General features: G+C 48.8%; 40 protein-coding genes, 12 tRNA genes, 6 rRNA genes, 1 other RNA gene and 1 other annotated feature (2 of these 60 cut by a window edge). Of the genes, 38 read left to right on the plus strand and 21 right to left on the minus strand.

The window, feature by feature from the left end; translation table 11 throughout:
* From ESP131_RS02105 to ESP131_RS02150, 10 genes are all read right to left on the minus strand, one after another.
* A protein-coding gene (locus ESP131_RS02105) for an adenylosuccinate synthase (RefSeq protein WP_029343020.1) crosses the window boundary here: on the minus strand, nt 1-30 show its start. It extends 1263 nt beyond the left edge of the window; the window shows 30 of its 1293 coding nt (coding positions 1-30); its start codon is at nt 28-30; its stop codon lies off the left edge, out of view.
* A gap of 211 nt (nt 31-241) precedes the next feature.
* The gene (gene dnaB / locus ESP131_RS02110; protein WP_023469846.1) at nt 242-1594 is read right to left on the minus strand and encodes a replicative DNA helicase; all 1353 of its coding nucleotides are present in this window, start codon (nt 1592-1594) and stop codon (nt 242-244) included.
* A gap of 19 nt (nt 1595-1613) precedes the next feature.
* Nucleotides 1614-2057 carry a 50S ribosomal protein L9 gene (gene rplI, locus ESP131_RS02115; protein ID WP_023469847.1) on the minus strand — a complete coding sequence of 148 codons (444 nt, stop codon included), beginning with the start codon at nt 2055-2057 and terminating at the stop codon, nt 1614-1616.
* Nucleotides 2054-4039: a DHH family phosphoesterase gene (locus ESP131_RS02120; RefSeq protein ID WP_029343021.1), complete on the minus strand. Its 1986-nt coding sequence runs from the start codon at nt 4037-4039 to the stop codon at nt 2054-2056. Before ESP131_RS02120 ends, rplI begins: the two co-directional genes overlap by 4 nt.
* A gap of 134 nt (nt 4040-4173) precedes the next feature.
* On the minus strand, nt 4174-4404 hold the full coding sequence (gene rpsR / locus ESP131_RS02125; protein WP_023469849.1) for a 30S ribosomal protein S18: 231 nt from the start codon (nt 4402-4404) through the stop codon (nt 4174-4176).
* A 43-nt stretch (nt 4405-4447) separates the two neighbouring features.
* Nucleotides 4448-4966 (minus strand): single-stranded DNA-binding protein, encoded by a 519-nt coding sequence (ssb, locus tag ESP131_RS02130; RefSeq protein WP_023469850.1) that lies wholly within the window; start codon nt 4964-4966, stop codon nt 4448-4450.
* Nucleotides 4967-4989: 23 nt separating this feature from the next.
* On the minus strand, nt 4990-5277 hold the full coding sequence (rpsF, locus tag ESP131_RS02135; protein WP_023469851.1) for a 30S ribosomal protein S6: 288 nt from the start codon (nt 5275-5277) through the stop codon (nt 4990-4992).
* A gap of 120 nt (nt 5278-5397) precedes the next feature.
* The gene (gene ychF, locus ESP131_RS02140; RefSeq protein ID WP_029343022.1) at nt 5398-6498 is read right to left on the minus strand and encodes a redox-regulated ATPase YchF; all 1101 of its coding nucleotides are present in this window, start codon (nt 6496-6498) and stop codon (nt 5398-5400) included.
* Nucleotides 6499-6726: 228 nt separating this feature from the next.
* On the minus strand, nt 6727-6915 hold the full coding sequence (locus ESP131_RS02145) for a DUF951 domain-containing protein (protein ID WP_023469853.1): 189 nt from the start codon (nt 6913-6915) through the stop codon (nt 6727-6729).
* Complete coding sequence (locus ESP131_RS02150) at nt 6887-7816, minus strand: mechanosensitive ion channel family protein (RefSeq protein ID WP_023469854.1); 930 nt, start codon at nt 7814-7816, stop codon at nt 6887-6889. The genes ESP131_RS02145 and ESP131_RS02150 overlap by 29 nt, the downstream gene beginning before the upstream one ends.
* Nucleotides 7817-7999: 183 nt before the next feature.
* Between ESP131_RS02150 and yyaC the strand changes: the two genes are divergently transcribed.
* Nucleotides 8000-8617 (plus strand): spore protease YyaC, encoded by a 618-nt coding sequence (yyaC, locus tag ESP131_RS02155; RefSeq protein WP_034786343.1) that lies wholly within the window; start codon nt 8000-8002, stop codon nt 8615-8617.
* A 36-nt stretch (nt 8618-8653) separates the two neighbouring features.
* Here yyaC and ESP131_RS02160 read toward each other — a convergent pair whose 3' ends face one another.
* The 8 genes from ESP131_RS02160 to rpmH form a co-directional block, all read right to left on the minus strand.
* Nucleotides 8654-9418, minus strand: coding sequence for a ParB/RepB/Spo0J family partition protein (locus ESP131_RS02160; protein ID WP_029343024.1), 765 nt, complete (start codon nt 9416-9418; stop codon nt 8654-8656).
* 38 nt (nt 9419-9456) lie between these two features.
* Nucleotides 9457-10299 carry a nucleoid occlusion protein gene (gene noc / locus ESP131_RS02165; RefSeq protein ID WP_069940127.1) on the minus strand — a complete coding sequence of 281 codons (843 nt, stop codon included), beginning with the start codon at nt 10297-10299 and terminating at the stop codon, nt 9457-9459.
* Nucleotides 10300-10347: 48 nt separating this feature from the next.
* Nucleotides 10348-11064 carry a 16S rRNA (guanine(527)-N(7))-methyltransferase RsmG gene (rsmG, locus tag ESP131_RS02170; RefSeq protein ID WP_069940128.1) on the minus strand — a complete coding sequence of 239 codons (717 nt, stop codon included), beginning with the start codon at nt 11062-11064 and terminating at the stop codon, nt 10348-10350.
* Between the two features lie 5 nt (nt 11065-11069).
* The gene (mnmG, locus tag ESP131_RS02175) at nt 11070-12959 is read right to left on the minus strand and encodes a tRNA uridine-5-carboxymethylaminomethyl(34) synthesis enzyme MnmG (RefSeq protein ID WP_069940129.1); all 1890 of its coding nucleotides are present in this window, start codon (nt 12957-12959) and stop codon (nt 11070-11072) included.
* 43 nt (nt 12960-13002) lie between these two features.
* On the minus strand, nt 13003-14385 hold the full coding sequence (mnmE, locus tag ESP131_RS02180; RefSeq protein ID WP_069940130.1) for a tRNA uridine-5-carboxymethylaminomethyl(34) synthesis GTPase MnmE: 1383 nt from the start codon (nt 14383-14385) through the stop codon (nt 13003-13005).
* Nucleotides 14386-14532: 147 nt separating this feature from the next.
* Nucleotides 14533-15387 carry a membrane protein insertase YidC gene (gene yidC, locus ESP131_RS02185; RefSeq protein ID WP_023469861.1) on the minus strand — a complete coding sequence of 285 codons (855 nt, stop codon included), beginning with the start codon at nt 15385-15387 and terminating at the stop codon, nt 14533-14535.
* 104 nt (nt 15388-15491) lie between these two features.
* The gene (gene rnpA / locus ESP131_RS02190; protein WP_023469862.1) at nt 15492-15842 is read right to left on the minus strand and encodes a ribonuclease P protein component; all 351 of its coding nucleotides are present in this window, start codon (nt 15840-15842) and stop codon (nt 15492-15494) included.
* 166 nt (nt 15843-16008) lie between these two features.
* Nucleotides 16009-16143: a 50S ribosomal protein L34 gene (rpmH, locus tag ESP131_RS02195; RefSeq protein WP_012371910.1), complete on the minus strand. Its 135-nt coding sequence runs from the start codon at nt 16141-16143 to the stop codon at nt 16009-16011.
* A gap of 737 nt (nt 16144-16880) precedes the next feature.
* Between rpmH and dnaA the strand changes: the two genes are divergently transcribed.
* From dnaA to guaB, 11 genes are all read left to right on the plus strand, one after another.
* A complete protein-coding gene (dnaA, locus tag ESP131_RS02200) occupies nt 16881-18272 on the plus strand; it encodes a chromosomal replication initiator protein DnaA (RefSeq protein ID WP_023469863.1) in 1392 nt (463 codons plus the stop codon).
* 191 nt (nt 18273-18463) lie between these two features.
* Entirely contained in the window at nt 18464-19597 is a 1134-nt protein-coding gene (gene dnaN / locus ESP131_RS02205) for a DNA polymerase III subunit beta (RefSeq protein ID WP_023469864.1), read from the plus strand.
* Nucleotides 19598-19759: 162 nt separating this feature from the next.
* Nucleotides 19760-19981, plus strand: a complete 222-nt coding sequence (gene yaaA / locus ESP131_RS02210; protein ID WP_023469865.1) for a S4 domain-containing protein YaaA — start codon at nt 19760-19762, stop codon at nt 19979-19981.
* Between the two features lies 1 nt (nt 19982).
* On the plus strand, nt 19983-21137 hold the full coding sequence (gene recF, locus ESP131_RS02215) for a DNA replication/repair protein RecF (protein WP_023469866.1): 1155 nt from the start codon (nt 19983-19985) through the stop codon (nt 21135-21137).
* A 10-nt stretch (nt 21138-21147) separates the two neighbouring features.
* Nucleotides 21148-23061 carry a DNA topoisomerase (ATP-hydrolyzing) subunit B gene (gene gyrB, locus ESP131_RS02220; protein WP_200864062.1) on the plus strand — a complete coding sequence of 638 codons (1914 nt, stop codon included), beginning with the start codon at nt 21148-21150 and terminating at the stop codon, nt 23059-23061.
* A 27-nt stretch (nt 23062-23088) separates the two neighbouring features.
* Nucleotides 23089-25701, plus strand: coding sequence for a DNA gyrase subunit A (gene gyrA / locus ESP131_RS02225; RefSeq protein WP_029343028.1), 2613 nt, complete (start codon nt 23089-23091; stop codon nt 25699-25701).
* Nucleotides 25702-25789: 88 nt separating this feature from the next.
* A complete protein-coding gene (locus tag ESP131_RS02230) occupies nt 25790-26833 on the plus strand; it encodes an HD-GYP domain-containing protein (RefSeq protein ID WP_069940131.1) in 1044 nt (347 codons plus the stop codon).
* 347 nt (nt 26834-27180) lie between these two features.
* Nucleotides 27181-28742 (plus strand): 16S ribosomal RNA (locus tag ESP131_RS02235).
* Between the two features lie 165 nt (nt 28743-28907).
* A 23S ribosomal RNA gene (locus ESP131_RS02240) occupies nt 28908-31821 on the plus strand.
* Nucleotides 31822-31867: 46 nt separating this feature from the next.
* Nucleotides 31868-31983 (plus strand): 5S ribosomal RNA (rrf, locus tag ESP131_RS02245).
* Together the 16S, 23S and 5S rRNA genes form the textbook arrangement of a ribosomal RNA operon.
* Before the next feature lie 151 nt (nt 31984-32134).
* The gene (gene guaB, locus ESP131_RS02250; protein WP_029343029.1) at nt 32135-33601 is read left to right on the plus strand and encodes an IMP dehydrogenase; all 1467 of its coding nucleotides are present in this window, start codon (nt 32135-32137) and stop codon (nt 33599-33601) included.
* 43 nt (nt 33602-33644) lie between these two features.
* Here guaB and pdxR read toward each other — a convergent pair whose 3' ends face one another.
* Nucleotides 33645-35048, minus strand: coding sequence for a MocR-like pyridoxine biosynthesis transcription factor PdxR (gene pdxR / locus ESP131_RS02255; protein WP_069940132.1), 1404 nt, complete (start codon nt 35046-35048; stop codon nt 33645-33647).
* A 116-nt stretch (nt 35049-35164) separates the two neighbouring features.
* Here pdxR and pdxS point away from each other — a divergent pair, with 116 nt between their 5' ends.
* From pdxS to ESP131_RS02295, 8 genes are all read left to right on the plus strand, one after another.
* A complete protein-coding gene (gene pdxS / locus ESP131_RS02260; protein WP_023469872.1) occupies nt 35165-36052 on the plus strand; it encodes a pyridoxal 5'-phosphate synthase lyase subunit PdxS in 888 nt (295 codons plus the stop codon).
* Entirely contained in the window at nt 36046-36624 is a 579-nt protein-coding gene (gene pdxT / locus ESP131_RS02265) for a pyridoxal 5'-phosphate synthase glutaminase subunit PdxT (protein ID WP_047390803.1), read from the plus strand. The genes pdxS and pdxT overlap by 7 nt, the downstream gene beginning before the upstream one ends.
* Before the next feature lie 91 nt (nt 36625-36715).
* Entirely contained in the window at nt 36716-37951 is a 1236-nt protein-coding gene (locus ESP131_RS02270; RefSeq protein WP_047390798.1) for a D-alanyl-D-alanine carboxypeptidase family protein, read from the plus strand.
* Between the two features lie 12 nt (nt 37952-37963).
* Nucleotides 37964-38171 (plus strand) — a binding site (T-box leader).
* Between the two features lie 61 nt (nt 38172-38232).
* The gene (gene serS / locus ESP131_RS02275) at nt 38233-39510 is read left to right on the plus strand and encodes a serine--tRNA ligase (protein ID WP_069940133.1); all 1278 of its coding nucleotides are present in this window, start codon (nt 38233-38235) and stop codon (nt 39508-39510) included.
* 137 nt (nt 39511-39647) lie between these two features.
* A tRNA-Ser gene (locus tag ESP131_RS02280) sits at nt 39648-39738 on the plus strand.
* Nucleotides 39739-39777: 39 nt separating this feature from the next.
* Nucleotides 39778-39868 (plus strand) — tRNA-Ser (locus tag ESP131_RS02285).
* A gap of 35 nt (nt 39869-39903) precedes the next feature.
* A tRNA-Ser gene (locus ESP131_RS02290) sits at nt 39904-39993 on the plus strand.
* Nucleotides 39994-40095: 102 nt separating this feature from the next.
* Nucleotides 40096-40560, plus strand: a complete 465-nt coding sequence (locus ESP131_RS02295; RefSeq protein WP_069940134.1) for a DinB family protein — start codon at nt 40096-40098, stop codon at nt 40558-40560.
* Nucleotides 40561-40634: 74 nt separating this feature from the next.
* Here the strand turns inward: ESP131_RS02295 and ESP131_RS02300 are convergent, their stop codons facing one another.
* The gene (locus ESP131_RS02300; protein WP_029343036.1) at nt 40635-41312 is read right to left on the minus strand and encodes a deoxynucleoside kinase; all 678 of its coding nucleotides are present in this window, start codon (nt 41310-41312) and stop codon (nt 40635-40637) included.
* Nucleotides 41309-41938: a deoxynucleoside kinase gene (locus tag ESP131_RS02305; RefSeq protein ID WP_050679045.1), complete on the minus strand. Its 630-nt coding sequence runs from the start codon at nt 41936-41938 to the stop codon at nt 41309-41311. The genes ESP131_RS02300 and ESP131_RS02305 overlap by 4 nt, the downstream gene beginning before the upstream one ends.
* Nucleotides 41939-42046: 108 nt before the next feature.
* Between ESP131_RS02305 and tadA the strand changes: the two genes are divergently transcribed.
* From tadA to ESP131_RS02395, 18 genes are all read left to right on the plus strand, one after another.
* Entirely contained in the window at nt 42047-42553 is a 507-nt protein-coding gene (tadA, locus tag ESP131_RS02310) for a tRNA adenosine(34) deaminase TadA (protein WP_029343038.1), read from the plus strand.
* 48 nt (nt 42554-42601) lie between these two features.
* An RNA gene (ffs, locus tag ESP131_RS02315) (signal recognition particle sRNA large type) lies at nt 42602-42868 on the plus strand.
* Between the two features lie 95 nt (nt 42869-42963).
* Nucleotides 42964-44649 (plus strand): DNA polymerase III subunit gamma/tau, encoded by a 1686-nt coding sequence (gene dnaX / locus ESP131_RS02320; RefSeq protein WP_069940135.1) that lies wholly within the window; start codon nt 42964-42966, stop codon nt 44647-44649.
* A gap of 18 nt (nt 44650-44667) precedes the next feature.
* The gene (locus tag ESP131_RS02325; RefSeq protein ID WP_029343040.1) at nt 44668-44988 is read left to right on the plus strand and encodes a YbaB/EbfC family nucleoid-associated protein; all 321 of its coding nucleotides are present in this window, start codon (nt 44668-44670) and stop codon (nt 44986-44988) included.
* Nucleotides 44989-45006: 18 nt separating this feature from the next.
* Nucleotides 45007-45606 (plus strand): recombination mediator RecR, encoded by a 600-nt coding sequence (recR, locus tag ESP131_RS02330; protein WP_023469882.1) that lies wholly within the window; start codon nt 45007-45009, stop codon nt 45604-45606.
* Nucleotides 45603-45821: a YaaL family protein gene (locus ESP131_RS02335; RefSeq protein WP_023469883.1), complete on the plus strand. Its 219-nt coding sequence runs from the start codon at nt 45603-45605 to the stop codon at nt 45819-45821. Before recR ends, ESP131_RS02335 begins: the two co-directional genes overlap by 4 nt.
* Nucleotides 45822-46154: 333 nt before the next feature.
* Nucleotides 46155-47716 (plus strand): 16S ribosomal RNA (locus tag ESP131_RS02340).
* Between the two features lie 165 nt (nt 47717-47881).
* Nucleotides 47882-50795, plus strand: a 23S ribosomal RNA gene (locus tag ESP131_RS02345).
* 46 nt (nt 50796-50841) lie between these two features.
* A 5S ribosomal RNA gene (gene rrf / locus ESP131_RS02350) occupies nt 50842-50957 on the plus strand.
* 80 nt (nt 50958-51037) lie between these two features.
* Nucleotides 51038-51113, plus strand: a tRNA-Asp gene (locus ESP131_RS02355).
* Between the two features lie 10 nt (nt 51114-51123).
* Nucleotides 51124-51199, plus strand: a tRNA-Phe gene (locus ESP131_RS02360).
* 8 nt (nt 51200-51207) lie between these two features.
* A tRNA-Thr gene (locus tag ESP131_RS02365) sits at nt 51208-51283 on the plus strand.
* An 11-nt stretch (nt 51284-51294) separates the two neighbouring features.
* Nucleotides 51295-51370, plus strand: a tRNA-His gene (locus ESP131_RS02370).
* A gap of 23 nt (nt 51371-51393) precedes the next feature.
* Nucleotides 51394-51469 (plus strand) — tRNA-Lys (locus ESP131_RS02375).
* A gap of 7 nt (nt 51470-51476) precedes the next feature.
* Nucleotides 51477-51560: transfer RNA gene (locus ESP131_RS02380), tRNA-Leu, on the plus strand.
* Between the two features lie 7 nt (nt 51561-51567).
* Nucleotides 51568-51642, plus strand: a tRNA-Gly gene (locus tag ESP131_RS02385).
* A gap of 21 nt (nt 51643-51663) precedes the next feature.
* Nucleotides 51664-51750 (plus strand) — tRNA-Leu (locus ESP131_RS02390).
* 6 nt (nt 51751-51756) lie between these two features.
* A tRNA-Arg gene (locus ESP131_RS02395) sits at nt 51757-51814 on the plus strand (it continues 16 nt past the right edge of the window).

Consider the following 51814-nt stretch of genomic DNA (forward strand, 5'->3'; position numbering starts at 1 on the left):
CTGTGTTCCGACTACTACTACTGATGACATCTTATCATCCACCTCCACGTACGATTCAAAACCACGACTAAGTGTAACGCGATAAAAAACAGAAGTCAACCAAATACCGAACAATTAATTGTTACAATTCTCTTTCGTTCGTTTAATTATCGTTTTTGGTGAATAAACTGAGAATCTTTAGGTGAAAATAAAAAAAGCTACGTTTTGTCTCCGATTAATCGAAGACAAAACGTAGCTTAGATTAAGCTGGTGGCGCGTACGAGTTGCTTGGCTCGAGATCCACGAACTTGTTGAATTCTTTCCGGAAGGCAAGTTTGACGGTACCGGTTGGACCATTCCGCTGTTTCGCGATAATGATCTCAATCGTATTCGCATCTTCCGTTTCTTTGTTGTAATAATCGTCACGATACAAGAAGGCGACGATATCGGCATCTTGCTCGATCGCTCCCGATTCTCGGATATCCGACATCATCGGTCGCTTATCTTGACGACTCTCAACACCACGAGAGAGCTGAGATAAGGCGATGACCGGGACTTCGAGTTCCCGCGCGAGCGATTTCAAGGAACGGGAAATTTCCGAAACCTCTTGTTGGCGGTTGTCGCTGGAGCGACCATTCCCTTGAATCAGCTGCAAGTAATCGATCATGATCATTCCAAGACCATGCTCCTGCTTCAAACGACGGCACTTTGCCCGGATGTCGTTGACCCGAATACCCGGTGTATCGTCGATGTAGATACCGGCTTGAGACAGATTACTCATTGCAAGTGATAACTTGCCCCAGTCCTCTTCCTCGAGTTGACCGGTCCGCAGACGCTGCGCATCGACGTTTCCTTCGGCACAGAGCATCCGCATGACAAGCTGTTCGGCACCCATCTCAAGACTAAAGATGGCGACGTTCTCGTCAGCACGTGTCGCGACGTTTTGCGAGATGTTCAAGGCAAACGCCGTCTTCCCGACCGATGGACGTGCTGCAACGATGATTAAATCGTTGCGCTGGAACCCAGCCGTCATCTTATCGAGATCCTGGAAACCCGTCGGAATCCCCGTCGTCTCACCGCTTTGCTTATGCAATTTATCAATCGTTGCATAGGCACTCGTCAAAACGTCCGAAATCGGAATGAAGCTCGCGCTTCCTTTTCCTTGCGATACTTCGAGAATCTTCCGTTCTGCTTCATTCAGCAGGACATCGACTTCATTTTGCCGTTCATATCCGTCAGTGACGATTTCGCCTGCTGTCCGAATGAGACGCCGAAGCGTCGACTTCTGGTCAACGACGTTGACGTAATAATTGATATTTGCTGCAGTTGGTACACCTTCAGCTAGTTCCGCTAGATACGGTAGACCACCGATCTCATCTAAGATCCCAAGCGTGCTGAGCTCGGCTGTCACCGTGACGAGGTCGATCGCTTCGCCTCGGTCGGACAACACGAGCATCGCTTCAAAGATCCGTTGGTGAGAGGCACGGTAAAAGTCCTGCGGTAACAAACGTTCCGATGCACTGATCAAACGATCCGCATCAATCATGATCGCCCCTAGGACGGCTTGTTCTGCCTCGATACTTTGGGGAGGCATATTTTGCATGACTTCACTCATCACCGGTCCCCTTTTCTACTCACGCCTCTTTGACCTGAACGTTCAGCGTCGCTGTCACTTCGTTGTGTAACTTCAATGGAACTTTCGTAAAGCCGAGTGCCTTGATTGGGTGCTCGAGCTCGATTTTGCGTTTATCGATCTTGTAACCCATGCTCTTGAGTGCTTCCGCGATCTGTTTGCTTGTGACCGAACCGAAGACACGACCGCCTTCACCAGCTTTTGTCGAGACGACGATCGTCTCTTTTTCGATTTTCTCTTTTAATGCTTGCGCATCAAGCAAGTTCTGTTTTGCTTCTTCTGCCGCTTTACGTTCGTGTGCTTCATGTTGCTTCAAGTTTCCAGTTGTCGCAGGGCGCGCCAACTTTTTCTTGAAGAGTACGTTATTTGCATAAGCATCTGCCACGTCTTTGACGTCTCCTGCTTTACCTTGTCCTTTTACATCCTGTAAGAAAATAACCTTCATTCTGATTCCTCTCCTTTTGTCTCATCTTCTAGATATCGATCGATCGCTTTGCGCAATGCATCGGCAACCGTGATGACCGATTCTGACATCTGCGTCGCCGCATTCGTCAAGTGACCACCGCCACCGAGCGTCTCCATGATCAACTGGACGTTGACCTCTCCGAGCGAACGGGCGCTGATCGCCGTCCGTCCATCTTGCAGTTCCGCGATGACGAAGGCGGCACGGATGCCTTGAAGCGACAACAATTGATCGGCCGCTTGTGCAATCAAGACTTGATCGTGAATGACACCAGGTTCCGCTGTCGCAATCGCCATCCCTTTCGTATAGACCTCGGACCGCTCGAGGATATGTGACTGCTCAACGTACGTTTCAAGATCCTGACTGAGGAACTCTTGCACGAGCACCGTGTCAGCTCCTTGTGAACGTAAGTAAGATGCAGCATCGAACGTCCGCGAGCCGGTCCGAAGGGCAAATCCTTTCGTATCGACAATGATTCCGGCGAGTAACGCCGTCGCTTCAAGCATCGATAGCTTCTGATTCGTCGGCTGGTACTCGATCAGCTCAGTCACGAGTTCTGATGTCGAAGAAGCATACGGCTCGAGATAAACGAGAACCGCATCTTCGATGAAATCCTCACCGCGCCGGTGATGATCGATGACGACCATATGCTCGAATCGATCGAGTAACGTCGGTACGACGACAAGTGACGGCTTATGTGTATCGACGACGACGAGTAACGTCTGATCGTCAATTAATTGATCCGCTTGAAACGCATTGACGAACCGGGTCTCGAGTTGTGGTACTTCAGCGATTTCGTCCATCATCCGGCGAATCCCACGACCGATTTCTTCTGGTGGTAAGACGATATGCGCTTCCTTATCGTTCATTTCCGCAAGCTTCAAAATGCCGATTGCTGATCCGAGTGCATCCATATCCGGGTTCTTATGACCCATGATTAGGACACGACTTGATTCCTGCATCAAGTCACGAAGCGAGTTGGCAATGACCCGTGCCCGGACGCGCGTCCGTTTTTCCGTCGGATTCGTCTTTCCGCCATAAAAGCGGACTTTTCCGTCGCGTTTGATGACGACTTGGTCGCCTCCCCGTCCTAGTGCGAGATCGAGACTCGACTGAGCCATCTGACCAAGCGAAGGAATCGGATCACTGCCGCAACCAATTCCGATTGATAACGTCAACTGGACGCCTCGTTGACTCGTCTCTTCGCGCACGATATCAAGAATCGTGAACTTCGATCGTTCAAGAATCCGTAGATTCTCTTCTGTCGTGACGATGAAGTACCGATCGGACGCCGTCCGTTTGATATACGTTCCGTGTTCAGCTGCCCAGTGATTCAATAGTTGAGTAACCCGACTGTTCAGCTCACTACGTAACTGATCTTCGATACCTTGTGTCATCTCATCGTAGTTATCGAGATAAATGACACCGATGACCGTCTGATTGTCGACGAGTTGCTGTTCGACTTGCGCTTCTTCCGTCATATCGAACAGATAAAACGTCCGGTTCTCATGATTTGAAAAGACGCGATACACGGCATCACCGATTTCAAGCGTCGCTTGGTCCTCGTTCGTCGCGACCATCTCGATGAATAAAGGATCGAGCTCATTGAGCGTCTGTCCCATCGCTACATCATCAAAGATGTCCCGCATCGGATCATTGAACCAGGTGACGAGGGTTTCCTCATCGTATAGTAAGATCCCGATTGGCATGTTCGTCAACGCGTCTTGCCCCGTTTCTTCGACTTGCATCGAAATCCCGGCGACATACGTCTCCCACGCCCTGCGTGCACGACGTTCTTCGTATAGATGCAATCCGAAGAGGAGGGCAGTCACGACGGCTCCGATAGCGGAGATGATCGGTTCACGTACAGCGACGACGAGAAGCAGACCGACGATTAATAGATACGGAATGAAGCGAACGATGCGTCGTTCTCGTTCCGGTGATACTTGTTGACCTGACTCCATCGTGTCCTCCTTATATGCTCTGTTGGGTTCATTTAAATTTTTAGTAACTTGTTTATTATAACCGAAAAGCAGGAGGGGATGAAAGGGAAGCGAAAAAAAGCACCATCCTCACGCATGAGGATGGTGCTACGAAATCAGTCAGCCACGTATGGGATTAAAGCCATTTGACGTGCGCGTTTGATTGCGATTGTAAGTGGACGTTGGTATTTCGCTGAAGTACCAGTCACACGACGTGGAAGAATCTTACCGCGTTCCGAAATGAAACGTTTGAGAAGTTCTACGTCTTTATAATCGATATGAGTGATGTGGTTCGACGTGAAGTAACATACTTTACGACGACGTTTTCCACCTGGACGACGTGCCATGTGATTAACCTCCTTTTAAGTTAAATTTTTCAGGACGATTTCCTTAGAACGGAAGATCGTCATCTGAAAGGTCGATCGAACTACCACCGCTGAACGGATCAGCGCCGAAGCCCGAATTCGATGAAGCGGGTGCTGGCGAGGAAGAGTTGTTCTGCTGTTGCTGTGAACCCCATCCTGCAGCATTCCCGTTTCCACCAGTAGATGAAGCGTAGCCTTCGCTACCATCCGAAGAACGGCTCGCGTTACGTGACTCAAGGAAGCGGACGCTATCAGCGACGACTTCCGCACGATAACGGCGTTGCCCTTCTTTATCGTCGTAGCTGCTAATCTGGAGGCGACCCTCTACACCAGCAAGACTACCTTTCTTCAAATACTGAGCAACGTTCTCTGCTTGCTTGCGCCAAACGACGCAATCGATGAAATCAGCTTCTCGCTTCCCATCTTGCCCTGTGAAAGGACGGTCACATGCGAGTGTGAATCGCGTTACCGCAATCCCGCTCTGCGTATAACGCATTTCCGGGTCACGAGTTAACCGACCGACTAAAACGACGCGGTTAATCATCAGAATCACTCTCCTGTTTCAGCTTATTTCTCGTCTTTTGTGATCATTAAGCGAACGATATCGTCACTGATCTTCATGAGACGGTCAAGTTCTTTTGTAGCTGCTGGTTCAGCAGAAACGTTAAGAAGAACGTAGAACCCTTCACGCATATCATTGATTTCGTAAGCGAAACGACGTTTACCCATTTCAGTTGTTTTATCAACTGTACCACCGTTATCAGTGAGGACTTTGTTGAAACGCTCCACTGTTGCTTTGCGTGCTTCCTCATCAAGTTCCGGACGGATGATGTAAAGTACTTCGTATTTACGCATATCTGTCACCTCCTCTTGGACTGGCGGCTCGAATGTTCGAGCAAGGAGCAATAATTCATTACTCACATTCGTTAATACTACCAAAGTATTTTGCTTTATGCAATAACGATTCGTTTTCGATTAGACGTTGAAGCGGAATGTGACGACATCGCCGTCTTGGAAGACATATTCCTTACCTTCTGAACGGTAACGTCCTTGTTCCTTAACGGTCGTCATGTTGCCTGCAGCTGCTAAATCTTCATATGCGACGACTTCTGCACGGATGAATCCGCGTTCGAAGTCCGAGTGGATGACACCCGCACATTGTGGAGCTTTCATCCCTTTTTTGAACGTCCAAGCGCGTACTTCTTTTTCACCTGCTGTGAAGTATGTCGCAAGACCAAGCGTGCTGTACGCCGCATGGATCAATTGATCCAGACCTGACTCTTCGATTCCGAGATCAACGAGGAACTCTTGACGTTCTTCCGGCTCAAGCTCCGCAATCTCTTCTTCGATCCGGGCACAGATAACGATGACTTCTGCACCCTCTTTAGCTGCGAACTCACGAACAAGACGCACGTTCTCATTGCTGTCTGCATCTGCAACTTCATCTTCGCCGACGTTCGCGACGTAAAGCATCGGTTTCATCGTCAACAATTGGAAGTGCTTAACGATTGCTGCTTGATCTTCGTTCAATTCAGCGAGACGTGCCGGTTTCTCGTCTTCGAGTAATGCCAACACGATTTCAAGTGCTTCAAGTTCAGCCGCTGCGTTTTTATCGCGTGACTTGACTTGTTTTTGGACACGCTGGATCCGCTTTTCGACCTGCTCGAGGTCAGCGAGGATCAATTCGAGGTTGATCGTCTCGATGTCATCAATTGGTGATACTTTTCCTGAAACGTGTGTGATGTTTTCATCAATGAAACAACGAACGACCTGACAGATCGCATCCACTTCACGAATGTTTGCGAGGAATTTATTTCCGAGCCCTTCCCCTTTAGATGCCCCTTTCACGATACCTGCGATATCCGTGAATTCAAATGCTGTCGGGATCGTCTTTTTCGGGTTGACGAGTTCCGTCAATTTTCGAAGACGTGCATCTGGTACTTCAACGACACCGACGTTCGGGTCGATCGTTGCGAACGGGTAGTTCGCTGCCTCGACACCTGCTTGTGTGATGGCGTTAAAAAGTGTTGATTTTCCTACGTTTGGTAAGCCAACGATTCCTGCTGTTAATCCCACTTGGAATTCCTCCTTTTCGGTATTTCCTAGGAAATCCGTGCTAGCGGCCGCAGTGGGTAGAATGATTACACCACGTCAGCACATCTTTCACAATTATAGATAGTTCAATTTTTTTAAGCAAGGAGCTCGATCGTCTTTTTTAATCCCGCCTTAAACGAAAGCAACTGCCCTGTTTACAAAAGACAATCAAAAAGCGGTTCCGATCACGAGGATCAGATCCGCTTTTCATCACTCTGGTAAGACTTTTTTCAATCGTTTATCAAAATCACGACGTGGCATCAAGATGCTTGCCCCGCAACCTTGACATTTGATTCGGATATCCATGCCGACCCGAATGATCTGCCATCGGTTCGTTCCACATGGATGCTGCTTCTTCATCTCAACATAATCATGGAGTTGATACGTTTTTGGAATCATCCGTCTGTCCACCATTCTTTTGTTCTGGATTCATCATGACCATCCGTGGATACGGGATCTTGATGTTCTCTTCTTCTAATCCTTGCTTCAATTCCTTACGGATCAGACGACCAGCTTGGAAATGTTGCATCGGTGGTACTTCTGCCATCAAACGATAGACGACTTCAGAAGGACCAAGCGTCTGGACGCCGAGCATTTGAATCGGTTCGACGAACATATCGACATACTTCTTCGTCGTCCGGTCCGCAATTTCATGCAAGACTTGTTCGACGCGTTCGAGATCTTCGTCATAGGAGACTTGGACATCGACGAGTGCAAAGCTGTTGTCGACCGAATAGTTCGTCACTTGCAAAATCTGACCGTTCGGGATGATATGGATCTCCCCGTTAAGTCCTTTTAGTTTTGTCGTTCGGATACCGAGTTCCGTTACGACACCTTCGATCACACCGACGCGTACATAATCTCCGACTTTAAACTGGCGTTCGAAGATGATGAACGCTCCGGTAATGATATCTTGCACCAAGTTCTTCGCACCAAATGAAATCGCAAGACCAGCAATCCCGGCACTGGCAACAAGACCAGTGATGTTGATTCCGAACTGACTGAGTACCGTCAACAACATGACGATTCCAAGTACGTAGCGGATTGCATTTTGTAGCAACTTCAGCAGCGTCTCATTCTGACGTTGTGCCAAGTAATCCTGTTCATTGATTTTCCTGATCGTAAAGAGACGTGAGACTGCCCCAGTCAAAACGCGCGTTAACACATAGAACGCCGCGATAATGATGAGCGCAATCAGCAGTTTCATTCCAAAACGAATCCACATATCCGCATCCATTACTTGATTGATGAGTTTATCGACTTGGGCGACGGATTCTTGTACATCTTGATTGGTAGCCATTCTCTCCATCCTTTCTTGTTCTCTCTATTACGACAGTATACGTGATTTTAGTTGAGTTTCAACTAAAGAGCCGATTTTGACGTTAGATTTTCGGAAAAACCGGGAAAGGAAAATCATCTAAGAACCCTTCACTCTTGCCAACCCACCACGACACCGACACCAAGAGAAGAAAGGATGATTTCGATGAACTTCCGCTTTCATTCGCACGAGCCCAAGCCCTATTCTTTCTTTTTAGAATATACGGAACCGTTCGCGAAAGAACGCTTAGCCGAACAACTATTCGAACAAATCTCCGCTGTCCAAGAAAAACGTCCTATCGTACTCGTCTGCATCGGTTCTGATCGTTCGACGGGCGACTCACTCGGTCCACTTGTCGGAACATTCCTTGAAAAGCAAGCACCTGCTCATCTCCACGTCTACGGTACACTCGCGAAACCCGTCCATGCACTGAATCTCGCTGAAACGATTCACTCGATCCAAACAACCCATTACCGTCCACTTGTCATCGCAATCGATGCGTGTCTCGGTCGACTTTCAAGTGTTGGACATGTCTTCTTCTCAGAAGGTCCACTTGCGCCAGGAGCTGGAGTCCAAAAAGAATTACCTGCAGTCGGTGACTTCAACATCAAAGCTGTCGTCAACGTCAGTGGGTTCATGGAGATGATGATTCTCCAAAATACACGCTTACATCTGGTTTATGAGTTAGCCGAACTCGTCGCGAATAGCTTCCACATGCTCGATGCGAAACTGTCCGCTGAATCGACGCGGACGACGATTTCCTTCACCCCACGTTCGATGTAATCAAAAAGAAGCGAACCGTCACCGGAACGCTTCTTTTTATTGATCTGATTCAGGTAATAACAAGTCGAGCAACCGGTTAAGGTCGTCTTCGTCTGTAAAATCGATTTCGAGTTTTCCTGCTTGTTTGCCCTGTTTAATCCGAACCATCGCACCGTACTTTTCGCGAAGTGATTCTTCGACGAATTGCACAGCGGTCGCTTGTTGCGGACGGACGGATTCCTTCCGTTCCCGAAGTGCCTGTTCTAACCGACGAACATTCCAGTTCTCAGCCATGACACGTTCTGCCATCTGTTCAATCTTCTTTGGATGTTTCAGCGACAGGAGGGCGCGGGCGTGCCCCATCGATAACCGCTCATCCATGACGGCCTGTTGGACGAGCAGCGGTAACTGCAATAATCGAAGGCTGTTCGTGATATGCGAACGACTTTTGCCGACACGTTGCGCAAGCTCTGCTTGCGTGATGCCGAATTCCTCGATCATCTCCGCATACGCCATCGCTTCTTCAATCGCCGATAAATCCGCTCGCTGGATGTTTTCAATCAGTGCGAGTTCCATCACGCGTGTCTCGTCTGCTTCGATCACGAGGACCGGCACACGTTCAAATCCCGCGCGACTCGCCGCTTGATAGCGCCGTTCACCGGCGATGATCTCATAATAGCCATCTCGTGGTCGAACGACGATCGGTTGGATCATACCGTGACGAACGAGCGATTGGGCTAACTCTTCTAGTGCTTTTTCATTGAATCGTTTCCGAGGTTGAGTCGGATTCGGGCGAATCGCCCGAACAGGTAATTCGTTCACTTGCCTTCTCTCCTAAACGTAGCGGAAGGCACGACCGCTTATTCCGGACGTGCCTTCACGATGCGAATCCGCACCTCTACATATTCTTCACAATCGACTTCTTCTTTTTCGATCGTCAATCCAGTCTGCTCGATCATATCGACGGAATCACGAAGTGTATTCAACGCAATCCGTGTATCCCGAGCAAAACTCTTATGACGTTTTTTCTTCGGTGGCTGTGGTGTCATCAATCGTTCCACCCGGCGCTCCGTCTCTTTGACGTTCCATTCCCGTTCCAAAATTTCAGCGAGTACCGTTACTTGTAACGCTTCATCCTTGAGCGGTAATAACGCACGGGCATGACGTTCCGTGATGGTCCGTTGCTTTAATGCTTCTCGGACATCCATCGGCAATCGGAGCAAACGCAATTTGTTGGCAATCGTCGATTGACTACGTCCGAGCTTACGGGCTAACACTTCCTGCGTGATGTCTTGTAACGCAAGTAAGCGCTCATAAGCTTCTGCTTCTTCGATTGGCGTCAAATCTTCACGTTGCAGATTTTCAATCAATGCCAGTGAAGCAGTCGTCTCGTCCGTCATCTCTTTGACGATGGCAGGAATCGTTTCCCAGCCAAGCGAGCGCACTGCCCGGTACCGTCGTTCTCCGGCAATGATTTCGTATCCTGTTCCTTGTTTTCGAACGACGATCGGCTGGAGTAATCCATGCTCTTCGATCGTAGCGGCTAACTCTTCAATTCGGTCCCCATCAAACACAGTCCGTGGTTGGAACTGATTCGCGACAAGTTCTGTCAATGGTAATTCCTGAACCGTATCTTGTGGATCAAGCTCGATCGTAGCAGGTTGTCCTCCCTTACCGAGCAGCTTGGCAAATGCATTTCTCACGTTGGCGCACCTCACCTTTATCAGTCATCGTTTCACGTGAAACGGTGTTTAGCTTAATGGATCTTTCGCAGGCGTACCCGCTTTACGCGGATATTTCCCGGGTGTTGTTCGTTTTTTATCTACAATAACGATATTACGCTCACTTTCCTCGCCTGGCAATTGGAACTGGAAACTTTCCCGTAAATTCCCACCGAGTACTTTTAAGGCAATCGCACCATCCTCGAGCTCTTCACTGACTTTCGCTGCCTTCAAGGCAACGAATTGTCCCCCGACTTTCGCAAGCGGTAGGCAATATTCCGCGAGAACGGACATCCGAGCGACAGCGCGTGCTGTCACGACGTCAAATCGTTCGCGGAACTGTTTATTTTTACCGAACTCTTCGGCGCGTCCATGATGGAACGCGACACCTTCGAGTCCGAGTTCCGTCGCCAAATGATTCAAGAAGCCGATTCGTTTGTTGAGTGAATCGACGATCGTCACTTGGAGATGTGGGAACATGATCTTGATCGGCAGACTCGGGAAACCAGCGCCCGCTCCGACATCACAAACCGTCGTGACCGTCGTGAAATCGAAATAGAACGCTGCTGTGATTGAATCGTAGAAGTGCTTGAGATAAACATCTTCTTCATCCGTGATCGCCGTCAGGTTCATCTTTTCGTTCCACTCGACGAGCAGTTCATAATACCGTTTGAATTGATGCAACTGATGTTCTGAGACCTCAAGTCCCTGTGTTGCCAATGCTGTTACGAATTGCTGTTGGTTCATCTCGTTCACTCCGCAGTCAATGCGTATTGGCCTTGTTCGATATAGACAAGCAGAATCGAGATATCAGACGGGTTAACCCCTGAGATCCGGGATGCTTGTCCGATCGAGAGCGGACGCACTTGGTTTAGTTTTTGTTTCGCTTCAATCGCTAATCCACTGATCGCATCGTAATCGAGACGATCCGGAATCCGTTTTTGCTCCATCCGCATCATTTTTTCGACTTGATCGAGTTGTTTATCGATGTAGCCGGCATATTTGACTTGGATTTCGACTTGTTCTGCTGCTTCTGCAGACAATGGTGTTTCTGGTGGTGTCATTTGCGCGATCATCGCATACGTGATTTCTGGACGTTTCAGCAACGTGATCGCATGCAGGGCTTCCTTGAGTGGTGACGCACCGATTGCTTCAAGCTGTGCATTTACGTCTGGTGTCGCTTTGATGACGACCTTCTCAAGACGTTTCATCTCAAGACGGATTTGCTCTTGCTTATCGAGTAACTTCGCTTGGCGCTCTTCCGAGATCAACCCGAGTTCATGTCCGATTTCCGACAGACGGAGATCCGCATTATCATGACGGAGCAACAACCGGTACTCGGCGCGTGACGTCAAGAGACGGTATGGTTCGTTCGTACCTTTCGTGACGAGATCATCGATCATGACACCGATATAGCCTTGTGAACGTGACAAGATAAGTGGTTCTTTGCCTTGGACTTGTAGGCCGGCATTGATCCCTGCCATGATCCCTTGTCCTGCTGCTTCCTCATAACCACTTGTTCCGTTGATTTGACCCGCTGTGAACAAACCAGGAACACGTTTTGTCTCGAGCGTTGGCCAAAGTTGTGTCGGAACAACGGCATCGTACTCAATCGCATAACCAGGACGCATCATTTCAGAATTCTCAAGCCCTGGAATCGAGCGGAGAATATCGTGTTGGACGTCTTCCGGCAAGCTTGTTGATAACCCTTGGACGTAGACTTCTTCCGTATCGCGACCTTCTGGCTCAAGGAAGATTTGGTGACGCGGTTTATCGTTGAACCGGACGACCTTATCTTCGATCGATGGGCAATAACGTGGACCTGTTCCTTTGATCATCCCAGAGAACATCGGGGAGCGGTGTAAGTTCGCATCAATCAACTGATGCGTATACTCCGTCGTATACGTCAACCAGCACGGAATTTGTTCCGTGATCATCTGAGTCGTTTCATGACTAAATGGAAGTGCCACTTCGTCACCTGGTTGAATCTCGGTCTTCGAATAATCGATCGTTTTCCCGTCGATTCGTGGTGGTGTCCCTGTTTTGAAGCGTGCGAGCTCGAATCCGAGTTCTTCAAGATGTTTCGATAGATTGATCGACGGCATCTGATTGTTCGGACCACTCTCGTAAGACAATTCACCGATGATGATTTTTCCGCGCATGAACGTTCCGGTCGTGATGATGACCGCTTTTGCCCGATACTCTGCCCCTGTATTCGTGACGACACCGACGCAGCGTCCTTCGTCGTCAATTAACAACCGTTCAACGAGCGCTTGACGTAAAAGCAAATTCGGCTCATCCTCGAGCGCTTTTTTCATCCGGTTTTGATATTCGAATTTATCTGCCTGTGCCCGTAATGCACGCACGGCAGGACCTTTTGACGTGTTTAACATTTTCATTTGAATATACGTTGCATCGATCGCGCGTGCCATTTCACCACCGAGCGCATCGATTTCCCGAACGACGATCCCTTTTGCTGGACCACCGATCGACGGGTTGCAATACATGAATCCAACCATATCGGGATTCATTGTCAACATGACCGTTTTCGAGCCCATTCGTGCCGCAGCAAGAGAGGCTTCGATGCCGGCATGTCCGGCTCCGACGACGATGACGTCGAATTCACCTGCTTGATAAGCCATAGTACTGGTTCCTCCTTCTTATTCCACACGCAGTCGTCTCGAATTATTTCCCGAGACAGAACTGCGAAAACAACTGATCCAATAAACTATCCTGTGCTGTATCACCATTGATTTCGCCGAGCGTGTCCCATGCCCGTCGTAAATCGATCTGTACCATGTCGATCGGCATCGCTGCTTCTGCTGCACCGAGGGCATCTTCAATCATTTGACTCGCTCGTTTGATCAGTTGGATGTGACGCGCATTTGAGACGTACGTCATATCCTGACTCTCGACACCCTGTTCAAAGAACAGACTCGCAATCGCTGCTTCGAGATCGTTGACGCCTGCTTCTTCGAGCAAGGATGTCGTGACGATTGGTCGACCATCCGCAAGCTCCGTGACACGTGCTAAGTCAATCTGTTGCGCCAAGTCACTCTTGTTGACGATGATGATCGCGTTCATCCCTTTGATTGCTTCAAACAGCAAGACGTCCTCATCCGTCAGAATATCATTCCCGTTGAGGACGAGTAAGATTAAATCGGCCGTCTTCAAAGCCTGACGCGACTTTTCAACACCCATCCGTTCGACGATATCTTCCGTCTCGCGAATCCCTGCCGTATCAATCAACTTCAACGGTACACCGCGAACATTGACGTACTCCTCGATCGTATCGCGCGTCGTTCCCGCGATATCCGTGACGATGGCCTTTGCTTCTTGCACCAATGTGTTGAGCAAAGACGACTTTCCGACGTTCGGACGACCGATGATCGCTGTGGATAACCCTTCGCGCAAGATTTTTCCTTGGCGTGCCGTTGTTAATAACTCTGCCAAAATCGCGCGGACAGCACCAGCATCACGTTCGACGATCTGTTGTGTCATCTCTTCTGCATCGTATTCCGGGTAATCGATGTTGACTTCAATCGCAGCAATCGTCTGTAACAATTGTTGACGTAAGTCTTGGACGAGTTTTGAGAGACGTCCTTCAATCTGACTGACGGCGACATGCATCGCTCGGTCCGTCTTCGCCCGGATCAGATCCATGACGGCTTCCGCTTGTGATAAATCGATTCGTCCGTTCAAGAACGCACGTTTCGTAAATTCACCAGGTTCCGCCAGCCGGACTTCCGGTTGGGCGAGGATGAGTTCGAGGACACGATTGACCGCGACGACTCCTCCATGACAATTCAATTCGATGACATCTTCACGTGTAAACGTCTTTGGTGCGCGCATGACACTCACCATTACTTCATCGACGACACGGTCCGCCTCATGGTCGACCAATTTCCCGTAATGAATCGTATGGGTTGGTACTTCCGTCAAGCGGTTGCTCCCTTTGTAAACACGGTCGGCTACAGCGACTGCATCAGGACCTGATAAGCGCACGATCGCAATCGCCCCTTCTCCCATCGGCGTCGAAATCGCGGCAATCGTATCAAATTCCATCATCCGTTCTTCCACCTCGTTTTTCTTCTGTCTTTTTATGAGTATTTAATCCTTAATCGTTGCAATGGGTATAACGAAACAACTATACACGAAATGACGCAAAAGAAAAAGAGCGACACTCTGTCAAAACAAAGCGTCGCTCTTCACGTATTAGCGTTTCTTTTTCGATTTTTTAGGAGCCGGAGCTGCTTGTGCCGCTTCTTTTTCACGTTTAGCAGCCATTGTCGCTTCCGTCTGCAACTTAATCTTTTCACGCATTGGCTTCATGATGACGATCGTGACGATGATCGAGAAGATGTAACCGACAACCCAGTAAAGCGAAAGGGCAGATGGGAGTGTAACACCCATGATGAAGATCATGATCGGGAAGACATAGAGCATGATTTTCATTTGTGGATTGTCTTCTTGACCTGCCATCGAGATCTTTTGTTGCAGATACGTCAGTACCGCAGACATGATCGGCAAGATGAAGAATGGATCTGGTTTCCCAAGGTCGAACCAGAGGAATGTGTGTTGGAAAATAGCCGGTGTGTAGATGATCGCGTTGTAGAACGCAATCAAGATCGGCATTTGGATCAAGATCGGTAAACAGCCTGCAAGCGGGTTGACGTTATGCTCTTGGTAGAGCTTCATCATTTCCTGTTGCAACTTCTGTTGTGTCTCTTGGTCTTTTGAGCTGTATTTCTCACGAAGCTTCATCATTTCCGGTTGAATGACTTGCATTCCACCCATACTCTTCGTTTGTTTAATCATCAATGGAAGGATGACAAGACGAACGAGAAGTGTCGTAATGATGATTCCAATACCGTAATCACCGCTAAAGAACTGTGAAATCTCACGAATCAACCACGCCATCGGCCAAACGAAGTAATGTTTCCAAAAACCTTCTGTGTCTGCTGTGATCGGTTCACCAGTACCATACGAACTAGGTGTACAGCCGGATAATACGATCGCGAGCACGGACATGAGTCCGAGAGTTAACCAAATCTTAGTTCTCTTGTTCATAATTCCTCCTAGAAATTGTTTACGCTTTGTCGAACGCCATCTTCTTCTATAGTAAGGCAAGGAAAGGGAGCGCCGTACAAATCAACAGGATGCATTGCTACGATTCATTTTTTTGATCGCATCCAGACACCGGAACGTTTAAGCACGTGACGGAGACTGTCAGCCACTTCTTGCGCGGTCATCTTCGCGGCCGGATTGCGCGCGATGATCACCAAATCATAATTCGGGGCAATCGAGGCTTCATGCTGCTGGCATGCTTCCCGAAGATACCGTTTCACCTGATTCCGGACGACGGCATTCCCGATTTTCTTACTGACGGATAAACCAACCCGAAAGTGAGTCTGTTGCTCCTTTTTCAAGGCATACACGACAAATTGCCGATTTGCGACAGAGGCTCCTTTAGTAAACACCGCTTGGAACTCCTTGTCTTTCTTGACGCGGTATTCCTTCTTCACCTTATTCACACTCCATCCTGACACTACGAAAATTCGTCGTCTCTCATCATATCATAGAATAAACATGCGACGCGATAGGGCGCATGTGACAAAAGCACGAACACACGAAAAAACATAAAAAAAAATCACCTCGGATCATGCCCGAAGTGATGGATGCATCAATGCATTAGACAGTCAAGGCTTTGCGGCCCTTAAGACGGCGAGCAGCCAAGATACGGCGGCCACTCTTCGTAGCCATACGCGCACGGAATCCGTGAACTTTTTTACGCTTACGGTTGTTTGGGTTGAAAGTTGGTTTCATTCGTCTGCACCTCCTTTAAAAGATCTTTATAACCAATTGTTATTTTCTACTTTAAGGCAGTCTTGTACATTATATAAACTGATTGTGGCATTGTCAATGAAAGTTCAGAAGATTTCTTGTCCTGCTTAAGGGATTTTTGGTTTGAAAACAGGCAATAGGATTCGACTGCGCAAACTCTATTACGCGATAGAATGCATATGGATCATGGAGGGGATGTTTGTAGACTTATCCACCTATCCACAGACTTATCCACATTATCCACACTTTCCGTGGATAACTCTTCACTTTGTCTACAATAGTATTTTTTAAAATCGACGTCAATCCTCGATTTTCGATTCCTTTTTTCGTCCTCTTTTGTATTTTGTGAATAACTCTTTTTCAACGCTTCCTCTTTCGAAAAGTTATCCACCTCTTATCCACAATTTATCCACACTATCCACAGCTTGTGGGTAACTACCTGTGGACGGTTTAATTTACTTGTGGATAAATCATTCCAACCATTGCCAGAGCTCATTTCTTTTGATACACTAATTGTGCATAACATGATCCTGATCGTTCAGGACAAAACAAGTTATACACACCCTGTGGATAACGTTATACACAGATTCAACCGCCTGTGGATAACGTTATCCACAGTTTTTACGTTATGGGGATAAGTCGAGTTTCTTCATTAACTTTGTCTGTGTATAAGCCTGTGTACAAAAATTTTCTATCTTGATAAAAAAAGGGGGGTATTTATGAAAAACGCTGCCGAACTTTGGCATAATGTCTTATCTGTGATCGAGGAAGAGGAACGAACACCGAAAGCTAGTTATGATATGTGGTTGAAATCCACAGAAGGCGTCACGCTAAATGGAACGACACTACTCGTTTCAGCACCAGCTGCATTTACGGTGACATGGCTCGAGCGCCAGTACTTATCTTTACTCGAAGACACAGTTGAGGAAGTAACAGGAAGCCGACTCGATATTCAGTTCATTGAAGAGGGACAAGCGAAGAAAATGCTCGATCGACAAGAAGAGGAACGTGTTGAGGCAACACCGACTCCGAAATCGCGTCCATCGAACATGCGGAGACCAACAGAGGAATTGACGATGAGTGAACTCGGACAATTAAATGAGAAGTATACGTTCGATACATTCGTCATCGGATCGGGGAACCGTTTTGCGCATGCCGCTTCACTTGCTGTTGCGGAAGCGCCTGCTAAAGCATACAATCCGCTTTTTATCTATGGTGGCGTTGGTCTTGGCAAAACCCATCTGATGCATGCCATCGGACAGTACGTTCAAGATCAAAATCTCGGGACACGGATTGCCTATGTCTCTTCTGAACGCTTTACGAATGACTTCATTAACTCCATCCGTGATAATAAAACGGTTGAGTTTCGAAATAAATACCGTAATATCGATGTTCTCTTAATTGATGACATCCAGTTCCTTGCGGGCAAAGAACAGACACAAGAAGAGTTTTTCCATACTTTTAATGCGCTGCATAACGACCAAAAACAAATCATCATCTCAAGTGACCGACCGCCAAAAGAGATTCCAACGCTTGAAGATCGACTTCGTTCCCGTTTTGAATGGGGACTGATCACCGATATCACGCCACCGGATCTCGAGACACGGATTGCGATCTTACGGAAAAAAGCGAATGCGGAGCAGCTTGATGTCTCAAACGAAGTCATGCTCTACATCGCAAGTCAAATTGATACAAACATTCGTGAGCTCGAAGGGGCGTTAACCCGCGTCATCGCTTATGCGAATCTCGTCGGGCGACCAATCGATCCAAATGTTGCTGCAGAAGCCTTGCATAACATCATGCCAGTCGCTGAACCGCGTAAAGTCACGATTCGTGACATCCAGGAGTCGGTTAGTAAGCACTTCAATTTACCGTTTGATGATCTTAAGGCGAAGAAACGGACGAAATCGATTGCCTTCCCACGTCAAATCGCGATGTATCTTTCGCGTGAGATGACAGAGAGCTCATTACCGAAGATTGGGGAGGAATTCGGGGGACGTGACCATACGACCGTCATCCATGCCCATGAAAAGATCAGTATGTTGATCAAATCGGACGGGGAAACCGGAAAAGTCATTGAACAAATCAAGCATGAGTTGAAGCATTCATAAAACTGTGGATAAACATGTGGATAAAGTAGGGTAGTTATCCACAACTTATCCACACCGTTTTTGGCTTTATATCAAGTTATCCACCGACTTATCCACACTATCCACAGCCCCTAAGACTATTATTAAAAAAATATATTATTATGTTATGATGGGCGCATGCCCATTATTTTCGAGAGGAGTCTAACGACGATATGCATATCACCATTCAACGCGAAGCTTTAATCCAAGCAGTACAAGATGTAGCCAAAGCGGTCTCATCCCGCACGACGATTCCGATTCTGACAGGGATCAAACTCGAAGCTCATGGAGATGGCATGACGCTGACAGGAAGCGATACAGAAATCTCGATTGAACGGACGATCTATGCAGAGGAGAATGGAACATCTTATGTCACGGTTCACCGTGCTGGTAGTGTCGTCTTGAATGCCCGCTTCTTCGGTGATATCGTCAAAAAGATGCCAAAAGACGAAGTCACACTCGAAGTCTCACCGAACTTCATGACACGGATTCAGTCAGGAACAGCGGAATTCCATTTGAACGGTCTTGATCCAGATGAATTCCCACGCCTTCCACAAGTCGATGGCGGACAACGTTTCCGTTTACCGGCTGATCTCTTACGTTCGATGATTCGCCAAACAAGCTTTGCTGTCGCTGTTCAAGAAACACGTCCTGTTCTGACAGGTGTGAACTTCTCAGCTGATAAAGGCATCTTGACGTGTGTCTCAACAGATAGTCACCGTTTAGCCCTTCGTCGTGCACAGTTCGAGACAGATACGGACATCTCGTTCCAGAACGTCATCGTTCCAGGGAAGAGCTTAAATGAATTATCGAAGTTGCTTGGGGATGGTCATGTGGATATCACGATCACGAACCAACAAATCTTATTCAAGATGAAGCACGTCCTCTTCTTCTCGCGTCTACTCGACGGAAACTATCCGGATACATCACGTTTGATTCCAGAAGAATACCGGACAGCCGTCCGCATGAACGCGAAAGAATTGCTTCAAGCGATCGATCGCGCGTCACTGCTCGCACGTGAGGACCGTAACAACGTCATCAAGTTCGCAGCTGAAGGCACGACGGCGGTTGAGATCTCTTCACATTCGCCAGAAGTCGGAAAAGTTTCGGAGCAAGTTAGTATCCTTTCGCTTGAAGGAGAAGAGCTGAAAATCTCGTTCAACTCGAAGTACATGATGGATGCCTTGAAGGCGCTTGACGCAACAGATATCGAAATCCAGTTCACGGGTTCGATTCGTCCATTCATCTTGCACCCAGTCGATCAAGATAACGTTCTGCAACTGATTCTTCCAGTCCGGACAGCGTAAGCATCCATATAAAACACGCGACAAGACGGGTTCGATTGTTTCGACATCGGACCCGTCTTTTTCGTATACCGTATATACGTTCGGGAATTTTGCTAAATCGCCCAATGTTTAGTACAATAAAGAGTACGTCATTTATAATATGTAGGTAGGAGGAGTCAATCCATGCAAGAAATCAGAATTACAACGGAATATGTCACGTTAGGGCAGTTCTTAAAGCTATCGGATATCATCTCAAGCGGAGGACAAGCCAAACCGTTTTTAGCAGAGGTACCGATTCTAGTCAACGGCGAAGTCGATCAGCGACGTGGTCGTAAATTACGGGATGGAGACATCATTGATGTAGAAGACTACGGTCAGTTCATCATCAAGAACGAGGGCAACTAACGTGCGGCTGGATTCAGTCCGACTCAGTCATTATCGCAACTATGACGCACTCGAACTGTCATTCTCCGAAAAAACGAATGTCCTGATTGGTGAAAATGCACAAGGGAAGACGAACTTATTGGAAGCGATCTATGTTCTTGCTCTTGCGAAGTCGCACCGGACGACGCATGACAAGGAACTGATCGGGTGGGATCAGGAGACGGCGCGCGTCGAAGGACGTGTCGTCAAACGAACAGGTTCTCATGTCCAAGAGATCGTCATCTCGGGTCGCGGGAAAAAAGCAAAACTGAATCATCTAGAGCAACGACGCTTAAGTGATTATGTCGGGGCACTGAACATTGTTTTATTCGCCCCGGAAGATTTGCATATCGTCAAAGGCAGTCCACAAGTCCGCCGACGATTTCTCGATATGGAGATCGGTCAAGTCAGCCCGGTCTATCTGCATGAATTGAGTCAGTATCTGAAAGTGTTGAAGCAACGGAATGCACTGCTGAAACAACTGTCCATGAAGGGAGGAGACGAGACCTTCCTTGATATCTTGACGGAGCAGATGATTACGCTAGCCGTTAAAATCGTTCAGCGCCGCCATCATTTCATGGCCCAGCTCGAAAAGTGGGCACGACCGATTCATGATGGAATCAGTCGTGGACAGGAAGAACTCGCGCTCATCTATCGTTCGGACACATTCGGCGACGAATTACTCGATGTCGAAGGAATGACTGCGTCCTACACGCGGAAGTTTGGTAAAATAAAAGAAAATGAAATCCGAAGAGGAGTTACGTTGTTTGGACCACATCGGGATGACTTCGAGATGGAAGTCAATGGACGAAACGTTCAAACGTATGGTTCACAAGGACAACAACGAACTGCAGCTCTCTCGTTAAAACTTGCGGAGATCGAATTGATCCACGAGGAAGTAGGGGAATATCCGCTTCTTCTACTCGACGATGTCTTATCCGAGCTTGATGATCATCGTCAAACACATTTGCTCGATACGATGCAACAAAAGGTCCAGACGATCCTGACGACGACAAGCGTCGACGGGATTGCGCATGAAACGATCAACCAAGCGAAGTTGTTCCACGTGAAACAAGGAACGGTCGATTTGGAAGAGACATCATATAAAGAAACAGTAGGTGAGAAAACCGATGAGTAATCATGAAGATATGGAATTGGAACAAGGGTACGGTGCCGATCAGATTCAAGTACTTGAAGGATTAGAAGCAGTACGTAAACGTCCAGGGATGTATATCGGCTCGACGGCATCAAAGGGTCTCCATCACCTCGTATGGGAGATCGTCGATAACTCGATCGATGAGGCGCTCGCAGGGTACTGTGACACGATCAAGGTCACGATCGAACCAGGGAACTCGATCTTAGTCGAGGATAACGGACGTGGTATTCCAGTCGACATTCAAGAGAAGATGGGTCGTCCTGCCGTTGAGGTCATCCTAACAGTCCTCCACGCCGGTGGTAAGTTCGGCGGCGGCGGATATAAAGTATCGGGTGGACTACACGGTGTTGGGGCTTCGGTCGTTAACGCTCTGTCGACGAAACTTGAAGTATTCGTCAAACGGAACGAGAAGCTGTATTACCAAGCGTATCATCGCGGTGTACCAGCGCAAGATCTCGAAGTAATCGGAACATCAGAAGAGACAGGAACGACGATTCGTTTCTTCCCAGACGGTGAGATTTTCCAAGAGACGCTCGAGTATGACTATGATTTGCTAGCGACACGCCTGCGGGAACTTGCTTTCTTAAACAAAGGCTTGAAGATCATCATCACGGACGATCGTGCGGATGAGCCGATGACGCGTAGCTTCCACTACGAAGGTGGGATCAAGTCTTACGTCGAACACTTGAACCGTTCAAAAGAAGTCGTTCATGCGGAACCCGTCTATGTACACGGAACAAAAGACGGCATTGAAGTTGAAGTCGCACTTCAATACAACGATGGATTTGCTTCAAACATCTACTCGTTCACGAACAACATTCCGACACATGAAGGTGGTACGCACGAGACCGGCTTCAAGACGGCTTTGACACGGGTCATCAATGACTACGCGAAGAAGTTCGGTTTGATGAAGGATGCAGACGGTACGTTATCCGGTGAGGACGTGCGTGAAGGAATGACAGCGATCGTTTCTGTCAAACACCCGAACCCGCAGTTTGAAGGACAGACGAAGACGAAACTTGGTAACTCCGACGCACGTACGGTCACGGATTCACTCTTCTCTGGTGCGTTTGAGCAGTTCATGCTTGAAAACCCGACGAACGCACGCGCAATCGTCGAAAAAGGGATGATGGCGTCGCGCGCCCGTATGGCAGCGAAACGAGCACGTGAACTGACACGCCGTAAAGGTGTTCTCGAAGTCAGCTCGCTTCCAGGTAAACTGGCTGACTGTTCATCACGCGATGCGTCGATTTCTGAATTGTACATCGTTGAGGGTGACTCAGCGGGTGGTTCTGCGAAATCCGGACGCGATCGTCATTTCCAAGCGATCTTACCGATTCGCGGTAAAATCTTGAACGTTGAGAAAGCACGTCTCGATAAGATTCTTGGTAGCAATGAGATCCGAACGATCATCACGGCACTCGGAACAAGTATCGGTTCTGAGTTCAATATCGAAAAAGCACGCTATCACAAAGTCATCATCATGACCGATGCTGATGTCGATGGTGCCCACATCCGGACACTCTTGTTGACGTTCTTCTACCGTTACATGCGTCCGCTTGTCGAGCATGGGTATGTCTATATCGCTCAGCCACCGCTATACGGTATCAAGCAAGGGAAGAACATCACGTACGTGCATAACGAACGTGAATTGACAGAGGCGCTCGCAGCGCTTCCTGAAAACGCACGGTACGACATTCAGCGTTACAAAGGTCTTGGGGAGATGGATCCAGAGCAGCTTTGGGAAACAACGATGGATCCAAGTGGTCGTCAAATGTTACGTGTCGAGCTTCAAGATGCGATCGAAGCGGATGAAGTCTTCGATATCTTGATGGGAGATCAAGTCGAACCACGACGCGACTTCATTCAATCACACGCGCATTACGTCAAGAACCTGGATATTTAACGCTGAACAGAGAGGGTGGCCAGAAGCATGTCCGAACAAAATCACGGAATCATCAAGGATATTAATATCAGTCAAGAGATGCGTACGTCCTTCATGGACTACGCGATGAGCGTCATCGTCGCACGTGCTCTTCCGGACGTACGGGACGGCTTAAAACCCGGACACCGCCGGATTCTCTATGCGATGAACGACCTCGGTATTCGTGCCGATAAACCACATAAAAAGTCTGCCCGTATCGTCGGGGAAGTCATCGGTAAGTATCACCCGCACGGGGATTCTGCTGTCTATGACACGATGGTCCGCATGGCGCAAGACTTCAGCTACCGTTACGAACTCGTCGATGGACACGGAAACTTCGGTTCTGTCGATGGTGACTCGGCGGCAGCGATGCGATATACGGAAGCCCGTATGTCAAAAATCGCGATGGAGATCGTTCGCGATATCAACAAAAACACAGTTGATTTCAAAGATAACTACGATGGTTCGGAACGCGAACCGGAAGTTTTACCGTCACGCTTCCCGAACTTGCTCGTCAACGGGTCGAGCGGGATTGCGGTCGGGATGGCAACAAACATTCCACCGCATCAGTTAGGTGAGGTCATCGATGGTGTCTTGGCACTGTCTCACGATCCCGAAATCACGATCCAAGAACTGATGCAGCACATTCCGGGACCTGATTTCCCGACAGCTGGTGAAATTCTCGGACGGAGTGGGATTCGTCGTGCTTATGAAACAGGACGTGGCTCGATCATCGTCCGTGCGAAAGCTGAAATCGAACAGACGAAAAAAGACCGGGAACGGATCATCGTGACGGAGTTGCCTTATCAGGTCAACAAAGCCCGCCTCGTTGAAAAGATTGCCGATCTCGTCCGCGAGAAAAAGATCGAAGGCATCACCGATTTACGGGATGAGTCAGATCGTCGCGGTATGCGCATCGTCATGGAAGTCCGTCGTGACGCCAATGCGAGCGTCATCTTAAATAACTTGTATAAACAGACGTCGATGCAAACGACGTTCGGTGTCAACATGCTTGCGATCGTCGGCGGACGTCCGAAAACATTGACGCTCAAGGAAATGCTTTATCATTACCTCGAGCATCAAAAAGAAATCGTGCGTCGTCGCACACAGTTTGATCTCGAAAAAGCAGAAGCACGTGAACATTTGCTCGCTGGTTTACGGATTGCACTCGATCATTTGGATGAAGTCATTCAAATCATTCGCGGGAACCGGACAGCAGACGCAGCACGTGAACAATTGATGGAGCGTTTTGCATTATCTGAGAAACAATCACAAGCGATTCTCGATATGCGTCTGCAACGCCTGACAGGTCTTGAACGGGAGAAAATCGAAGCAGAATATGACGAAATCATGCAATTGATCGCGGAATTGAACCGCATCCTTGCGAGTGAAGAAGTCTTGCTTGATTTGATCCGGACAGAACTCGAGGAGTTGAAAGAACGTTTCAACGACGAACGTCGGACGGAAATCCGCATGGACCACATCGAATTCGAAGACGAAGATTTGATTCCGGAACAGGATATCATCATCACGTTGACAAGCAGTGGCTACATCAAACGGATGACGACGGATTCGTACCGGACACAACGCCGCGGCGGACGTGGGGTTCAGGGAATCGGAACGAACGACGAGGATTACGTCACGCGTCTCTTGTCTTGTTCGACGCACGATACGATCCTATTCTTTACGAACCGCGGAAAAGTCTACCGGATTCGTGGATATGAAGTACCGGAGATGAGTCGGACATCCAAAGGTGTACCGATCATCAACCTCATCCAAATCGAACGCGACGAAAAGGTCGAGACGATGATTCCAGTCAACTTCAAACGTTATCTCGAGGAGCAACAAGCAACTGAAGCACCTGTCGAGGTGATTGAGGGAGAGATTGAAGAGACGGAAGAAACGCTCGAAACAGAAGAAGTCGTTCAAGATGAGCAAAAATCACTAATCTTCATGACACGTAAAGGACGCGTCAAACGTTCACCGTTGTCTGCATATGCGCGAATCAACAAAAACGGTTTGATCGCGATTCGATTGTTTGAAGACGATGAGTTGACATCGGTTCGTCTCGCATCGACGGACGATGAAGTCTTTGCTGTTTCGACAAGCGGGAAAGCGATTCGTTTCCCAATCACGAATGTCCGCTCGATGGGACGTGGCGCTCGTGGGGTTAAAGCGATGACATTACGCCCAGACGATTTTGTCGTCGGGATGGAACTTGCACGTGATGCACAAGATGTTCTTGTCATTACGGAAAAAGGATTCGGTAAACGAACACCGATGACCGAGTTCCGTAGTCAGTCTCGTGGTGGTAAAGGATTGATCGCGAGTAAGGTGACGGATCGCGTCGGTCAAATCGTTGCCATGCGAATCGTTGATGTCGATGATGACATCATGATCATGACAGAGAGTGGTATCGTCATTCGGACAGACTCGCAATACATTTCACGTGTCGGTCGCAATACCCAAGGGGTGAAGGTCATTCGAATTGAAGAAGGTGACCGTGTTGCAACGGTTGCGAAACTGAAACGCGAAGAGACTGATGAAACGGAAGAAGACACGGATCTTGTAGTAGAAGAGAATGTAGTCGAATCGGATGCTTCAGAAGAAGCGGAAGAGTAAGCAAGACGTCAGCAAGGAAGCAGCAGAGTGATACTACTCTGCTGCTTTTATCTACATATATAGAAAGAAGAGAAAGGAACGAAGCGATATGCGAGTGGCAAGTGACCAATTACGCATCGGGGATCGTTTGACTGAATCCATCTACTTACATACGGATCATCCGATCGTAGAAGCAGGGAAAAAAATAGGAACCGATGAGTTACGACGAATCCAACGATTCTTAATCAAGGAAGTCGTCATTGAGAATCGACCTGATTTCGGTGCAGATGAAGAAGTACAGATTGAAACGGTTGAAGCCCATGTGGAACATCCCTTTGAAGAATTCATTCGCTTTTACAATAAAGTCTTCATGTCATGGGAACAAGGAATGAAGCCGAATGTATACGAAGCATTGAGCTGGGTCAAACAGTCCGTTCCAGAACGAATTACGAGACAAGATGTCTTACCATTCTTCCTAGAGCGGGGAACGGAAGCTTATACCGTTCGACATGCCATCTATCGAGGGACAGTCGCCCAAATGCTGGCGGAAGCAGTCGGGAAAGAACGAAAAATGATTCATGAGCTGTGGACGGCATCCTATTTTGCAGATTACGGATTAGCGCGGATCATGGAATGGCGTCACACGAAACGATATGAAGCGATGCAACAAGAAATTTTTCAACGTCACCCGGCAATGGCATATCAAGCATTGCAAAAGGAGACGATTATCTCGGATACTGTGAATCGTTTAATTGTTCAACATCATGAACGTTTAGATGGAACGGGTTACCCTTTAAAGGTAAAAGGAGATAAGATTGCAGATCATGCACGATTATTCATCGTCGCAGACGTCTTTGCTGCAATGACGAGTTGGCGTCCGTACCGGGAAGCTTATACGCCGTTTGATGCCTATCGTCATTTAAAAGCAAGACCGATGCAATATTGTTCAAAGTATGTACTATTGCTCGGACAATTACTTCTACCAATAGAAGTCGGTGATCGCGTGCTGATGAGTAACGGAAAGATTGCAACCATCACGCGAAAGAATCCAGTCTTTGATCGACCTGTCATTTCTTACGAAGAACAGGGACGGATGACGATTATTGATTTAATGGAAGAACGACAACATAGTATTATTCAGTTGATGGATTAATAGGGAAAATACAGCCTCTTGAGCCGAAATCATAAGGTTCAAGAGGCTTGTTCATGATTTTAAAAACAATTCTAAAATAAGTGTTGCACAATAATAAAACGCATGATATATTATTACATGTCCTTAACAACGACAAGCGCTTGAAACAAACGAGAAAAACAATTTCAAAAAAGTTGTTGACTTCTTGTTTCAAACTTGGTATTCTAATTGAGTCGCCAAAACAGGCGCGGACGAACTTTGAAAACTGAACGATGAGGCAAAAATCGTATTCTACGGAATACAAACATGAATGAAGCGCAAGCTTCGTCAATCGTGACTTCGGTCACAAAAACGAGCAAGTCAAACACTTCATGGAGAGTTTGATCCTGGCTCAGGACGAACGCTGGCGGCGTGCCTAATACATGCAAGTCGAGCGCAGGAAACTGACGGAACTCTTCGGAGGGAAGGCAGCGGAATGAGCGGCGGACGGGTGAGTAACACGTAAGGAACCTGCCTCAAGGATTGGGATAACTCCGAGAAATCGGAGCTAATACCGGATAGTTCAACGGACCGCATGGTCCGCTGATGAAAGGCGCTTCGGCGTCACCTTGAGATGGCCTTGCGGTGCATTAGCTAGTTGGTGGGGTAACGGCTCACCAAGGCGACGATGCATAGCCGACCTGAGAGGGTGATCGGCCACACTGGGACTGAGACACGGCCCAGACTCCTACGGGAGGCAGCAGTAGGGAATCTTCCACAATGGACGAAAGTCTGATGGAGCAACGCCGCGTGAGTGATGAAGGTTTTCGGATCGTAAAACTCTGTTGTAAGGGAAGAACACGTACGAGAGGTAATGCTCGTACCTTGACGGTACCTTACGAGAAAGCCACGGCTAACTACGTGCCAGCAGCCGCGGTAATACGTAGGTGGCAAGCGTTGTCCGGAATTATTGGGCGTAAAGCGCGCGCAGGCGGCCTTTTAAGTCTGATGTGAAAGCCCCCGGCTCAACCGGGGAGGGCCATTGGAAACTGGAAGGCTTGAGTACAGAAGAGAAGAGTGGAATTCCACGTGTAGCGGTGAAATGCGTAGAGATGTGGAGGAACACCAGTGGCGAAGGCGACTCTTTGGTCTGTAACTGACGCTGAGGCGCGAAAGCGTGGGGAGCAAACAGGATTAGATACCCTGGTAGTCCACGCCGTAAACGATGAGTGCTAGGTGTTGGGGGGTTTCCGCCCCTCAGTGCTGAAGCTAACGCATTAAGCACTCCGCCTGGGGAGTACGGCCGCAAGGCTGAAACTCAAAGGAATTGACGGGGACCCGCACAAGCGGTGGAGCATGTGGTTTAATTCGAAGCAACGCGAAGAACCTTACCAACTCTTGACATCCCATTGACCGCTTGAGAGATCAAGTTTTCCCTTCGGGGACAATGGTGACAGGTGGTGCATGGTTGTCGTCAGCTCGTGTCGTGAGATGTTGGGTTAAGTCCCGCAACGAGCGCAACCCCTATCCTTAGTTGCCAGCATTCAGTTGGGCACTCTAGGGAGACTGCCGGTGACAAACCGGAGGAAGGTGGGGATGACGTCAAATCATCATGCCCCTTATGAGTTGGGCTACACACGTGCTACAATGGACGGTACAAAGGGCAGCGAGACCGCGAGGTGGAGCCAATCCCATAAAGCCGTTCCCAGTTCGGATTGCAGGCTGCAACTCGCCTGCATGAAGTCGGAATCGCTAGTAATCGCAGGTCAGCATACTGCGGTGAATACGTTCCCGGGTCTTGTACACACCGCCCGTCACACCACGAGAGTTTGCAACACCCGAAGCCGGTGAGGTAACCGCAAGGAGCCAGCCGTCGAAGGTGGGGTAGATGATTGGGGTGAAGTCGTAACAAGGTAGCCGTATCGGAAGGTGCGGCTGGATCACCTCCTTTCTAAGGAAAACGTCCCTTACGGGACATGCCCATCGTTCAGTTTTGAGAGCTCGTCTCTCACGTCTCGCAAGAGACACTCGCACCTTGAAAACTGAAGACATCAACAAGACATCAAACTTTTTATAACCATGTCATTAGACGTGTGTTCTTAGAATACCAACGCTAGATCAAGGTATGAAGGGCGTACGGTGGATGCCTTGGCACTAGGAGCCGATGAAGGACGCGACGAACAGCGATATGCTTCGGGGAGCAGTAAGTATGCTTTGATCCGAAGATTTCCGAATGGGGGAACCCACCATCTGTAATGGGATGGGACATGTTACGTGAATACATAGCGTAGCGTGAGGCAGACCCGGGGAACTGAAACATCTAAGTACCCGGAGGAAGAGAAAGCAAATGCGATTCCCTGAGTAGCGGCGAGCGAAACGGGAACAGCCCAAACCGAAGAGCATGCTCTTCGGGGTTGTAGGACACTCTATACGGAGTCAAAAAGGAAGACAGTAGGTGAAGGACCTGGAAAGGTCGGCCGAAGAAGGTGACAGCCCTGTAGCTGAAACTGTTTTCCCTCCAGAGTGGATCCTGAGTACGGCGGGACACGTGAAACCCCGTCGGAATCCGGGAGGACCATCTCCCAAGGCTAAATACTCCCTAGTGACCGATAGTGAACCAGTACCGTGAGGGAAAGGTGAAAAGCACCCCGGAAGGGGAGTGAAATAGATCCTGAAACCGTATGCCTACAAGTAGTCAGAGCCCGTTAACGGGTGATGGCGTGCCTTTTGTAGAATGAACCGGCGAGTTACGATAACGCGCGAGGTTAAGCCGATGAGGCGGAGCCGTAGCGAAAGCGAGTCTGAACAGGGCGTTCAGTGCGTTGTCGTAGACCCGAAACCAGGTGATCTACCCATGTCCAGGATGAAGGTCAGGTAACACTGACTGGAGGTCCGAACCCACGCACGTTGAAAAGTGCGGGGATGAGGTGTGGGTAGCGGTGAAATGCCAATCGAACCTGGAGATAGCTGGTTCTCCCCGAAATAGCTTTAGGGCTAGCCTCGAGGTTGAGAGTTCTGGAGGTAGAGCACTGATTGGACTAGGGGCCCCCACAGGGTTACCGAATTCAGTTAAACTCCGAATGCCAGCAACTTATACTCGGGAGTCAGACTGCGAGTGATAAGATCCGTAGTCAAGAGGGAAACAGCCCAGACCGCCAGCTAAGGTCCCAAAGTGTATGTTAAGTGGAAAAGGATGTGGCGCTGCCTAGACAGCTAGGATGTTGGCTTAGAAGCAGCCACCATTCAAAGAGTGCGTAATAGCTCACTAGTCGAGTGGCGCCGCGCCGAAAATGTAACGGGGCTAAACATACCACCGAAGCTGCGGATTCCGTAAGGAATGGTAGGGGAGCGTTCCAAACCGCTGCGAAGCTGTACCGGAAGGAGCAGTGGAGCGTTTGGAAGTGAGAATGCCGGTGTGAGTAGCGAAAAGAGGGGTGAGAATCCCCTCCGTCGAAAGCCCAAGGTTTCCTGAGGAAGGCTCGTCCGCTCAGGGTTAGTCTGGACCTAAGCCGAGGCCGAAAGGCGTAGGCGATGGATAACAGGTTGATATTCCTGTACCGCCGATCCACCGTTTGAACAATGGGGGGACGCAGGAGGATAGTGACGCATGCGGATGGAAGTGCATGTGCAAGTTTCAAGACCGTCTGATTGGCAAATCCGTCAGGCATCAAAGTCAAGGAACGATGCGGAGTCCCGTAGGGACGTAGGTCACGATTTCACACTGCCAAGAAAAGCCTCTAGTGAGGGGGAAGGCGCCAGTACCGTAAACCGACACAGGTAGGCGAGATGAGAATTCTAAGACGCGCGGGATAACTCTCGTTAAGGAACTCGGCAAAATGGTCCCGTAACTTCGGGAGAAGGGACGCTCTACATGAGTAGAGCCGCAGTGAATAGGCCCAAACGACTGTTTAGCAAAAACACAGGTCTCTGCTAAATCGCAAGATGACGTATAGGGGCTGACGCCTGCCCGGTGCTGGAAGGTTAAGGGGATGGGTTAGCGCAAGCGAAGCTTTGAACCGAAGCCCCAGTAAACGGCGGCCGTAACTATAACGGTCCTAAGGTAGCGAAATTCCTTGTCGGGTAAGTTCCGACCCGCACGAAAGGCGTAACGATTTGGGCACTGTCTCAACGAGAGACCCGGTGAAATCATAGTACCTGTGAAGATGCAGGTTACCCGCGACAGGACGGAAAGACCCCATGGAGCTTTACTACAGCCTGATATTGAGGCTTTGTGCATGATGTACAGGATAGGCGGGAGACGTCGAGCCCGGAGCGCCAGCTTCGGAGGAGTCACCCTTGGGATACCGCCCTTCATGCATAGAGTCTCTAACTCGCAGCCGTAATCCGGCTGGAGGACCGTGTCAGGCGGGTAGTTTGACTGGGGCGGTCGCCTCCTAAACAGTAACGGAGGCGCCCAAAGGTTCCCTCAGAATGGTTGGAAATCATTCGTAGAGCGCAAAGGCAGAAGGGAGCTTGACTGCGAGACCTACAAGTCGAGCAGGGACGAAAGTCGGGCTTAGTGATCCGGTGGTTCCGCATGGAAGGGCCATCGCTCAACGGATAAAAGCTACCCTGGGGATAACAGGCTGATCTCCCCCAAGAGTCCACATCGACGGGGAGGTTTGGCACCTCGATGTCGGCTCATCGCATCCTGGGGCTGGAGTAGGTCCCAAGGGTTGGGCTGTTCGCCCATTAAAGCGGTACGCGAGCTGGGTTCAGAACGTCGTGAGACAGTTCGGTCCCTATCCGTCGTGGGCGCAGGAAATTTGAGGAGAGCTGTCCTTAGTACGAGAGGACCGGGATGGACGCACCGCTGGTGTACCAGTTGTTCCGCCAGGAGCATCGCTGGGTAGCTACGTGCGGACGGGATAAATGCTGAAAGCATCTAAGCATGAAGCCCCCTCCAAGATGAGATTTCCCTTTGAGTAATCAAGAAAGACCCCTCAGAGACGATGAGGTAGATAGGTCACGGGTGGAAGCATGGCGACATGTGGAGCTGAGTGATACTAATCGGTCGAGGCCTTGTTCTAGCAGATGCTTGTTGATGACTTCAGTTTTGAGGGCGCGAGCCCGTCGTCTGGTGACGATAGCCAAGTGGTCACACCCGTTCCCATGCCGAACACGGAAGTTAAGCACTTGAACGCCGAAAGTAGTTGGGGGCTTCCCCCTGTGAGGATAGGACGTTGCCAGGCACTTGACCGATCTGCAGATTGCAGGTCGGTCTTTTTGTGTTATGTGAAACTTCAGACTGTTCTGATTATTGGTCGAGTCATTGACATGACACACTCTGCTTGTTACCATAACATCAATATTCTTTTATAAAAGAGAAAGCGAGTGGATAACATGTGGGAGAACAAATTTGCTAAAGAGGGTTTGACGTTTGATGACGTCTTACTCGTACCCCGTCGTTCGAGTGTCTTACCGCGCGACGTTGATTTATCTGTCACGCTATGTGAAGGGATCACACTTAATATTCCGTTGATCAGTGCTGGGATGGATACCGTCACAGAAGCACCGATGGCAATCGCAATGGCACGTCAAGGTGGTCTTGGTGTCATTCATAAGAACATGTCAATGGAAGAACAAGCAGAACATGTCGATCGCGTCAAACGTTCTGAAAATGGTGTCATCACGAATCCGTTCTATTTGACGCCAGAGCGTCAAGTCTACGATGCCGAGTATTTGATGAGTAAATATCGCATCTCAGGTGTTCCGATCGTGAACAATGAAACAGAGCGCAAATTAGTAGGGATTTTGACAAACCGTGATCTTCGTTTCGTCAAGGATTACTCAACTGTCATTGAAACGGTGATGACGACTGAAGAACTCGTGACAGCAAAGGTTGGTACGTCCCTCGCTGAAGCAGAACAGATTCTCCACAAACATCGCATTGAAAAGTTACCACTCGTTGATGAGAACGGTGTATTAAAAGGATTGATCACGACAAAAGATATCGAAAAAGTCGAACAGTATCCACATGCTGCGAAAGATCAATTCGGACGCTTACTCGTCGCAGCAGCTGTCGGCGTCACAAAAGATGCTTCGACACGTGCGAAGTTCCTTGTTGATGCAGGTGTTGATGCACTCGTCGTCGATACGGCACACGGTCATTCAGAAGGTGTTCTTCTCAAAGTACGTGAACTTCGTGAAGAATATCCAAACTTACCAATCATTGCGGGTAACGTTGCGACTGCTGAAGCAACACGCGATTTGATTGAAGCGGGTGCATCTGTCATCAAAGTTGGTATCGGACCTGGTTCGATCTGTACGACACGTGTTGTCGCAGGCGTCGGTGTACCACAAATCACAGCTGTCTTCGATTGTGCGACAGAAGCACGGAAACATGGTGTCTCGATCATCGCTGATGGTGGCATCAAGTATTCTGGCGATATCGTAAAAGCACTTGCTGCTGGTGGTCACGCTGTCATGCTCGGAAGCTTACTTGCAGGAGTAGAAGAGAGCCCAGGTGAGATGGAAATCTACCAAGGACGTCAATTCAAGACATACCGTGGTATGGGTTCTGAAGCATCGATGAAACGCGGTAGCCAAGATCGTTACTTCCAAGAAGCAGACAAGAAGTTCGTTCCAGAAGGAATCGAAGGACGTGTCGCTTACCGTGGTAAACTCGGCGATTCGGTTTACCAACTCGTTGGTGGTATTCGTTCAGGTATGGGATACTGTGGTGCTGCCACGTTAGAAGAGTTGCGTGAAGAGACACAGTTCATCCGTATGACGGGCGCTGGCTTACAAGAGAGCCACCCGCACGATATTCAAATTACAAAAGAAGCATCGAACTATACACGTCAGTAAACAAAAGCCTCGTCTTTCTCTAGTAGAAAGGCGAGGCTTTTGTTCATGATGATTTATGCAAATCCCACGCGTCCATCAATAAGCGTAATCCTTCCATCAACTCTTGCTCAGAGAGACTCGCAAATCCAAGGACGATTTGAGGTGTATCGGAGAGGAGGGGTAACTGGGCGTATTGAGAAAGACCGTATACTTGGATGCCTTGTTGTTGTGCCCGCTTTACGAGCTCCTGCTCCGTCATTCCGTTCGCTACGGACACGACGACATGGAGTCCGGCACTTTCACCGGTCAATCGTAAGGCGGGAATTCGGCGAAGCGATTGGATTAAGACATCGAGTTTGCGACGATAGACTTTACGCATCCGGTTGAGATGTCGTTCAAAGTCACCCTCTTTCATGAAACGTGTCAAAATCGTTTGATCAAAGCGCGAGACACTACAGGTATAGTGTGATAGTTCTGTTTGATACCGTGCGCGTAAGACTTCGGGTAAGACCATATAACCAATCCGTAGTGAAGGCATGAGTGATTTTGAGAAAGTACTCATGTAAATCACACGATTGCTGTCCATGTTGTGCAAAGACGGAATCGATTTACCGCTGTAGCGGAATTCGCTATCGTAGTCGTCTTCGATGACAAAACGGGTCGGATCCATCGCTGCCCAGTTCAACAATTGATGTCTTCGATTGACGGACAGGATGCTACCGGACGGAAACTGATGTGCCGGTGTGACATACATGACATCGACGCTTGATTCCTGCAGTTGATCGATCCGTAATCCATTCGCATCGACACGAATCGGTTCGATCATTCGTTCATGATTCTCTAGTAAGAGGCGGGTCGTATGATAACCGGGATCTTCGATGCCGTATGTGACGTTTCGTCCTAATAAGAAAAGAACGATAGGCAACAGTTGCTCGACACCAGAACCAACAATAATCTGTTCTGGGGAACAGACGACACCACGGGAATGATAGAGATAGGTTGCAATCTCTTCGCGTAATGCTAGATCGCCTTGTGGATGACCGAGTGAGACAAGTGGATGGTGATCGGTATCGATGATGTCTTTGGCATACTTTCGCCAACGGGCGAACGGGAAAGAGACCCCTTCAATCTTACTTGGATGAAAATCATACGTAATAATTGGTTTTTCTTTGGTCGCACGCGGTTCAATGACGGGTGAGATTTTGACGTAAGCAAGTTCCTCATAGGCAAGAACAAAATAGCCTTTACGTGAGATGGATTCGACATATCCTTCTGCGACGAGTTGTTGATAGGCAAGCTCAATCGTCGTTTGACTTAAGTTCAAAAATTGACCGAGTTTTCGTTTAGATGGTAATTTCGTGCCGTACGCTAAACGACCGGCAATGATTTCGTTTCGAATCTGTTGATAAAGTTGTTCATAAAGTGGTTTTTCCTGATTACGTGTGAGTTGAAATGATAGCATGTCCATCTCGTCTAACTCCTTCTTAATAAACTGACCTGTTGAAATCATCATAAACTGATACTTTTAAAAGTGTCAACGTTTCGTATACTAAAGGGGTGAAAGTCAACCAAGGGGGAATGGATATGGAACGTCAACAAGGAACGGATCGTGTCAAACGTGGAATGGCTGAAATGCAAAAGGGTGGCGTCATCATGGATGTCGTCAATGCGGAACAAGCGAAGATTGCGGAAGCAGCAGGAGCTGTTGCAGTCATGGCACTCGAGCGTGTCCCATCTGATATTCGTCGTGACGGAGGTGTCGCACGAATGGCAGACCCGTTGATTACGGAAGAGGTACTCGGAGCGGTCTCAATTCCCGTCATGGCAAAATGCCGGATTGGTCATATCGTTGAGGCACGAGTACTTGAATCAATGGGGGTCGATTTCATCGATGAGAGTGAAGTCCTGACTCCAGCAGATGAGCAATACCATTTACTGAAGTCAGAGTTCACCGTGCCGTTCGTCTGTGGGGCACGTGATCTTGGGGAAGCCGCTCGTCGCATCGCAGAAGGAGCCGCGATGATTCGGACGAAAGGCGAGCCAGGGACTGGGAACGTCGTCGAAGCTGTTCGCCATATGCGACAAATTCAAGCACAATTGAATCAGATTTTACATGTCAGTCCAGATGAATTGATGACATTTGCGAAAGAATGGGGTGCTCCGTACGAAGTATTACGTGATATTCGGACGCAGGGACGTCTACCGGTCGTCAACTTTGCAGCCGGGGGAGTCGCGACACCAGCTGATGCCGCACTCATGATGCATCTTGGGGCAGATGGTGTCTTCGTTGGATCAGGAATCTTTAAATCAGAACACCCAGAACGTGTCGCTCGGGCGATTGTCGAAGCCGTTACGTATAAAGATGATTTTGAGCGGATTGCGTCTTTATCCAAAGGACTCGGAACAGCGATGAAAGGGATCGATGTCACATCGATGCCTTTTGAAGAACGGATGGCGACACGCGGATGGTAATCGGTATTCTGGATGTTCAAGGCGCTGTCCGTGAGCATCAACAGCAGCTTGAAGGTCTCGGTGTCGATGTCGTTCTCGTCAAACAAGCGAGCGATCTCGACGGACTCGATGGACTCGTCTTACCAGGAGGCGAATCGACCGCGATGCGTCGATTGATCGAACGTTATGCCTTGCTGGAACCGCTTCGGGAAAAAGCGACGACGTTACCGATGTTCGGGACATGTGCCGGAATGATTCTGCTCGCAACTGCTGTTGAAGCAGGACAAAGTCATCTCAACGCGATTTCGATGACGGTCCGCCGGAATGCCTTCGGTCGACAAATCGATTCGTTTGAAGGACTGTTACCGGTTGAGGGAATCGAAGAGCCGATCGAGGCAGTGTTCATTCGGGCGCCATTGATTCTGTCTGTCGGGGAGGGAACACGAGTAATCGCGAAAGTCGAAGAGCAGATTGTCGCTGTTGAGACATCGCTACATCTTGCATGTTCGTTTCATCCTGAATTGACAGAGGACGATCGCTTGCACCGCTATTTTTTACAAAAAATCAAACAGCGGCAGTCCGTCCGTTCATAAAGCGTGGAAGCATCTGACAGGTTCTACTGTCAGGTGCTTCTTTTGTGCTACACTATTCGTAAAACGAATGATTGAGTGAAGGAGAGACACGATGAAACGAATCATACTACTCTGTTTAAGTGTACTGCTAGTCGTAGGATTTCCTACAGCGGGACAAGCAGCACCTTCGATTCAAGCAGAGTCTTACATAATGGCCGATGCGGTCACAGGGAAAATCCTCCTTCAATCGGAGGCGGATGTTTCGTTGCCTCCTGCTTCGATGACGAAGCTGATGACGTTGTACCTCGTCAGACGACAAATCGAATTGAAAAAACTGACGTGGGATCAAAAAATCACGCCGAGTGCAAAAGCTTTAAAGCTTGCGAAGACGTCCGGAATCGCGCGTGTTCCAGTTAAAGCCAAAACATACACGGTTCGCGAGATGTATAATGCGGCGTTCATCAAATCGGCTAATGATGCAGCGGTCATGCTAGCCGAAACTGTCGCCGGTTCAGAAGCGACGTTCGTTGAAAAGATGAATGAGACTGCAAAACAGTTCGGGATGAACGACACGGAGTATGCGAATGCATCTGGTCTAGATGCTGTCGATGCAACCCTTCCAGGAACGAATTTGATGACAGCGACCGATATCGCCTTACTCGTCATTCGCTATATCAAGGATTACCCAGATGTCCTCGATGTGACGAATAAAACACAGATGAAACTTGATGGAGAGGTCTTGAACAACTCGAATAAGATGCTGGCGAAGGAAAAATTCGCATATGCCGGCATGCGGGGGATGAAGACCGGAACGACTGATTTAGCAGGTTACTGCTTCGCCAGTGTAACGACACGGGATAATATGACGCTTGTCACGGTCGTCATGCGAACGGATTCCGATCAAGCCCGTTTCAAGGAAACGAAAAAGCTGCTCGACTATGGTTTTGCGACGTTTGAGCCGTTGACGTATTACGGAAAAGGCGAACGGATCAAAGACGTTCTTCCGATTAAAGGGGCAACCGTCCGAAAGCTAGACGTCGTCACGGACGGTTCGTTATACGTTACGGTCTTAAAACAAGCGGAGACGAGGGAACCACGGTTCGACTTCTCAAAAACAACGGCTCCCGTGACGAAACAAGAAATCGTCGGTACGGTGCAGGTCGCGGACGATGGGATCTATCTACCAGGATTTGAGACACCTCGCGTGAATTTGTATAGCGCGACTGCCGTTCCACTTGCGAGTGTTCCGACGCGTCTCGTCCGCGCTTGGACGGCTTGGTCAAAGCAAATTGAACAAGCGATTCAACAATCGACTCTTGTCAACTTCCAAGGCGATGGTGTAAAGTAAGACTAATCTCATAAAGATGCTATGAACGGACCAAGTAGATGTATCGATACTGTTAAGAGAGCTAGTGGGTGGTGTGAACTAGTCAGATCGATGGATTGAATCGAGCCGGATCGCACACCTTGCGAACAAGGTGCGGGTACGCCCGTTATCGCGTCTTAAGTTGGCTAGATATGTCTAGCAATGAGGGTGGCAACGCGGATCCAGGTGATTCGTCCCTTTTCGGTAGGAATACCGGAAAGAGACGAGTCGCCTTTTTTTATGACATAAAGGAGGAATTACAGATGATTGATATTAAACGATTACGCCAAGATTTTGACGCCATTCAAGAAAAGTTAGCGCACCGAGGAGAGGACTTAACGGACATGAACCGTTTCCTCTCACTTGATGAGAAGCGTCGAAAACTGATTGCGCGGACAGAAGTGTTGAAAGCAGAACGAAATGAAGCGACGAAAAAAATTGCTGAACTCAAGCGCAATAAGGAAAACGCGGATGAAGCAATCGCTGCGATGCGTAGTGTCGGAGACGAGATCAAGACACTTGACGACGAGTTACGTGAAGTCGAAGCGACATTGAACCAGCTTCTCCTCGGTATCCCGAACATTCCACATGACAGCGTACCAGTCGGTTCTTCTGAAGACGATAACGTCGTCGTGCGTGAAGTTGGTGACAAACCAGCGTTTGACTTTGAAGCAGTTCCACACTGGGATTTGATGGAGCAATTAAAAATCGTCGACGTCGAGCGTGCCGGAAAAGTCACAGGTAGCCGTTTCGTTTTTTACCGCGGAGCCGGTGCACGTCTTGAGCGGGCATTGATCAACTTCATGATGGACCTCCATCAAGATCAGCACGGCTACACAGAAATCTTGCCACCACTCATGGTCAACCGTGACTCTATGACAGGAACAGGGCAACTGCCGAAGTTCGAAGAGGATGCGTTTAAAGTCGAAGAGACGAACTACTTCCTCGTACCGACAGCAGAAGTTCCGGTGACGAACATGCACCGTGAAGAAATCCTAACTGCAGATCAGTTACCGATCGGTTATGCGGCGTACAGCCAATGTTTCCGTTCAGAAGCAGGTTCTGCCGGACGCGATACGCGCGGTTTGATCCGTCAGCACCAATTCAATAAAGTTGAACTCGTTCGTTTCGTCAAACCAGAAGAATCTTACGAGCAACTTGAATTGTTAACAGGACAAGCGGAAACGGTCTTGAAAAAGCTAAAGCTTCCGTATCAAGTGTTGAGCATGTGTACAGCTGATCTCGGATTCACGGCTGCGAAGAAATACGACATCGAAGTCTGGATGCCAAGCCAAGGCGTTTATCGTGAAATCTCTTCTTGTTCAAACTTTGAAGATTTCCAAGCACGCCGGGCACAAATCCGTTTCCGCCGCGAAGCGAACGCAAAACCAGAATTCGTTCATACGTTAAACGGTTCTGCCCTTGCAGTCGGTCGGACAGTTGCTGCGATCTTAGAGAACTACCAGCAAGCGGATGGATCAGTTGTTATTCCAGAAGTGCTTCGTCCATACATGGGTGGTCTTGAAGTGATTCAAGCTTAAGTCAGAAGGGGGAGTAATCCCCCTTTCTGTATTTTAAAAAGTTTTTTTAGAAAAGGTCTTTACACGTTAAAAGGCAGATGCTATCATAATTAATGTCAGGAAAACAGACAGGTCATCATTGATCTGGTAAGAAGTACGGAGGCGTACTCAAGTGGTTTAAGAGAACGGTCTTGAAAACCGTCAGGCGGCGAAAGCCGTGCGTGGGTTCGAATCCCACCGCCTCCTCCATTTTTATTTTTTGACAACGACATGCACGTTTTATAGCTTGGAGGCGTACTCAAGTGGTTTAAGAGAACGGTCTTGAAAACCGTCAGGCGGCGAAAGCCGTGCGTGGGTTCGAATCCCACCGCCTCCTCCACTTCTTTTTTTTTACCCAAAAATAAATATAATCATGGAGTCGTACCCAAGTCCGGCTGAAGGGGACGGACTCGAAATCCGTTAGGGGTCGCAAGGCTCGCGTGGGTTCGAATCCCACCGACTCCGCTTTTTATGAAGCATCTCAATTCTGAGGTGCTTTTTTGTTGCATCGATTTCTTCGTGCGTGCTATGGTTGCCTACGTGAAAAACGAAGAAGAGGTGGACGAAATGAACGAACAAACAAAAGAATCGTTGCTTTCGCATTATGCGATGACGATGACATATGTAAAAGACTTAGAACAGATTTCAGAAGAGGCATGGCGAACATCGTATGCAGAAGGTAAATGGACGATTGCTGAAATCATCGGTCACTTATCACCATGGGATCGCTTCATGGTCGCAGAGCGCATCCCGTACTTGCTCGCGGGTGAACCATTCCGTGTCGCACCAGATAGCCAAGCCGTCAATGAAGAAGCGGCGAAGATGAGCCGTGAGCAGCAACGGATCTTGACGATCGATGAGTTTTTAGTCAGCCGTGACTTGTTGAGTCGTGCGGTCGAATTGATTCCGGAAGAACGCCTGCAGGACAAGGTCGTCGTTAAAGACAAAGAACTGACAATCGGTCAGTTCCTCGGAGCAATGACGCAACATGATCTACACCATATGGAACAAATCAATCAAGTAATTGGTTAATGCGAGGGAGATGCGACACGCGTCTCCTTTTTTTTGCGCAAAAAAAGATCCGCCTAAGAGGCAGATCTGATCAGTTAGCGTGTATTGGCAATGCGAGCAACTTCAAGCTGCTTTTCAATCTTCGCGAGAATCCGGTCGATGGATTCTGGCTCGTTCAGTAAGTCGTATTCGTCGATCGACAAGCGGAGTACCGGGCAGATCGTGAAGTTATTGATCCAGTTCGTATAGCGCTCGTACATCTCTTCCCAATATTCGATTGGTGTCTGTTGCTCCATCTCACGTCCGCGAAGACGAATTCGTTCTAGTACTTGTTCGAACGAACCTTCAAGATAGATCAAAAGATCCGGGTGCGGGAAGAATGGTGTCATGACCATTGCGTCAAACAAACTTGAATATGTCTCGTAATCCGTTGGAGACATCGTTCCTTTTTCAAAATGCATCTTAGCAAAGATCCCTGTATCTTCATAGATTGAACGATCTTGGATGAAACCACCACCGTATTGGAAAATCCGCTTTTGCTCCTTGAAGCGTTCAGCGAGGAAATAGATTTGGAGGTGGAAGCTCCAACGCTCGAAATCATGATAGAATTTATCCAAGTAAGGGTTCGTATCGACTTTTTCGAGTGACGTCCGGAAACCAAGGGCATCTGCTAATCCGTTTGTGATCGTTGATTTACCGATCCCGACCATACCGCCGATTGTAATGACGGCATCTGCCGGGATGTTGTATTGTTCGCGTAGCTTCAAGTTCATGCGTGGTTCGCTCCTTCATATAATTCGTTCCGGATCGTCGTCAAGACGTACTCGAGATCTTCCGGCCGCTTGACGAAGTCGAGTGCATCCCCGTCGAAACGGATGATTTTGACTTCCGGATGTTTGGCTTGGTATTCCGTGACGAATGTTTCGTAATCCTCGGCTAATTGTTCGAGATAGGCACGTGACATGTTTTCTTCGATTTCTCGTCCGCGCAGCGCAACACGTTTCATCAAGGTATCGATGCTTGCGTTCAAGTAGATGACAGCATCCGGTTTCGGCATGTCTGTCGTCAGGATCGAATAGATTTGTTCGTACTTCTCAAGATGCTCTACCTTTAGAGAGCGGTGTGCAAAAATCAAGTTCTTAAAGATATGGTAATCAGCAACGACAGAGCGTTGTTTACTGAGGTAATGACGTTCGATATCATCGAGTTGTTTGAAGCGATTGCACAAGAAGAACATTTCCGTCTGGAAGCTCCATTCTTCGATATCTTCATAGAACTTTCCAAGAAAGGGATTTTCTTCGACGATTTCGCGTAACATAGAAAAAGAGAAATGGTGACTGATGGCGTTCGCAAGTGATGTTTTGCCTACACCAATCGGTCCTTCAACCGTTATGAACATATACAATGACCCTCCGTTCAGCAAAGTGCAATTTATATTTTAGCACAAAGAAGTACGACTTGCTGAAGTTTCAAAAGGAGAATTTTTTTAGAGTGAGGAGTATCATCGATGGAACGACAGGAACACTATATGCGCCTTGCGATCGAAGAGGCGAAAAAGGCAGAAGCGATCGGTGAAGTTCCGATCGGATGTGTCATCGTCAAAGACGATGAAGTCATCGCGACGGGCTACAATCACCGGGAAACGGATCAACAAGCGACGGCACATGCCGAGTTGATCGCGATTGAGGAAGCTTGCCAAAAGCTCGGGAACTGGCGACTTGAAGGGTGTGAGCTCTACGTGACGCTTGAACCTTGTCCGATGTGTGCAGGGGCCATCATGCTGTCACGAATCGAACATGTCATCTTTGGTGCCGTTGATCCGAAAGGTGGATGTTGTGGAACACTGATGAACCTAGTGCAAGACGATCGGTTCAATCATGTCTCAGAGCTGACGAGCGGTATATTAGAAAAAGAGTGTGGGGAGATGCTAACGACGTTCTTTCGGGAACTACGTGCGAAAAAGAAAGCACGAAAGCGGGCAATGGGTTGCATCACACCAGATGAAACAGTATAATGAAAAAGCACTGAAACAAGGTGCCACTAAAAATCGATAAACCATTTGCCGTGCTAGGTGGGGATGTAGCGGTTCCCTGTCACTCGCAATCCGCTATAGCGAGACTGAATTCCATGTCGAGGGATATGATTGGTGTGGTCTGCCTCACGTAAGTAGCGTTGACGTTTGAGTCCTACGCAACAGATACCCATGAACCAGGTCAGGTCCGGAAGGAAGCAGCCTTAAGTGGTGCTCTCTGTGTGTTGTAGGGGTGCTTGGACTGAGCAGGCTGCGTGAGTAACGCATGTTGAACATATTTCAGAATATGGTGCGCGGCAGTTTAATTTTTAAAGACAAGTCTACAGCCGGTTTCGGTTGTAGACTTTTTTAGGTAAAATAGAATGAGGAACTTAAAAAGAGGAGGCGCAAACTTGGCCTATCAAGCACTATACCGCGTGTACCGTCCGCAACGATTCGACGAAGTCGTTGGACAAGCGCATATCACCCGTACGATCCAAAATGCATTGATGGAGGGACGGATGTCCCACGCCTATCTATTTTCGGGTCCTCGTGGAACAGGAAAGACGAGTCTTGCCAAAATCATCGCTAAAGCGATCAACTGTGAGCATGCTCCGGTCAAAGAACCGTGTAATACGTGCCCGACGTGTCTTGCGATTACAGAAGGATCAAGTCCAGACGTCTTCGAAATCGATGCGGCTTCCAATAACGGCGTAGATGAGATTCGGGAAATCCGGGATAAAGTCAAATATCCCCCTTCAGAAGCAGCCTATAAAGTCTATATCATTGATGAAGTGCATATGTTGTCGACAGGTGCCTTTAATGCCTTGCTCAAAACACTAGAAGAACCGCCGGCGCACGCCATCTTCATCTTAGCAACGACTGAACCACATAAAATCCCGGCGACGATCATCTCGCGTTGCCAACGTTTCGATGTGAAGCGGCATGAAGTCGATCAACTCGTAGAGCGGATGCAATATATCTTAAACGATCAATCGATCGAGTATTCGGATACAGCATTACGATTGATCGCTCGAGCGGCAGATGGTGGTATGCGTGATGCGCTGAGTCTACTCGACCAAGCGGTTGCTTTTTCGAACGGTGATCTAAACGATGCAGCTGTTCTTGAAGTGACAGGGGCAGTAGAAGATGAAGCGTTATTGAATATTGCCCGTGCCTTACATGAACATCAAGTCGATCAGTTGTTACAGACGCTTGAAACGATGCAACGAGCGGGGAAAGATCTAAAACGTTTCGTGGAGGATCTCGTCTTCTTTTACCGAGACACGTTGTTGTTGAAAGCCTCGCCTACAGCTGTCGATTTGCTAGAGCGTGCGCGCCCGACGGATGAGTTCAAACAATTCGTTGAATCGATTGAAGCGGAGACGTGCTTTACGATCATTGATCAGTTACATGACTGCCAACAACAGATGCGGTTGACGAATCATCCGCGAGTCCTCGTTGAGATTGCCTTCATTCAAATTGCGGAACAAGGGAGAACAACGGGACAGATCGTCCAATCGTTGCAACAGGAAGTCCGCGAAATGAAAGAACAGATGCACCAATGGAAGTCGAATGGTGTTCCAGCACAAGAAGCGGCTGCACCACAAGCACAGCCGAAGCGAAAACAAGGACGACCAACCGTTCGAATCGCGAAAGAGCGGATTCGTCAAATGTTAGGACGAGCAGAAAAAGCTCAGCTACGTGAGATTCAAGAGAGATGGGATCACATCTTAAAATGGATATTAAAAGAAGATGGACCAATTTACTCGTTACTTCATGAAAGTAAACCGGTTCTTTGTTCGGCGGATACGTTGCTGATTGAATTCGATGACGGTAAAGGATGGCACTTTGAACAGGTCATGACGAATGAACGAACACGTTTCGTGATTGAAGAAGCGTTGTATGAAGTATGTGGCGTCAAACGCGAAATTTTAGCGATTCTCTCAAAGGATTGGCATGAACTGAAGGCAGAGTTTGTTGCTAAGCGAAATAGTAGTAGTATAGAAGAGAAGGAAACAAAACAAGAATCGGAGAGCGATCAGTTATTGTCCGAGACGCTTGGTCGTTTTGGTGATATCGTAGAGTTCGAAGATTAAATTCGAGGAGGAATACAGATGCGCGGAATGGGAAACATGAACAATATGATGAAACAGATGCAAAAGATGCAAAAGGATATGGCGAAAGCACAAGAAGAGCTAAAAGACTTAACAGTGACAGGTACAGCAGGCGGAGAGATGGTCTCAGTCGTTGCAGATGGTCATAAAAATATTGTAGATGTCATCATTAAAGAAGAAGTCGTCGATCCAGATGATGTTGAAATGATTCAAGATCTCGTCTTAGCTGCAACAAACGATGCTTTGAAGAAGGTCGATGAACTCGTCTCAAGTAAAATGGGGAAATTCACACAAGGTATGAATCTGCCGGGAATGTTTTAATTCGTAGGAGGAAACCACTTGCAATATCCTGAAGCGATTAGTCGTTTGATCGAAAGTTTTACGAAACTGCCGGGGATTGGTCCGAAGACAGCAGTTCGTCTAGCGTTTCATGTCCTTGATATGGAAGAGGACGATGTCTTAATGTTCGGAAAGGCATTGGTCAGTGCGAAGCGCGACATTGCCTACTGTAGTGTCTGCGGGAATATCACGGATCAAGATCCTTGTTATGTATGTACAGATAAACACCGAAACCGTACGATTGTCTGTGTCGTCCAAGATTCAAGGGATGTCATTGCAATGGAAAAAATGCGAGATTACCAAGGGTTGTATCATGTCTTGCATGGAGCGATCAGTCCAATGGAAGGAATCGGTCCGGAGGATATCAATGTATCTAGCCTACTAACACGTCTTCAAGCGGACGAAGCGATTACGGAAGTCATCTTAGCGACCAATCCGAACATCGAAGGAGAAGCGACAGCGATGTATCTATCGCGTCTGTTAAAACCAACGGGTATTCGGATCACTCGGATTGCCCATGGTCTTCCGGTTGGTGGAGATCTTGAATACGCAGATGAAGTGACGTTATCTCGTGCAATGGAGGGACGTCGCGAACTATGAGTTGGTTTCGAAAGAAGATTCGCAGTGAGTACGACCAGCGTTTGTTAGAAGAATTAGCAAAAGCAAAAGAAGATTATTTGATGAAGCGTCATCTCTTAGAAATCAGCTATGATGACTATGGTGATTTAGAAGCACAAATGAAGTTAGCGGAATCACTGTATTTCTTCTATATAAGCGAAGCAAAAAGAAGACGCGTCTCATTGATGATGAAGTAAACCGCAGCCATTCTTGTCTGCGGTTTTTACATGCTCTAAAAAAACTATAAGTTATTTTAATAAAGTAGTTGCACATGTCTAATTATCGTGATATATTAATTCATGTCCTTAAGAGGACGAGCGCTTACGGCAAACAAGTAAAAAACAATTTCAAAAAAGTTGTTGACTTCTTGTTTCAGACTTGGTATTCTAATTGAGTCGCCAAAACAGGCGCGGACGAACTTTGAAAACTGAACGATGAGGCAAAAAACGTATTCTATGGAATACAAACATGAATGAAGCGCAAGCTTCGTCAATCGTGACTTCGGTCACAAAAACGAGCAAGTCAAACACTTTATGGAGAGTTTGATCCTGGCTCAGGACGAACGCTGGCGGCGTGCCTAATACATGCAAGTCGAGCGCAGGAAACTGACGGAACTCTTCGGAGGGAAGGCAGTGGAATGAGCGGCGGACGGGTGAGTAACACGTAAGGAACCTGCCTCAAGGATTGGGATAACTCCGAGAAATCGGAGCTAATACCGGATAGTTCAACGGACCGCATGGTCCGCTGATGAAAGGCGCTTCGGCGTCACCTTGAGATGGCCTTGCGGTGCATTAGCTAGTTGGTGGGGTAATGGCTCACCAAGGCGACGATGCATAGCCGACCTGAGAGGGTGATCGGCCACACTGGGACTGAGACACGGCCCAGACTCCTACGGGAGGCAGCAGTAGGGAATCTTCCACAATGGACGAAAGTCTGATGGAGCAACGCCGCGTGAGTGATGAAGGTTTTCGGATCGTAAAACTCTGTTGTAAGGGAAGAACACGTACGAGAGGTAATGCTCGTACCTTGACGGTACCTTACGAGAAAGCCACGGCTAACTACGTGCCAGCAGCCGCGGTAATACGTAGGTGGCAAGCGTTGTCCGGAATTATTGGGCGTAAAGCGCGCGCAGGCGGCCTTTTAAGTCTGATGTGAAAGCCCCCGGCTCAACCGGGGAGGGCCATTGGAAACTGGAAGGCTTGAGTACAGAAGAGAAGAGTGGAATTCCACGTGTAGCGGTGAAATGCGTAGAGATGTGGAGGAACACCAGTGGCGAAGGCGACTCTTTGGTCTGTAACTGACGCTGAGGCGCGAAAGCGTGGGGAGCAAACAGGATTAGATACCCTGGTAGTCCACGCCGTAAACGATGAGTGCTAGGTGTTGGGGGGTTTCCGCCCCTCAGTGCTGAAGCTAACGCATTAAGCACTCCGCCTGGGGAGTACGGCCGCAAGGCTGAAACTCAAAGGAATTGACGGGGACCCGCACAAGCGGTGGAGCATGTGGTTTAATTCGAAGCAACGCGAAGAACCTTACCAACTCTTGACATCCCATTGACCGCTTGAGAGATCAAGTTTTCCCTTCGGGGACAATGGTGACAGGTGGTGCATGGTTGTCGTCAGCTCGTGTCGTGAGATGTTGGGTTAAGTCCCGCAACGAGCGCAACCCCTATCCTTAGTTGCCAGCATTCAGTTGGGCACTCTAGGGAGACTGCCGGTGACAAACCGGAGGAAGGTGGGGATGACGTCAAATCATCATGCCCCTTATGAGTTGGGCTACACACGTGCTACAATGGACGGTACAAAGGGCAGCGAGACCGCGAGGTGGAGCCAATCCCATAAAGCCGTTCCCAGTTCGGATTGCAGGCTGCAACTCGCCTGCATGAAGTCGGAATCGCTAGTAATCGCAGGTCAGCATACTGCGGTGAATACGTTCCCGGGTCTTGTACACACCGCCCGTCACACCACGAGAGTTTGCAACACCCGAAGCCGGTGAGGTAACCGCAAGGAGCCAGCCGTCGAAGGTGGGGTAGATGATTGGGGTGAAGTCGTAACAAGGTAGCCGTATCGGAAGGTGCGGCTGGATCACCTCCTTTCTAAGGAAAACGTCCCTTACGGGACATGCCCATCGTTCAGTTTTGAGAGCTCGTCTCTCACGTCTCGCAAGAGACACTCGCACCTTGAAAACTGAAGACATCAACAAGACATCAAACTTTTTATAACCATGTCATTAGACGTGTGTTCTTAGAATACCAACGCTAGATCAAGGTATGAAGGGCGTACGGTGGATGCCTTGGCACTAGGAGCCGATGAAGGACGCGACGAACAGCGATATGCTTCGGGGAGCAGTAAGTATGCTTTGATCCGAAGATTTCCGAATGGGGGAACCCACCATCTGTAATGGGATGGGACATGTTACATGAATACATAGTGTAGCGTGAGGCAGACCCGGGGAACTGAAACATCTAAGTACCCGGAGGAAGAGAAAGCAAATGCGATTCCCTGAGTAGCGGCGAGCGAAACGGGAACAGCCCAAACCGAAGAGCATGCTCTTCGGGGTTGTAGGACACTCTATACGGAGTCAAAAAGGAAGACAGTAGGTGAAGGACCTGGAAAGGTCGGCCGAAGAAGGTGACAGCCCTGTAGCTGAAACTGTTTTCCCTCCAGAGTGGATCCTGAGTACGGCGGGACACGTGAAACCCCGTCGGAATCCGGGAGGACCATCTCCCAAGGCTAAATACTCCCTAGTGACCGATAGTGAACCAGTACCGTGAGGGAAAGGTGAAAAGCACCCCGGAAGGGGAGTGAAATAGATCCTGAAACCGTATGCCTACAAGTAGTCAGAGCCCGTTAACGGGTGATGGCGTGCCTTTTGTAGAATGAACCGGCGAGTTACGATAACGCGCGAGGTTAAGCCGATGAGGCGGAGCCGTAGCGAAAGCGAGTCTGAACAGGGCGTTCAGTGCGTTGTCGTAGACCCGAAACCAGGTGATCTACCCATGTCCAGGATGAAGGTCAGGTAACACTGACTGGAGGTCCGAACCCACGCACGTTGAAAAGTGCGGGGATGAGGTGTGGGTAGCGGTGAAATGCCAATCGAACCTGGAGATAGCTGGTTCTCCCCGAAATAGCTTTAGGGCTAGCCTCGAGGTTGAGAGTTCTGGAGGTAGAGCACTGATTGGACTAGGGGCCCCCACAGGGTTACCGAATTCAGTTAAACTCCGAATGCCAGCAACTTATACTCGGGAGTCAGACTGCGAGTGATAAGATCCGTAGTCAAGAGGGAAACAGCCCAGACCGCCAGCTAAGGTCCCAAAGTGTATGTTAAGTGGAAAAGGATGTGGCGCTGCCTAGACAGCTAGGATGTTGGCTTAGAAGCAGCCACCATTCAAAGAGTGCGTAATAGCTCACTAGTCGAGTGGCGCCGCGCCGAAAATGTAACGGGGCTAAACATACCACCGAAGCTGCGGATTCCGTAAGGAATGGTAGGGGAGCGTTCCAAACCGCTGCGAAGCTGTACCGGAAGGAGCAGTGGAGCGTTTGGAAGTGAGAATGCCGGTGTGAGTAGCGAAAAGAGGGGTGAGAATCCCCTCCGTCGAAAGCCCAAGGTTTCCTGAGGAAGGCTCGTCCGCTCAGGGTTAGTCTGGACCTAAGCCGAGGCCGAAAGGCGTAGGCGATGGATAACAGGTTGATATTCCTGTACCGCCGATCCACCGTTTGAACAATGGGGGGACGCAGGAGGATAGTGACGCATGCGGATGGAAGTGCATGTGCAAGTTTCAAGACCGTCTGATTGGCAAATCCGTCAGGCATCAAAGTCAAGGAACGATGCGGAGTCCCGTAGGGACGTAGGTCACGATTTCACACTGCCAAGAAAAGCCTCTAGTGAGGGGGAAGGCGCCAGTACCGTAAACCGACACAGGTAGGCGAGATGAGAATTCTAAGACGCGCGGGATAACTCTCGTTAAGGAACTCGGCAAAATGGTCCCGTAACTTCGGGAGAAGGGACGCTCTACATGAGTAGAGCCGCAGTGAATAGGCCCAAACGACTGTTTAGCAAAAACACAGGTCTCTGCTAAATCGCAAGATGACGTATAGGGGCTGACGCCTGCCCGGTGCTGGAAGGTTAAGGGGATGGGTTAGCGCAAGCGAAGCTTTGAACCGAAGCCCCAGTAAACGGCGGCCGTAACTATAACGGTCCTAAGGTAGCGAAATTCCTTGTCGGGTAAGTTCCGACCCGCACGAAAGGCGTAACGATTTGGGCACTGTCTCAACGAGAGACCCGGTGAAATCATAGTACCTGTGAAGATGCAGGTTACCCGCGACAGGACGGAAAGACCCCATGGAGCTTTACTACAGCCTGATATTGAGGCTTTGTGCATGATGTACAGGATAGGCGGGAGACGTCGAGCCCGGAGCGCCAGCTTCGGAGGAGTCACCCTTGGGATACCGCCCTTCATGCATAGAGTCTCTAACTCGCAGCCGTAATCCGGCTGGAGGACCGTGTCAGGCGGGTAGTTTGACTGGGGCGGTCGCCTCCTAAACAGTAACGGAGGCGCCCAAAGGTTCCCTCAGAATGGTTGGAAATCATTCGTAGAGCGCAAAGGCAGAAGGGAGCTTGACTGCGAGACCTACAAGTCGAGCAGGGACGAAAGTCGGGCTTAGTGATCCGGTGGTTCCGCATGGAAGGGCCATCGCTCAACGGATAAAAGCTACCCTGGGGATAACAGGCTGATCTCCCCCAAGAGTCCACATCGACGGGGAGGTTTGGCACCTCGATGTCGGCTCATCGCATCCTGGGGCTGGAGTAGGTCCCAAGGGTTGGGCTGTTCGCCCATTAAAGCGGTACGCGAGCTGGGTTCAGAACGTCGTGAGACAGTTCGGTCCCTATCCGTCGTGGGCGCAGGAAATTTGAGGAGAGCTGTCCTTAGTACGAGAGGACCGGGATGGACGCACCGCTGGTGTACCAGTTGTTCCGCCAGGAGCATCGCTGGGTAGCTACGTGCGGACGGGATAAATGCTGAAAGCATCTAAGCATGAAGCCCCCTCCAAGATGAGATTTCCCTTTGAGTAATCAAGAAAGACCCCTCAGAGACGATGAGGTAGATAGGTCACGGGTGGAAGCATGGCGACATGTGGAGCTGAGTGATACTAATCGGTCGAGGCCTTGTTCTAGCAGATGCTTGTTGATGACTTCAGTTTTGAGGGCGCGAGCCCGTCGTCTGGTGACGATAGCCAAGTGGTCACACCCGTTCCCATGCCGAACACGGAAGTTAAGCACTTGAACGCCGAAAGTAGTTGGGGGCTTCCCCCTGTGAGGATAGGACGTTGCCAGGCTTTTGTTTTTTTAATAAAACAATTGACAGACTTACATAGATGTTTTATCATTATAGAAGTCGTCACCTTATACTTAAAACGGTCCTGTGGTGTAGCGGTTAACATGCCTGCCTGTCACGCAGGAGATCGCGGGTTCGAATCCCGTCAGGACCGCCATTTTAATATCGGCTTTGTAGCTCAGTTGGTAGAGCAAAGGACTGAAAATCCTTGTGTCGGCGGTTCGATTCCGTCCAAAGCCACCATTTCTTTTGCCGGTGTAGCTCAGCTGGTAGAGCAACTGACTTGTAATCAGTAGGTCGCGGGTTCGACTCCTGTTGCCGGCACCATTTTTATTTTGGCGATTGTGGCGAAGTGGTTAACGCACCGGATTGTGATTCCGGCATTCGTGGGTTCAATTCCCATCAGTCGCCCCATTTTTTAACTTCATATCATTTATGTGTCATTAGCTCAGTTGGTAGAGCATCTGACTTTTAATCAGAGGGTCGCAGGTTCGAATCCTGCATGACACACCATTTTTATGCGGGTGTGGCGGAATTGGTAGACGCGCTAGATTTAGGATCTAGTGTCTTTGACGTGGGGGTTCAAGTCCCTTCACCCGTACCATTTATATGCGGAAGTAGTTCAGTGGTAGAATACGACCTTGCCAAGGTCGGGGTCGCGGGTTCGAATCCCGTCTTCCGCTCCATTTATATTTGAATAGCATTATGCGGTCGTGGCGGAATCGGTAGACGCGCTAGGTTGAGGGCCTAGTGGTGGCAACATCGTGGAGGTTCAAGTCCTCTCGACCGCACCATATGATGCACCCTTAGCTCAGCTGGATAGAGTACTTGACTACGAATCAAGGGGTCGGGAGTTCG

This window comes from Exiguobacterium sp. U13-1, from assembly GCF_001750115.1.
GTDB classification, from domain to species: Bacteria; Bacillota; Bacilli; order Exiguobacteriales; family Exiguobacteriaceae; genus Exiguobacterium_A; species Exiguobacterium_A acetylicum.

Bases quoted from the DNA above. Each gene is read 5' to 3' on its own strand.
- dnaB (WP_023469846.1), bottom strand. From the start codon at position 1,594: ATGAGTGAAGTCATGCAAAATATGCCTCCCCAAAGTATCGAGGCAGAA.
- rplI (WP_023469847.1), bottom strand. From the start codon at position 2,057: ATGAAGGTTATTTTCTTACAGGATGTAAAAGGACAAGGTAAAGCAGGA.
- ESP131_RS02120 (WP_029343021.1), bottom strand. From the start codon at position 4,039: ATGGAGTCAGGTCAACAAGTATCACCGGAACGAGAACGACGCATCGTT.
- rpsR (WP_023469849.1), bottom strand. From the start codon at position 4,404: ATGGCACGTCGTCCAGGTGGAAAACGTCGTCGTAAAGTATGTTACTTC.
- ssb (WP_023469850.1), bottom strand. From the start codon at position 4,966: ATGATTAACCGCGTCGTTTTAGTCGGTCGGTTAACTCGTGACCCGGAA.
- rpsF (WP_023469851.1), bottom strand. From the start codon at position 5,277: ATGCGTAAATACGAAGTACTTTACATCATCCGTCCGGAACTTGATGAG.
- ESP131_RS02145 (WP_023469853.1), bottom strand. From the start codon at position 6,915: ATGATTCCAAAAACGTATCAACTCCATGATTATGTTGAGATGAAGAAG.
- ESP131_RS02150 (WP_023469854.1), bottom strand. From the start codon at position 7,816: ATGGCTACCAATCAAGATGTACAAGAATCCGTCGCCCAAGTCGATAAA.
- yyaC (WP_034786343.1), top strand. From the start codon at position 8,000: ATGAACTTCCGCTTTCATTCGCACGAGCCCAAGCCCTATTCTTTCTTT.
- rsmG (WP_069940128.1), bottom strand. From the start codon at position 11,064: ATGAACCAACAGCAATTCGTAACAGCATTGGCAACACAGGGACTTGAG.
- mnmG (WP_069940129.1), bottom strand. From the start codon at position 12,959: ATGGCTTATCAAGCAGGTGAATTCGACGTCATCGTCGTCGGAGCCGGA.
- mnmE (WP_069940130.1), bottom strand. From the start codon at position 14,385: ATGATGGAATTTGATACGATTGCCGCGATTTCGACGCCGATGGGAGAA.
- yidC (WP_023469861.1), bottom strand. From the start codon at position 15,387: ATGAACAAGAGAACTAAGATTTGGTTAACTCTCGGACTCATGTCCGTG.
- rpmH (WP_012371910.1), bottom strand. From the start codon at position 16,143: ATGAAACCAACTTTCAACCCAAACAACCGTAAGCGTAAAAAAGTTCAC.
- dnaA (WP_023469863.1), top strand. From the start codon at position 16,881: ATGAAAAACGCTGCCGAACTTTGGCATAATGTCTTATCTGTGATCGAG.
- dnaN (WP_023469864.1), top strand. From the start codon at position 18,464: ATGCATATCACCATTCAACGCGAAGCTTTAATCCAAGCAGTACAAGAT.
- yaaA (WP_023469865.1), top strand. From the start codon at position 19,760: ATGCAAGAAATCAGAATTACAACGGAATATGTCACGTTAGGGCAGTTC.
- gyrB (WP_200864062.1), top strand. From the start codon at position 21,148: ATGGAATTGGAACAAGGGTACGGTGCCGATCAGATTCAAGTACTTGAA.
- gyrA (WP_029343028.1), top strand. From the start codon at position 23,089: ATGTCCGAACAAAATCACGGAATCATCAAGGATATTAATATCAGTCAA.
- ESP131_RS02230 (WP_069940131.1), top strand. From the start codon at position 25,790: ATGCGAGTGGCAAGTGACCAATTACGCATCGGGGATCGTTTGACTGAA.
- guaB (WP_029343029.1), top strand. From the start codon at position 32,135: ATGTGGGAGAACAAATTTGCTAAAGAGGGTTTGACGTTTGATGACGTC.
- pdxR (WP_069940132.1), bottom strand. From the start codon at position 35,048: ATGGACATGCTATCATTTCAACTCACACGTAATCAGGAAAAACCACTT.
- pdxS (WP_023469872.1), top strand. From the start codon at position 35,165: ATGGAACGTCAACAAGGAACGGATCGTGTCAAACGTGGAATGGCTGAA.
- pdxT (WP_047390803.1), top strand. From the start codon at position 36,046: ATGGTAATCGGTATTCTGGATGTTCAAGGCGCTGTCCGTGAGCATCAA.
- ESP131_RS02270 (WP_047390798.1), top strand. From the start codon at position 36,716: ATGAAACGAATCATACTACTCTGTTTAAGTGTACTGCTAGTCGTAGGA.
- serS (WP_069940133.1), top strand. From the start codon at position 38,233: ATGATTGATATTAAACGATTACGCCAAGATTTTGACGCCATTCAAGAA.
- ESP131_RS02295 (WP_069940134.1), top strand. From the start codon at position 40,096: ATGAACGAACAAACAAAAGAATCGTTGCTTTCGCATTATGCGATGACG.
- ESP131_RS02300 (WP_029343036.1), bottom strand. From the start codon at position 41,312: ATGAACTTGAAGCTACGCGAACAATACAACATCCCGGCAGATGCCGTC.
- ESP131_RS02305 (WP_050679045.1), bottom strand. From the start codon at position 41,938: ATGTTCATAACGGTTGAAGGACCGATTGGTGTAGGCAAAACATCACTT.
- tadA (WP_029343038.1), top strand. From the start codon at position 42,047: ATGGAACGACAGGAACACTATATGCGCCTTGCGATCGAAGAGGCGAAA.
- ESP131_RS02325 (WP_029343040.1), top strand. From the start codon at position 44,668: ATGCGCGGAATGGGAAACATGAACAATATGATGAAACAGATGCAAAAG.
- ESP131_RS02335 (WP_023469883.1), top strand. From the start codon at position 45,603: ATGAGTTGGTTTCGAAAGAAGATTCGCAGTGAGTACGACCAGCGTTTG.